55 protein-coding genes (2 of these 55 running past the window's edge) are annotated in these 55,129 nt (G+C 68.6%); 27 read left to right on the top strand and 28 right to left on the bottom strand.

Annotated features, from left to right (window positions below):
• The 6 genes from QWY84_RS16495 to QWY84_RS16470 all read left to right on the top strand — a co-directional run.
• A protein-coding gene (locus QWY84_RS16495) for a phosphoribulokinase (protein ID WP_290203995.1) crosses the window boundary here: on the top strand, positions 1–255 show its final stretch. 777 nt of this gene lie to the left of the window's left edge; only the last 255 of its 1,032 coding nucleotides appear in the window; its start codon lies off the left edge, out of view; the stop codon is at positions 253–255.
• Positions 255–497: a hypothetical protein gene (locus tag QWY84_RS16490; protein WP_290203994.1), complete on the top strand. Its 243-nt coding sequence runs from the start codon at positions 255–257 to the stop codon at positions 495–497. Before QWY84_RS16495 ends, QWY84_RS16490 begins: the two co-directional genes overlap by 1 nt.
• Positions 494–1,558 carry a GGDEF domain-containing protein gene (locus tag QWY84_RS16485; RefSeq protein WP_290203993.1) on the top strand — a complete coding sequence of 355 codons (1,065 nt, stop codon included), beginning with the start codon at positions 494–496 and terminating at the stop codon, positions 1,556–1,558. The genes QWY84_RS16490 and QWY84_RS16485 overlap by 4 nt, the downstream gene beginning before the upstream one ends.
• A 52-nt stretch (positions 1,559–1,610) precedes the next feature.
• Complete coding sequence (locus QWY84_RS16480) at positions 1,611–2,504, top strand: DMT family transporter (protein ID WP_290203992.1); 894 nt, start codon at positions 1,611–1,613, stop codon at positions 2,502–2,504.
• Positions 2,497–3,603: a RuBisCO large subunit C-terminal-like domain-containing protein gene (locus tag QWY84_RS16475; protein ID WP_290203991.1), complete on the top strand. Its 1,107-nt coding sequence runs from the start codon at positions 2,497–2,499 to the stop codon at positions 3,601–3,603. The genes QWY84_RS16480 and QWY84_RS16475 overlap by 8 nt, the downstream gene beginning before the upstream one ends.
• 70 nt (positions 3,604–3,673) lie before the next feature.
• The gene (locus QWY84_RS16470; RefSeq protein WP_290203990.1) at positions 3,674–4,120 is read left to right on the top strand and encodes a cupin domain-containing protein; all 447 of its coding nucleotides are present in this window, start codon (positions 3,674–3,676) and stop codon (positions 4,118–4,120) included.
• Positions 4,121–4,498: 378 nt separating this feature from the next.
• On the opposite strand, the gene QWY84_RS16465 is transcribed toward QWY84_RS16470, so the two are convergent.
• Positions 4,499–5,068: a thioredoxin family protein gene (locus QWY84_RS16465; protein WP_290203989.1), complete on the bottom strand. Its 570-nt coding sequence runs from the start codon at positions 5,066–5,068 to the stop codon at positions 4,499–4,501.
• Positions 5,069–5,257: 189 nt separating this feature from the next.
• Positions 5,258–6,283 (bottom strand): TRAP transporter substrate-binding protein, encoded by a 1,026-nt coding sequence (locus tag QWY84_RS16460; RefSeq protein WP_290203988.1) that lies wholly within the window; start codon positions 6,281–6,283, stop codon positions 5,258–5,260.
• Positions 6,284–6,549: 266 nt separating this feature from the next.
• Here QWY84_RS16460 and QWY84_RS16455 point away from each other — a divergent pair, with 266 nt between their 5' ends.
• Positions 6,550–7,155, top strand: a complete 606-nt coding sequence (locus tag QWY84_RS16455; protein WP_290203987.1) for a TRAP transporter small permease — start codon at positions 6,550–6,552, stop codon at positions 7,153–7,155.
• 45 nt (positions 7,156–7,200) lie between these two features.
• Positions 7,201–8,496, top strand: a complete 1,296-nt coding sequence (locus QWY84_RS16450; protein ID WP_290203986.1) for a TRAP transporter large permease — start codon at positions 7,201–7,203, stop codon at positions 8,494–8,496.
• Positions 8,497–8,588: 92 nt separating this feature from the next.
• On the opposite strand, the gene QWY84_RS16445 is transcribed toward QWY84_RS16450, so the two are convergent.
• From QWY84_RS16445 to QWY84_RS16430, 4 genes are all read right to left on the bottom strand, one after another.
• Complete coding sequence (locus tag QWY84_RS16445) at positions 8,589–9,539, bottom strand: ketopantoate reductase family protein (RefSeq protein WP_290203985.1); 951 nt, start codon at positions 9,537–9,539, stop codon at positions 8,589–8,591.
• Positions 9,540–9,606: 67 nt separating this feature from the next.
• Positions 9,607–10,074 (bottom strand): universal stress protein, encoded by a 468-nt coding sequence (locus QWY84_RS16440; protein WP_290203984.1) that lies wholly within the window; start codon positions 10,072–10,074, stop codon positions 9,607–9,609.
• Entirely contained in the window at positions 10,071–11,618 is a 1,548-nt protein-coding gene (locus tag QWY84_RS16435) for an MDR family MFS transporter (protein ID WP_290203983.1), read from the bottom strand. The genes QWY84_RS16440 and QWY84_RS16435 overlap by 4 nt, the downstream gene beginning before the upstream one ends.
• A 72-nt stretch (positions 11,619–11,690) precedes the next feature.
• On the bottom strand, positions 11,691–12,155 hold the full coding sequence (locus QWY84_RS16430; RefSeq protein WP_290203982.1) for a MarR family transcriptional regulator: 465 nt from the start codon (positions 12,153–12,155) through the stop codon (positions 11,691–11,693).
• Between the two features lie 128 nt (positions 12,156–12,283).
• On the opposite strand from QWY84_RS16430, the gene QWY84_RS16425 reads away from it, so the two are divergent.
• A complete protein-coding gene (locus tag QWY84_RS16425; RefSeq protein ID WP_290203981.1) occupies positions 12,284–13,438 on the top strand; it encodes an alpha-hydroxy-acid oxidizing protein in 1,155 nt (384 codons plus the stop codon).
• A gap of 371 nt (positions 13,439–13,809) precedes the next feature.
• Positions 13,810–15,783, top strand: coding sequence for an acetoacetate--CoA ligase (locus tag QWY84_RS16420; protein ID WP_290203980.1), 1,974 nt, complete (start codon positions 13,810–13,812; stop codon positions 15,781–15,783).
• A gap of 45 nt (positions 15,784–15,828) precedes the next feature.
• On the opposite strand, the gene QWY84_RS16415 is transcribed toward QWY84_RS16420, so the two are convergent.
• The gene (locus tag QWY84_RS16415) at positions 15,829–18,051 is read right to left on the bottom strand and encodes a DUF1631 domain-containing protein (RefSeq protein WP_290203979.1); all 2,223 of its coding nucleotides are present in this window, start codon (positions 18,049–18,051) and stop codon (positions 15,829–15,831) included.
• A 235-nt stretch (positions 18,052–18,286) separates the two neighbouring features.
• On the opposite strand from QWY84_RS16415, the gene QWY84_RS16410 reads away from it, so the two are divergent.
• The 9 genes from QWY84_RS16410 (at position 18,287) to nadC (ending at position 26,181) form a co-directional block, all read left to right on the top strand.
• Positions 18,287–19,336: a class I fructose-bisphosphate aldolase gene (locus QWY84_RS16410; RefSeq protein WP_290203978.1), complete on the top strand. Its 1,050-nt coding sequence runs from the start codon at positions 18,287–18,289 to the stop codon at positions 19,334–19,336.
• Positions 19,337–19,595: 259 nt separating this feature from the next.
• A complete protein-coding gene (locus QWY84_RS16405; RefSeq protein ID WP_290203977.1) occupies positions 19,596–21,896 on the top strand; it encodes a putative monovalent cation/H+ antiporter subunit A in 2,301 nt (766 codons plus the stop codon).
• Positions 21,893–22,348, top strand: coding sequence for a Na+/H+ antiporter subunit B (locus QWY84_RS16400; RefSeq protein WP_290203976.1), 456 nt, complete (start codon positions 21,893–21,895; stop codon positions 22,346–22,348). Before QWY84_RS16405 ends, QWY84_RS16400 begins: the two co-directional genes overlap by 4 nt.
• A complete protein-coding gene (locus QWY84_RS16395; protein WP_290203975.1) occupies positions 22,336–22,683 on the top strand; it encodes a Na+/H+ antiporter subunit C in 348 nt (115 codons plus the stop codon). Before QWY84_RS16400 ends, QWY84_RS16395 begins: the two co-directional genes overlap by 13 nt.
• Positions 22,680–24,200, top strand: a complete 1,521-nt coding sequence (locus QWY84_RS16390; protein ID WP_290203974.1) for a Na+/H+ antiporter subunit D — start codon at positions 22,680–22,682, stop codon at positions 24,198–24,200. Before QWY84_RS16395 ends, QWY84_RS16390 begins: the two co-directional genes overlap by 4 nt.
• Positions 24,197–24,670: a Na+/H+ antiporter subunit E gene (locus tag QWY84_RS16385; protein ID WP_290203973.1), complete on the top strand. Its 474-nt coding sequence runs from the start codon at positions 24,197–24,199 to the stop codon at positions 24,668–24,670. Before QWY84_RS16390 ends, QWY84_RS16385 begins: the two co-directional genes overlap by 4 nt.
• A 9-nt stretch (positions 24,671–24,679) precedes the next feature.
• Positions 24,680–24,952 (top strand): MrpF/PhaF family protein, encoded by a 273-nt coding sequence (locus QWY84_RS16380; RefSeq protein ID WP_435372995.1) that lies wholly within the window; start codon positions 24,680–24,682, stop codon positions 24,950–24,952.
• A complete protein-coding gene (gene mnhG, locus QWY84_RS16375) occupies positions 24,945–25,358 on the top strand; it encodes a monovalent cation/H(+) antiporter subunit G (RefSeq protein WP_290203972.1) in 414 nt (137 codons plus the stop codon). Before QWY84_RS16380 ends, mnhG begins: the two co-directional genes overlap by 8 nt.
• Positions 25,345–26,181: a carboxylating nicotinate-nucleotide diphosphorylase gene (nadC, locus tag QWY84_RS16370; RefSeq protein ID WP_290203971.1), complete on the top strand. Its 837-nt coding sequence runs from the start codon at positions 25,345–25,347 to the stop codon at positions 26,179–26,181. The genes mnhG and nadC overlap by 14 nt, the downstream gene beginning before the upstream one ends.
• Positions 26,182–26,185: 4 nt before the next feature.
• Here the strand turns inward: nadC and QWY84_RS16365 are convergent, their stop codons facing one another.
• The 5 genes from QWY84_RS16365 to dctP form a co-directional block, all read right to left on the bottom strand.
• Entirely contained in the window at positions 26,186–27,058 is an 873-nt protein-coding gene (locus QWY84_RS16365) for an HDOD domain-containing protein (protein ID WP_290203970.1), read from the bottom strand.
• Entirely contained in the window at positions 27,058–27,375 is a 318-nt protein-coding gene (locus QWY84_RS16360; RefSeq protein ID WP_290203969.1) for a hypothetical protein, read from the bottom strand. Before QWY84_RS16360 ends, QWY84_RS16365 begins: the two co-directional genes overlap by 1 nt.
• A 185-nt stretch (positions 27,376–27,560) precedes the next feature.
• Positions 27,561–28,916, bottom strand: a complete 1,356-nt coding sequence (gene mgtE / locus QWY84_RS16355) for a magnesium transporter (RefSeq protein WP_290203968.1) — start codon at positions 28,914–28,916, stop codon at positions 27,561–27,563.
• 446 nt (positions 28,917–29,362) lie between these two features.
• Positions 29,363–31,546 carry a TRAP transporter large permease subunit gene (locus QWY84_RS16350; protein ID WP_290203967.1) on the bottom strand — a complete coding sequence of 728 codons (2,184 nt, stop codon included), beginning with the start codon at positions 31,544–31,546 and terminating at the stop codon, positions 29,363–29,365.
• Positions 31,547–31,927: 381 nt separating this feature from the next.
• The gene (gene dctP / locus QWY84_RS16345; RefSeq protein ID WP_290203966.1) at positions 31,928–33,115 is read right to left on the bottom strand and encodes a TRAP transporter substrate-binding protein DctP; all 1,188 of its coding nucleotides are present in this window, start codon (positions 33,113–33,115) and stop codon (positions 31,928–31,930) included.
• A gap of 315 nt (positions 33,116–33,430) precedes the next feature.
• On the opposite strand from dctP, the gene modA reads away from it, so the two are divergent.
• From modA to QWY84_RS16330, 3 genes are read left to right on the top strand one after another with little or no spacing between them, the layout of a single operon-like run.
• On the top strand, positions 33,431–34,219 hold the full coding sequence (gene modA, locus QWY84_RS16340) for a molybdate ABC transporter substrate-binding protein (RefSeq protein WP_290203965.1): 789 nt from the start codon (positions 33,431–33,433) through the stop codon (positions 34,217–34,219).
• Between the two features lie 4 nt (positions 34,220–34,223).
• On the top strand, positions 34,224–34,895 hold the full coding sequence (gene modB / locus QWY84_RS16335; protein ID WP_290203964.1) for a molybdate ABC transporter permease subunit: 672 nt from the start codon (positions 34,224–34,226) through the stop codon (positions 34,893–34,895).
• Complete coding sequence (locus QWY84_RS16330) at positions 34,885–36,003, top strand: ABC transporter ATP-binding protein (RefSeq protein ID WP_290203963.1); 1,119 nt, start codon at positions 34,885–34,887, stop codon at positions 36,001–36,003. The genes modB and QWY84_RS16330 overlap by 11 nt, the downstream gene beginning before the upstream one ends.
• Positions 36,004–36,018: 15 nt before the next feature.
• Here the strand turns inward: QWY84_RS16330 and QWY84_RS16325 are convergent, their stop codons facing one another.
• Complete coding sequence (locus QWY84_RS16325) at positions 36,019–36,573, bottom strand: DUF2062 domain-containing protein (protein WP_290203962.1); 555 nt, start codon at positions 36,571–36,573, stop codon at positions 36,019–36,021.
• A 406-nt stretch (positions 36,574–36,979) separates the two neighbouring features.
• Between QWY84_RS16325 and QWY84_RS16320 the strand changes: the two genes are divergently transcribed.
• Positions 36,980–37,639: a peroxiredoxin gene (locus QWY84_RS16320; RefSeq protein WP_290203961.1), complete on the top strand. Its 660-nt coding sequence runs from the start codon at positions 36,980–36,982 to the stop codon at positions 37,637–37,639.
• A 138-nt stretch (positions 37,640–37,777) separates the two neighbouring features.
• The gene (locus QWY84_RS16315; protein WP_290203960.1) at positions 37,778–38,665 is read left to right on the top strand and encodes a coiled-coil domain-containing protein; all 888 of its coding nucleotides are present in this window, start codon (positions 37,778–37,780) and stop codon (positions 38,663–38,665) included.
• Here QWY84_RS16315 and QWY84_RS16310 read toward each other — a convergent pair.
• Positions 38,662–40,005 carry an NAD(P)H-dependent oxidoreductase gene (locus tag QWY84_RS16310; RefSeq protein WP_290203959.1) on the bottom strand — a complete coding sequence of 448 codons (1,344 nt, stop codon included), beginning with the start codon at positions 40,003–40,005 and terminating at the stop codon, positions 38,662–38,664. The two genes, QWY84_RS16315 and QWY84_RS16310, sit on opposite strands and share 4 nt — an antisense overlap.
• 295 nt (positions 40,006–40,300) lie before the next feature.
• Here QWY84_RS16310 and QWY84_RS16305 point away from each other — a divergent pair, with 295 nt between their 5' ends.
• A complete protein-coding gene (locus QWY84_RS16305) occupies positions 40,301–40,747 on the top strand; it encodes a nucleotidyl cyclase domain-containing protein (RefSeq protein ID WP_290203958.1) in 447 nt (148 codons plus the stop codon).
• Between the two features lie 108 nt (positions 40,748–40,855).
• Here QWY84_RS16305 and QWY84_RS16300 read toward each other — a convergent pair whose 3' ends face one another.
• The 5 genes from QWY84_RS16300 to QWY84_RS16280 form a co-directional block, all read right to left on the bottom strand.
• Positions 40,856–41,743, bottom strand: a complete 888-nt coding sequence (locus QWY84_RS16300; RefSeq protein ID WP_290203957.1) for an anti-sigma factor family protein — start codon at positions 41,741–41,743, stop codon at positions 40,856–40,858.
• A complete protein-coding gene (locus QWY84_RS16295) occupies positions 41,727–42,458 on the bottom strand; it encodes an RNA polymerase sigma factor (RefSeq protein ID WP_290203956.1) in 732 nt (243 codons plus the stop codon). The genes QWY84_RS16300 and QWY84_RS16295 overlap by 17 nt, the downstream gene beginning before the upstream one ends.
• A gap of 367 nt (positions 42,459–42,825) precedes the next feature.
• Complete coding sequence (locus QWY84_RS16290) at positions 42,826–43,218, bottom strand: hypothetical protein (protein ID WP_290203955.1); 393 nt, start codon at positions 43,216–43,218, stop codon at positions 42,826–42,828.
• 23 nt (positions 43,219–43,241) lie between these two features.
• A complete protein-coding gene (locus QWY84_RS16285; protein ID WP_290203954.1) occupies positions 43,242–43,523 on the bottom strand; it encodes a hypothetical protein in 282 nt (93 codons plus the stop codon).
• Positions 43,524–43,627: 104 nt separating this feature from the next.
• Complete coding sequence (locus QWY84_RS16280; RefSeq protein ID WP_290203953.1) at positions 43,628–44,062, bottom strand: PRC-barrel domain-containing protein; 435 nt, start codon at positions 44,060–44,062, stop codon at positions 43,628–43,630.
• A 319-nt stretch (positions 44,063–44,381) separates the two neighbouring features.
• Between QWY84_RS16280 and QWY84_RS16275 the strand changes: the two genes are divergently transcribed.
• Positions 44,382–45,002, top strand: a complete 621-nt coding sequence (locus QWY84_RS16275; protein WP_290203952.1) for a YdbL family probable chaperone protein — start codon at positions 44,382–44,384, stop codon at positions 45,000–45,002.
• A gap of 13 nt (positions 45,003–45,015) precedes the next feature.
• Here the strand turns inward: QWY84_RS16275 and QWY84_RS16270 are convergent, their stop codons facing one another.
• The 5 genes from QWY84_RS16270 to QWY84_RS16250 all read right to left on the bottom strand — a co-directional run bounded on the left by QWY84_RS16270 (position 45,016) and on the right by QWY84_RS16250 (position 49,540).
• The gene (locus QWY84_RS16270; protein WP_290203951.1) at positions 45,016–47,064 is read right to left on the bottom strand and encodes an intermembrane phospholipid transport YdbH family protein; all 2,049 of its coding nucleotides are present in this window, start codon (positions 47,062–47,064) and stop codon (positions 45,016–45,018) included.
• Positions 47,065–47,114: 50 nt separating this feature from the next.
• Complete coding sequence (locus QWY84_RS16265) at positions 47,115–47,489, bottom strand: methylglyoxal synthase (protein ID WP_290203950.1); 375 nt, start codon at positions 47,487–47,489, stop codon at positions 47,115–47,117.
• Positions 47,490–47,548: 59 nt separating this feature from the next.
• A complete protein-coding gene (locus tag QWY84_RS16260) occupies positions 47,549–48,793 on the bottom strand; it encodes an HDOD domain-containing protein (RefSeq protein ID WP_290203949.1) in 1,245 nt (414 codons plus the stop codon).
• 80 nt (positions 48,794–48,873) lie between these two features.
• On the bottom strand, positions 48,874–49,233 hold the full coding sequence (locus QWY84_RS16255) for a hypothetical protein (RefSeq protein ID WP_290203948.1): 360 nt from the start codon (positions 49,231–49,233) through the stop codon (positions 48,874–48,876).
• Positions 49,234–49,330: 97 nt separating this feature from the next.
• Positions 49,331–49,540 (bottom strand): hypothetical protein, encoded by a 210-nt coding sequence (locus QWY84_RS16250; RefSeq protein WP_290203947.1) that lies wholly within the window; start codon positions 49,538–49,540, stop codon positions 49,331–49,333.
• 134 nt (positions 49,541–49,674) lie between these two features.
• Here QWY84_RS16250 and QWY84_RS16245 point away from each other — a divergent pair, with 134 nt between their 5' ends.
• On the top strand, positions 49,675–51,360 hold the full coding sequence (locus QWY84_RS16245; protein WP_290203946.1) for a C69 family dipeptidase: 1,686 nt from the start codon (positions 49,675–49,677) through the stop codon (positions 51,358–51,360).
• 74 nt (positions 51,361–51,434) lie between these two features.
• Here the strand turns inward: QWY84_RS16245 and QWY84_RS16240 are convergent, their stop codons facing one another.
• From QWY84_RS16240 to QWY84_RS16225, 4 genes are all read right to left on the bottom strand, one after another.
• Complete coding sequence (locus QWY84_RS16240; RefSeq protein ID WP_290203945.1) at positions 51,435–52,907, bottom strand: sodium:solute symporter family protein; 1,473 nt, start codon at positions 52,905–52,907, stop codon at positions 51,435–51,437.
• Positions 52,904–53,092 carry a hypothetical protein gene (locus tag QWY84_RS16235; RefSeq protein WP_290203944.1) on the bottom strand — a complete coding sequence of 63 codons (189 nt, stop codon included), beginning with the start codon at positions 53,090–53,092 and terminating at the stop codon, positions 52,904–52,906. The genes QWY84_RS16240 and QWY84_RS16235 overlap by 4 nt, the downstream gene beginning before the upstream one ends.
• A 109-nt stretch (positions 53,093–53,201) precedes the next feature.
• Positions 53,202–54,065: a LysR family transcriptional regulator gene (locus tag QWY84_RS16230; RefSeq protein WP_290203943.1), complete on the bottom strand. Its 864-nt coding sequence runs from the start codon at positions 54,063–54,065 to the stop codon at positions 53,202–53,204.
• Positions 54,066–54,095: 30 nt separating this feature from the next.
• A protein-coding gene (locus QWY84_RS16225) for a phosphonate dehydrogenase (RefSeq protein WP_290203942.1) crosses the window boundary here: on the bottom strand, positions 54,096–55,129 show its 3' portion. It continues 13 nt past the right edge of the window; the window shows 1,034 of its 1,047 coding nt (coding positions 14–1,047); its start codon lies beyond the right edge, outside the window; its stop codon occupies positions 54,096–54,098.

The raw sequence follows: 55,129 nt of genomic DNA, 5'->3' as shown, positions 1-55,129 counted from the left end.
GCCGTGCCCAGCAGCTACTGGGGCAAGCGCGTCAACGTCACCCACATCGACGGGGTCATTCCGCTGGAGGCCATGCAGCACCTGGAACAGGAGATCATGGCCGTCACCGGCATCGCCGAGGACCTGGAGACGTGCCTGGTGTCGGACGAGGCCCAGAATTCCACCATGCGTTTCGCGCAGTCCCTGGTGGCCTGGCCGTTCCTGGGCATGGTCGGCAGCCGGCTGCAGGAGTGGCGCGCGGAAGACCACCGATAATGTCCCGCCTGCTTGTCGCCATCGTCGGAGCCCTGGTCGTGGTCGCGTTCTACGTGGTGCTGCTGTACGGGTTCGCGACGTGGATCTGGCCGGTGCTGCCGGACTGGGCCATCCTGATCGCTTTCGTGCTCATCGCCGTCGCCCTGGTGGGTTCGCCCATCATGGCGCTGCGCTTCTACGGCCAGGTACGCTCGGCGACGCGAAAGGCTCGGGGACAACCAGAAGAGGACGACCCGTCATGAACGATGCCACCACGCCGCCGGATGTGCCGGCGCTGCTCGACGCCGCCCTGCAGGCCCAGCAGGAAGCCGCCCGCACCCTGGAAGCAGCGCGCCGTCAGGTGCACGCGCCGGGCACCGGTGAAGCAGCCTCCGGTGCCGCGCTCCCGGACGCGGTGGCGGCCGTCGCCGGGGCGACCAGCACCCGCACGGTGCTGGAGGAGCTCGCCCGGCACGGCGGCGCACTGGCCCCGGAGGCCGGGTGCGTCGTGCTGCTGCGCTCGGATGCGGGCGACGCCCCGGCGCTGGCCGCGTTCTGGCAGGGCGAGGCATGCTGGGTCGAGGGCAGCAAGCGCCCCCGGGACATGCCCGAGGCGCTGGAGCGGATCAGCCGCGGCGATGCGGCGCCGGCACTGCGGCTGCCGCTGGCCGGCGGCGGCCTGGATCTGGGGGAATGCCGCGTCTGGCTTGCGGAGCCGGAAAACGCCGACGACGCCGCTGCATCCCTGCTGCGCGTGCTGGTCACCACGGCCGGCCTGGCCCTGAGCACCATCCATCTGCGTGTGGTCTCGCGTCATCGCTCCGTGCGGGAGTCGCTCACGGGGCTGTTCAATCGCCGCTACCTGGAGGACACCCTGGAGCGGGAGCTTCACCGCTGCCGTCGCGGCAAGCAGCCGCTGGGAATCATCCAGATGGATCTCGACGGCCTCGCCGCGTTCAACCGGCGCCTCGGGCGGGGCGCCGGCGATCGCCTGCTCCAGGCGGTCGCCGGGTTGCTGCAGTCCACGTTCCGCGGCTCCGACGCGGCATGCCGGATCGATGACGACACGTTCGTGATCCTGCTGCCGGAGGCCGACCTCAACGACACGCGGCGGCGTGCCGAGGAACTCCGGGAGATGGTCGCCACCCTGAAGGTGCCGCTGCCGGAGAGTACCGTCGCCGGCATCCCGGCCTCCATCGGCGTGGCGGGCTACCCGGACCTGGCGGTATCGTCGGACGAGCTGCTCCTGGCCGCTGACAGCGCTGTGCAGCTCTCCCGGGAGAGCGGCGGCAACGCCGTCACGGTTGCCCAGCGGGCGGGCTGATGAGCCACTGGCGGCCGCGTCTGCGGTATACTGATCGGTTTTGGACCTGTGCATGCAACGGAATCTCCTGCTGGGGGCGCTTTTCATCGTCGCCTCCGAGTTCCTGCTGGCGAGCATGAGCGCCGCAATCAAGGTGCTCGCGGAGACCACGCCCGAGGCGATGCTGGTGTTCTTCCGCAATCTGTTCGGGCTCCTGGTGCTGCTGCCCCTGGTCCTGCGCAACGGGCTGGCCAGCGTCGCCACCCGGGTGCCCCACCTGCATTTCCTGCGCGCGGCGGTGGGCGTGTCCGCGATGTACTGCTTCTTCTATACCATCGCCCACATGGCGCTGGCGGAGGCGCTGCTGTTCAAGCTCACGGCGCCGTTCTTCATTCCGCTGATCGCCCTGGCCTGGCTCGGCGAGACCATCCCCGCAAGCGCGCGGCTGGCCATCGTCGTCGGCTTCGCCGGAGTGGCCTTCATCCTGCAGCCGGACGCCGGCGGCATTCCGCCGGTGGCCGTGATCGGGCTGGCGGGCGCATTCCTGGCGGGGCTGGCGAAGGTCACCATCCGGCGCATGAGCCGCACCGAGCCGGCGGTGCGCACGGTGTTCTGGTTCGGCACCTTCGCCACGCTGATCTCCGCCGTGCCGCTGCTGTGGAGCTGGCAGACACCGGCGCCGCGCACCTTCGCCTGGCTGCTCGCCATGGGCGGCTGCGCCACGGCAGCGCAGCTGCTGCTCACGCGGGCCTACGCCCTGGCGCCCGCCGGCCAGATCGGGCCGTTCACCTACGTGTCCGTGGTCTTCGGCGCCCTGCTGGGATGGCTGTTCTGGGACGAGTACCTGGACATGGCGACGTTTACCGGCATGCTGCTGGTCATCATCGCCGGCGTGCTGACCACCCGGGGCGGGCCGCGCAGGGCGGACCCGGCAACCCCGGGGCCGAAGGAGGCTCCCCATGGCTGAACGGCTGCAAGTCGACTACCTGCTGACCTGCGCCGCCGACGAAAGCGCCGAGGACAAGGCCCGCGGCATCGCGCTGGAGCAGACGGTGGAGCTGCCGGCCGCCTGCGTGCCCGCCCCCCTCGGCGACCGGGTGGTCGGACGCGTGGAGCGGCTGTCGGCGCTGCCCGAGCAGCGCTACGAGGCCACCATCAGCTTCGACGCCGACCTCGTCGGCAGCGAGCTGACCCAGCTGCTGAACACCCTGTTCGGCAATATCTCGCTGCAGGACGGCATCCGTCTCACGGACATCCGCTGGCCGGCCGGCCTGCTCGATGCACTGGGCGGGCCGGGCCACGGCATGGCGGGCATCCGCGAGGCCACGGGCGTGCCGGCCGGCGAGGCCCTGCTGTGCACCGCGCTGAAACCCGTGGGGCTGGGACCGGCCGCTCTGGCGGAGCGCGCCCACCGGTTCGCCCTGGGGGGCATGGATCTCATCAAGGACGACCACGGTATCGCCGATCAGCCTTCCGCGCCGTTCCGCGAGCGCCTGGCCGCCTGCCAGGAGGCCGTGGCCCGGGCCAACGCGGAGACCGGGGGCAACAGCCTGTACCTGCCCAATGTCACCGCGCCCTGGCCCGCCCTGGAAGCACGCCTTGCCGCTGCCCGGGATGCCGGCTGCCGGGGGGTGCTCATCAGCCCCTGGATTACCGGCCTGGACGCTATGCGCTGGGCGCGGGACCGTTTCGGCCTGGTGCTCATGGCGCACCCGGCGCTCACCGGCAGCTACTTCCGGCCGGAGCACGGGCTGTCGCCGGACCTGCTGCTGGGGGACCTGTTCCGCATCGCCGGCGCGGACGCCTCCATCTACCCCAACAGCGGCGGCCGCTTCGGATTCAGCCTCGCCACCTGCGAGGCCATCAATCATCGCCTGCGGTATCCGCTGGGGACGCTGCGCCCCGCGGCCCCGACTCCGGGCGGAGGCGTGGACGCCGCCCGGGCCGCCGACTGGATCACGCGCTACGGCACCGATACCATATTACTGATCGGCGGCAGCCTGTACGCGCAGGGCGATCTCACGCGTGCGACCGCGTCCCTGCGCGAAGCCATCGGCCGCGGCTGAGCGATACGGGCCGCGTCCACCAGGTCCGCCGGCGACGGCAACCGGCAGACCGCAACACCGCGGAGCATACATGGCCAGAATCGTGCGCGCCCGGGACTACCGCTGGGACGTCCCGATCCACGAGTACAAGACCGAAGGCACGGGCTTTCGCGCCATCCATCGGCAGACGCTGCTGGGGGACAACGAGGGCGAGGAACGGCTGAACTTCATTACCCGCTATTTCGAGATCCAGCCCGGCGGCTACTCGTCCCTGGAGCATCACGAGCACCCGCACTCGGTGGTGGTCATCCGGGGCTGCGGGGAGGTGGTGCTGCACGACCGCGTCGAGGCCATCGGCCTGCACGACTGCGTCTACATCGCCCCCCACCAGTGGCACCAGTTCCATGCCTCCCGGGGCGAGCCCCTGGGCTTCCTGTGCATTGTCGACCGCAACCGCGACCGGCCCCAGGTGCCGGACGACAGCGATCTCGAGGAGCTGCGCCGGAACCCGGCCCTCGCCAACAAGATCCGGGTGTAGGGACCTCCCTTGGTACATGGCGGGGAGCCCGCGACGATACCCGGTCACCACCACGCGCAGGCATCGAGCAGGACGCGGTCGCTCCGGGGCGGGGCATCGGGGTGCGGCGACTTGCGCAGCGCCGGAGCGCAGGCCGCCCGGCCCGAAGGGTGGCGGCAGGGATGCCGCCACCGGCTGTCAGCACAGGGATGTGCTGTCAGCCGGCCAGGCCGGAGCGGAGGGTAGGCCCTGCTTCAGCGAAAGCAGGGCCGTAAGCGGAGCTCGGAGCCGCACCCCGATGCCCCGCCCCGGAGCGACCGCGTCCTGCCCTTTACGCGCCGGGCACGCCTGGGACAACGGAAACGGTTGTAGCCGGGACAATCGCCCGGGGAAGGCGGGTCAATCCGGCTCGTTGCCGGGTTTCCACTTGATATTGCAGCCCATGCTGGGCTTCTGCTCCACGGGGACCTCGCGGCCCGTGAGCACTGCCGTCGCCGCCTCGCGCAGGTCGTCGCCGGTGACGGCGACGTCATTGCCCGGCCGGCTGCCGTCGTACTGCCCGCGATAGGCGAGCAGGCCGTCGCCGTCGAACAGGAAGAAATCCGGCGTGCAGGCGGCACCGAAGGCGTGGGCCACGGTCTGCTCGGCATCGAACACGTAGGGGAAGGGATAGCCGACTCGTGCCTTCTCCCGCCGCATCCCCTCGAGGTCGTCGTCCGGGTACTGCTCGGCATCGTTGGCGTTCACCCCCACGACCGCCAGCCCGCGCGGCATGAACTCCCGGGCGAAACTGGCCAGGTGCGACGCCAGGTGACGCACGAACGGGCAGTGATTGCACATGAAGACCACCAGCACCGCGTCGGCGTCGGCGAAATCGTCACTGGCGACAATGTTGCCCTCGGTATCCTGCAGGCGGAACCGGGGCATCGGTGTCCCCAGGGCCATCATCCGGGACGCAGTCGCAGTCATACCTTCCTCCGGTGCATCGTCTTGAACGCTCCTTCCGTCCGCTCGGACCACCGTACCCGAGCGGTTCTAGCACAATCATGGCACGAGCCGCGGGCTTTTGCCGCGGGTCCTGCCAACGAAAAACGGCCCGACCACACAGGGCCGGGCCGTCGTGTCCATCGGGGCCGGTGGAGCCGGCCCCGTCCGGTGTCACTCGTTGCGTGCCTGTTCCACCTGCTCGAGCAGGATGTTCAACAGCTCCTCGCCGCGGTCACCGGTCATGTCGACAAAGACATCCCGGACCGGCCGCGCCAGCTCGGCGAAGGCCTGCCGCTGCTCCTGGTCGAGCCGGATGATCTCGATGTCGCTGTTTTCCTTGATGGTCTCCAGCCGCTCGGTATTGAGCTCCTGCTGCCTGTCGTGGATGTACTTCACCAGCTCCTGCCGGGCCTCGTGGATGACGCCCTTCATCTCGTCGGACAGGCCGTCCCACCATTCCTTGTTGCCCATGAACGTGGCGATGAACTGGGCGTGGTTGGCGAAGATCATGTAGTCCTGAACTTCGTAGAAGTTCATCTCCTCGTGGGCGAACACCGGCTGGATGTTGCCCTCGGCCTGGCCGAGCTGCAGCGCCGAGTACAGCTCACCGTACTCGACCGTGAGCGGGTCCGCGCCGTAGGCCTGGTACGTCTCGCGCAGCAGGCGGTTGTCCATGGTGCGGATCGCCAGGCCGTCCATGTCCTCCGGGCTGCGGATGGGCTGGTTGGCCGTCCACACCTGCCAGCCTTCCGGAACCACGGCGATGGGGTGCAGATTCCGCTCGCGGAACGACTCCTGGAAGGCGTCGCTCATGAGGAACTCCTCGGAGTTCAGGATCTGCGTGTTGGTCCACTCGTCGTCGGTGAGCACGAAGTTGAGGCTGAAGATCTGACTCTCGGGCACGGTCCCGCCGAGGAAGCCGGAACCGAAGGCCAGCTGGATGGAGCCGCTCTGGGCCGCGTCGTAGATGTCGGTCAGGCCGCCGAGCTGGCCGTAGGGGTACAGCTCCACGGTCACCGCGCCGTCGGTCTTCTCGTCCATGAGCTCGGCGAACTGCGCCGCGTACTCGTACTGCACGCTGCCCTCGATCTCCTCGAGACCGAAGCGCCATGTCTGCTCCTCGAAGGCCGCGGCCTGGGAACCCGCGGTAGCCAGACCAAGGGCAACTGCTACACACAAGCTGTTTCGCCAGAGCATGATTTACCTCCCGTTTCTGCGTTCGTGTTGGTTGTGCTCAGGGGTGCTGAACGGTCAGCCTCCTGTAACACTAACACAGGGGTCCGGGCTGTCTATGTTTTGTGAACGGGGTCACGGACACCGGCGCGATGCTGCACTGCGGATGTGCACAAATGCACCACCGGGGCGCATTTGTGCAGGAGGTGCCATAAAGTGTGCAAAGTGGGCCAAGTGCGTTATTGTCGACTCAGACCGAGATAACCGTTGCACGCGTGGGGGCGCATTCCATGACCACAGGCTCGACGCAGAAGAGGCCGGCATCGGCTGCGACGACTGTCATCCGCACCATCGACCGTATCCTGGAAACCATCGAGGCCACCATCGTCGGCGGGGCCGTCATCGTCATGGCCGTGCTCATGGTGACGCACGTCCTCGGGCGCATGACGATCCAGCTGGGCATACCGGGGCGTACGGAGGTCACCGAGATCCTGCTGGTGCTCATCACCTTCGTCGGCGTGAGCTACGCCGTGCGGCGGGCGCGGCACATCAGCATGTCGGCACTCTACGACCAGCTCCAGGGCATGGCACGCAAGGTGCTCATCATCGTCATCTGCGTGGGCACCGGCGCGTTGATGCTCTACATGGCCTGGGAGGCGGCCGGGTACGTACAGACGACCTTCGAGCGTGAGCGCAGCACCTCGGCGCTGCGCATTCCCTTGTGGCTCGTCTACCTTTCCATGCCCATCGGCTTCGCCCTCGCCGGCATCCAGTACTGGCTCACGGCTTTCCGGAACCTGACCACCCGCGAGGTCTACCGGTCATTCACGGAGCTGGAAGGCTACGACGAGGTGCCCGACGAAATCCCCGACGAAGAAGGGCAGGAGCAGCGGTAACGGCGCACCGCCGCCCCACCCGGCACAAGAAAGAGGACACGCGGAATGCTGACCTGGATGGTAATCCTCATGGTGGTCCTGCTCCTGCTGGGCTTCCCCATGATGGTCCCGCTGCTGGCGGCGACGATGTTCATGATGTTCACCGGCATGACCTTCTTCGGCATGGACCAGGGAGTCAGCTGGATGTTCTCCGGGGTGGAGCAGTGGGTGCTGGCCGCCGTGCCCATGTTCATCTTCGCCGCCGACATCATGACCAAGGGCCACACGGCCAACCGGCTGCTGGACCTGGTCAGCGCCTTCGCCGGGCATCTCCGGGGCGGCCTGCCGATCACCACGGCCATCAGCTGCACCCTGTTCGGGGCCGTGTCCGGCTCGACCCAGGCGACCGTGGTCGCCATGGGCGGGCCCATGCGCCCGCGCCTGCTGCAGAAGGGCTACACCGACAACTTCACCCTGGCGTTGATCATCAACGCCAGCGACATCGCGCTGCTGATCCCGCCGAGCATCGGCATGATCGTCTACGGCGTCATCGCCCGCGGCGCCTCCATCGGCGACCTGTTCATCGCCGGCATCCTGCCGGGCATCCTGGTGCTTCTGCTGATCTCGGTGTACTGCTACATCGCCTCGCGGATTCTGGGCATCGAGGTGGAGGAGCGCACCCCCTGGCGCGAGCGCCTGACCGCGCTGCGCCAGGCGTTGCTGCCGCTGGGCTTCCCGGTGATCGTGGTCGGCGGCATCTACACCGGCACGTTCAGCCCGGTGGACGCGTCCGCCATGGCCGTGCTGTACGCCTTCATCCTGGAAGTCATCATCTACCGCAAGATCGGCCTGCGGGACCTCGGCTCCATTGCCCTGTCCACCGGCATGATTACCGCGGTGGTGTTCATCCTGGTGGCCGTGGGCTACGCCTTCTCCCAGGCGCTGTCCACGGCCGGGGTGCCGCAGCAGATCCTGCAGCCCATCATCCAGTCGTTCGGCGGCAGCCCGACCCTGGCGCTGTTGCTCATCGCCGTGGCGTTCTTCATCGGCTGCATGTTCGTCGACCCCATCGTGGTCATCCTGATCCTGACGCCGCTGTTCCAGCCCCTGGTGGACGCCACGGGGCTGGACCCGGTGCACGTGGGCGTCATCGTGACCCTGCAGGCGGCCATCGGCTCGGCCACGCCGCCGTTCGGCTGCGACATCTTCACGGCCATGGCCGTGTTCCGGCGCCCGTACTTCGACGTCATCCGCGGGACGCCGCCGTTCATCGCCATCATGATCTTCGCGACCATCATCCTGATCCTGGTCCCGGAGATCTCCCTGTGGCTGCCGTCCCTCGGGCATCAGTCGGGTCCGTGATGCGAGGGCGGGAACGGCACCGGATGCGGGGGTGGGTGCGCGCGTAGGGTGGACCTCGAGGTCCACCCTAGAGCCGCTTCGTCCGGGGCGCGCTATGCGGCCGGTCCCTCCACGGCGATGCGCTGCTGCGCCATCTTGGTGGCCGCGTACACGCTGTCGAGGTGGGGCACGGCCACGCCGTTCTCCCGGGCCGCGCGGACGACGTTGCCCAGGATGGCCTCCACCTCCATGGGCCGGCCGTTGAGAAAGTCCAGCGCCATGCTGTTGTGATAGGGCGGCATCTTGCGGGTACCGGGGATGGCCTTGCGCGGCAGCTCCGGGTCCAGCGGGTGCCCGGCGGCCGCGGCCACGGCGCAGACCTCGTCCATGAGCGTGACCATGAACGCCTCACCGCCGGGGGCATCCAGCATGGTGGTCGTGGTGGCGCCGCCGGCGAGCACGGACACCGGATTGAAGGCGGCATTCCACACCGCCTTGCGCCAGCGCTCGGTCACCAGGTCGTCGGAGACCGGGCAGCTCACCCCGCCCGCTTCCAGCAGGCCGGCGAACCGCTCGCAGGCGGCCCCCGTGCCGGCGGGATACTCGCCGATGACCAGGCGCCCGTAAGCCTTGTGCTCGGCCTGGGCCCGGCCGGTGCGGCTCACCGCCACGAACGCCAGCCCGCTCACCAGCGGGTTGCCGGGAAAGGCCTCCTTGATGGGGCGCTCGATGTCGACGCCGTTCTCCACCAGCACGATGGCGGTCTCCGGCCCCACGGCCGGGCGGATCAGCGCGGCCCGGTCCAGGTCGTCCAGCACTTTCACGCTCAGCAGCACGAAGTCCGGCGGCTGGGTGATGTCCTCGACACGGGAATACACCACGGCCGGCTGGAACGACAGATCGCCCAGATCCTGACTGTGGATGCGGAAGCCGCGCTCGTTGATCTCCTCGGCCTCGGAGCGGCTGACCACCTCGACCTGCGCACCACCGCGGTGCAGGATGGCGCCGTAGAAGGCGCCGATGGCCCCGGCCCCGACAACGAGAACCCGTGGGTTTGCACTCATGGAGTCCCTCCGTCATTGAAACCCGTGCACCGGCCGCACCGAGCGGCCGGCGCCTGTCGACTCGCCGCTACGCGTCCCGGGACGCGCCGGGCTCGCCCTCCCGCGGCATCACCACGAGAATGCTGCAGCGCAGCTCGTCCAGCAGCGTGGTGCCCACCGAGCCGTGCCACCAGCGGGCCAGGCGGCCGCGGGGAGTGTGCCCCACCACCACCAGGTCCACGTCCAGCTCCCGCGCGAGGTGGCTGATCTCGATCACGGGCTCGCCCTCGCGCTGGTAGCCGGTCACTTCCAGGCCCGCATCGCGCAGGCGGCTCACCCCTTCGTCCAGGGTCTTGCGCACCGCCTCCATCTGCTCGTCGATCCACTGCTGCGGGTAGCCTTCCTGCATGAACCCCAGGGACGCCGGCAGGCGCAGAACCGCCAGCAGGTGCACCTCGGCGTCGTTCGTGCGCGCCACCTCCGCGCCCTGCTCCAGTGCCAGACGCCCGTGCTCGGTACCGTCGTAGGCCATCAGAATCCGCCGATAGAGTGTCATTGTCTTGCGAACCTCCCCATAAGCCAGGCCGGGAACAGCGCCAGCAGGAACACCACGCCGAGTGCCAGGAAGCTGTCCTGGAACCCGAGGGTGTACGCCTGGCGGTACACCACGTCACCGAGAAAGCGTAGCGCGTCCGGCTCCAGGCGCCCGGGCTCGACCCCGAGCCGCCCGGCCAGCTCCCGGAACTGCCGCAACAGCTCCCGGTGAGCCGGATGATCCGCCGTGCGCATCTGCGCCATCACCTCCGTATGGAACCACGTTCGGCGGTCCAGAAGCACGGACAATGCGTTCACCCCCAGGGCGCCCCCGAGCTGGCGGGAGAAATTCACGGCCCCGGCGCCCTGGGAAACTAGCCGGAAGTCCAGGGTCCGCAGGGAACCCGTGTTGATGGACGGCAGGCCCAGCCCCATGCCGACCCGCCCCACGATGACCCAGAACGCCATCACCCAGAAGCCCGTGGTGGCGTCGGCGTAGCCCAGCACGAAGCACGACAGCGCGATCAGGACCAGGCCGGCGCCAATGGGGACGTCCGGGGGCACACGGTCGCTGAGGTAGCCGGCCACCGGGAAGCTCAGCGCCATCACCAGCCCGGCGGGCATGAGCAGCAGGCCCGCCTCGGTGGCGGTAAACCCCTGGATATCCTGGACGAACAGCGGAATGAGGTAGGTGGTGCCGAACAGCGCCGCCCCGAAACAGAAGCCCACGGCCGAGCCCGCGGCGAACCCGGGCACGGCGAAAATGCGCACGTTGAGCAGCGGCTCGCGGCAGCGCAGCTGCCACAGGACAAAGGCGACCGCCGCGACCAGGGCAGCCGCCAGAAGACCCAGGATCAAGGGGCTGCTCCAGCCCAGTCGCTGGCCGTTGGACGTCGCCCAGAGCAGGCAGACCAGCGACGCGCACAGCAGGGCCACCCCCAGCCAGTCGAAGCCCGGGCGCGGCTCGTCACGGTCGCGGCCGGCGGTGAACAGCAGGGCGAAGACCATGCCCAGCACCGAGGTGGGCAGCGGCAGGAAGAACACCGCCCGCCAGGAGAACCAGTCCACCAGGACGCCGCCCAGCACCGGTCCCACGGCCGGGCCCAGGATCACCCCCAGGCCGTAGATGCCCATGCCCAGGCCGCGCTGACGCGGCGGGAACACCTGGAAGATCACGGTCATGGCCAGGGGCTGGATGATCCCGGCCATGGCCCCCTGCAGCACCCGGGAGACGATGACCATGTCGGCGCTGACACTCAGGCCGCCGGCCAACGCGGCGAGGATGAACACGACCATGGCGCCGATGTAGGCCGCCCGCATGCCCAAGGCGCTGAGCGCCCAGGCGGACAGCAGCATGCAGGCCGTCATCGCCGCCAGGAAGCCGGTGGACAGCCACTGCGCCCGGCTCTGGGCGATGCCGAAATCGGCCATGATGTCCGGGATGGCCACATTGACGATGGTCGTGGCCAGGGTCATGGACAGCGTGCCGAGCATGACCGTGGCGGTGGCGAGCCACTTGTAGGCCGCACCGTAGCGCTGGAACAACGCCTCCGTCCCGGCCGTCACTGCGCACCCCGACCGGTCATGCCCGGGCGCGTGCGGGGGCGCGGCGCACGGGCAGCCATGCGCGATCCCGGCTCATTCCAGTGTTTCCGCCTTGTCGCGGATGCGGCGCAGCACATCCTGGCAGCGGCGCAGCTCCTCCTCGGGGATGTCGCCGAAGAGCTCGCGGCGCAGCTGCGTCGCCACGGCCTCGATCTCCTCCAGCGTGGAGCGGGCCTTCGCGGTGAGATAGATCCGGCGCACGCGGCGATCCCGCGGGCACACCAGGCGCTCGATCCAGCCGTCGGCCGCCAGGCGATCCAGCAGGCCCACCAGCGACGGCCCCTCGATACCCAGCCGCTCCGCCAGCGCCTTCTGGGTCATGCCCTCGCCGTCCCGGGCGAGGTTCAGCAGCGCCCGCCACTTGGCCTGGCTCAGCCCCAGCGGCCGCAGCCGCTGATCCAGCCGCATGCGCCACACCCGGGCCGTCTCCGCCAGGGCGGCGCCGAAACGGCTCGGATCACTGAAGTTGTCCACGGCGTTGCTGGCTCGGGATGACATGGTTCGTATCTTAATAGATAGCCTACGAATAAAACACCGTTCCATTTTCGCGGCAGGACCGGTGCGGTAGGCTTGGTGTACTTTTGCATCGGGACAACGACAAATCATCCTCGGGAGGAGCCACCGCCATGCCCCACTACGGCGACCATCAGCTGCAGATCTATCAGGCCGGCCTCAAGGGGCTGCGGCCACGGATGCCCCTGCGCACGGAGGATCTCGAGCAGGCCGCCCGCGAGGTGCTGTCGAAGGAGTCCTACTGGTACGTGGCGGGCGGCGCCGGCGAGGTCACCATGGACGCGAACCGGGCGGCGTTCGATCGGTTCCGCATCCACCCGCGGATGCTCACGGACGTCTCCGAGCGGGACCTGTCCGTGACCCTGTTCGAGCGCACCCTGCCCTCCCCCCTGCTGCTCGCGCCCATCGGCGTGCAGAGCATCATCCGCCCCGAGGCGGAGCTCGCCGCGGCGCGCGCCGCGGCTTCCCTGGGCGTGCCCGCCATCCTGTCCACGGTCTCGTCCCACAGCCTGGAGGACGTCGCCCAGGCCATGGGCAACGGCCCGCGCTGGTTCCAGCTGTATTGGCCCCGCAGCCCGGAGCTGGCGGAGAGCCTGGTTCAGCGGGCCGAGAAGGCCGGCTACGAGGCCATCGTGGTCACCCTGGATACCAAGATGATGGCCTGGCGCGCACGCGACCTGCAGAACGCGTTCCTGCCGTTTCTCAACGGCCAGGGCCTGGCCAACTACACGTCCGACCCGTGGTTCCGCGACGGCCTGGCGCGCCCGCCCGAGGAGGACATGTGGCCGGCCATCCGCCGCTGGGCCGAGGAGTTCGCGGACCCGTCCAAGACCTGGAAGGATCTCGCCGCGCTGCGCGCGGCCACCAATCTGCCCATCCTGGTCAAGGGCATCCTGCATCCGGACGACGCCCGGCTGGCGCTGGAGCACGGCGTCGACGGCATCATCGTCTCCAACCACGGCGGCCGCCAGGTGGACGGCAGCATCGCCGCCCTGGATGCCCTGCCGGACGTGGCCACCATGGTCGACGGCCGCGTCCCGGTGCTGTTCGACAGCGGCATCCGCAACGGCGCCGACGTGCTCAAGGCGAGGGCCCTGGGCGCGGATGCCGTGCTCCTGGGCCGGCCCTACATCTGGGGCCTGGCCCTGGATGGCGAGGAAGGCGTCCGCGAGGTCATTCGCCGGCTCCTGGCCGACACGGACCTGACCATGGCCCTTTCCGGCAAGGCCCGGTTCGCCGACGTGGACCGGAATCTGCTGGTGGAATAGATGGTCGCTACAGCGGCAAGGCAAACCCGAAACGAGGGGTCGTTGTATATCCGGAACGCTGCCCGTCGCCGTGGGAAGGGGGCGCTCCGGGTTGGGCGACTTTGCGCAGCGCCGGAGCGCAGGCCATCCGGCCCGAAGGGTGGCGGCAGGGATGCCGCCACCGGCTGTCAGCACAGGGATGTGCTGTCAGCCGGCCAGGCCGGAGCGGAGGGTAGGTCCCTGCTTCAATCGAAGCAGGGGCCGTAAGCGGAGCTCCGGAGCCCAACCCGGAGCGCCCCCTTCCCACGGCGACCCCGAGCTGAAACCGACAATCGACCCGTATGCCCGTGCTTCACGGTGGGGCATACGCCGAACATAAGCGAGGCGAGATCATGATCGAAGAAGGCACCCTGCTCTGGGAGCCGTCAGCCGAGCGCGTCGACGAGGCGAACATCACCCGCTTCATGCGCTGGCTGCAGGAAACCCGCGGCCTGACGTTCACGGATTACCACGACCTCTGGCGGTGGTCCACCGAGCACCTGGAGGACTTCTGGGCGGCGTGCTGGGAGTATTTCGACTTCCGCGCCACGCCCTACCAGCAGGTGCTCACCAGCCGGGCGATGCCGGCGGCGCAGTGGTTCACCGGCAGCCGGCTCAACTGGGCCGAGCATGCCCTGCGCCACGCCGACGGCGACAAGCCGGCACTGCTGCATTGCTCCGAGGTCCGCGAGGAGCTGGGCACCGTCACTTGGGCCGAGCTGCAGGACCAGGTGGCCGCCGCCGCGGAAGGCCTGCGGCAGCTCGGCGTCGGGCCGGGCGACCGGGTGGTCGCCTACATGCCCAACATCCCGGAGACCATCATCGCCGTGCTGGCCACCGCCAGCCTGGGTGCCATCTGGTCGTCGTGCTCGCCGGATTTCGGCACGCCCAGCGTGGTGGACCGCTTCTCGCAGATCGAGCCGAAGGTACTGCTGGCCGTGGACGGCTACCGCTACAACGGCAAGGCCTTCGACCGCATGGAGGTCGTCCGGCACCTGCAGGAGAGGCTACCCAGCGTGGAGCACACGGTGCTGCTGCCCTACCTGGACGCCGCGGCGGACCCGGAGCGGCTGCAGCGGGCCGAGACCTGGGAGGCCTTCCTTGAACGCGGACGCGGCGCGGAGCTGCACTTCGAGCAGGTGGCGTTCGACCACCCGCTGTGGGTGCTCTACTCCTCCGGCACCACCGGCATGCCCAAGGCCATCGTTCACGGCCACGGCGGCATCACCGTGCAGCACACGGTGACCGGCCACCTGCACAGCGACGTCTCGCCGGGGGATCGCTGCTTCTGGTTCACCACCACCGGCTGGATGATGTGGAATGCGCTCACCGGCATGCTGTTGAACGGCGCCACCCTGGTGCTCTACGACGGCAATCCCGGCTACCCGGACATGGACCGGCTGTGGCGGCTGTGCGAGGAGGCGCGCATCAACCAGATGGGCATCAGCGCCGCATTCCTCACCAGCTGCATGAAGGCGGGCCGGCGCCCCGGGGCGCATTATGAGCTGGGCCACATCCGCGGCATCGGCGCCACCGGCTCGCCGCTGCCGCCGGAGGGGTTCCAGTGGGTCTACGAGCACGTGCACCCGGACGTGCACCTGGCCTCCAGCAGCGGCGGCACGGACATTTGCGCCGGGTTCGTGGGCGGGGTCCCGACCCTGCCGGTACGCGCCGGGGAGCTCCAGGCCCGGCTGCTGGGCGCCAGCGTGGAAAGCTGGGACGACCAGGGCAACCCGCTCATCGACGAAGTCGGCGAGATGGTCATCACCCGGCCCATGCCGTCCATGCCGCTGTACTTCTGGGGCGATACCGACGGCCGCCGCTACCGCGAGAGCTACTTCGACATGTTCCCGGGCGTGTGGCGCCACGGCGACTTCATCAAGATCACCTCCCGGGGCAGCTGCATCATCTACGGCCGCTCCGACTCCACCCTGAACCGCTACGGCGTGCGCATGGGCACCGCCGAGATCTACCGGGTGGTGGAGGACCTCGACGCCGTCGAGGACAGCCTGGTGGTGAACATCGAGCGCGGCGGCGGGCAGCTCTACATGCCGCTGTTCGTCGTCCTGGCCGAGGGAGTGGAGCTGGACGAGGTCCTGGACCGGCAGATCCGGGACAAGGTGCGCAGGGACCTGTCGCCGCGCCATGTGCCGGACGCCATCATCGCCGTGGACGGCATCCCGCGTACGCTCAGCGGCAAGAAGATGGAAGTGCCCGTGAAGAAGCTGCTGCTGGGCGAGCCCGAGGAGAAGGCGGTCAGCCGGGACGCCTGCGCCAACCCGTATACCCTGGACGACTACATCCGGTTCGGGCGGGAGCTGCAGTAACCCGCGGTGCCGTTGCCGCGGTGACCGCGGCAACGGCATCCGGTGCTACCGGGCGTCGCGCATGGAGCGCAGGTTGGCCACCACGCTCTCCAGGGCCTTGTCGAACAGCATGGTGTCGTCGAGCATCAGCACCGTCTCGCGGCGCAGGGCGTCGGCGAGCTCGTCCCGGCGCCGATCGGCGAGCTTGAAGCCCGCGCGGTTGACGAAGATCAGCCGGTCGCCGCCGTTCAGCCGGGCCGACAGCCGGGCGCGCAGGTGCTTGCCGCTGTCCTGGCGGAACTCGAACCAGGTGCCGATCTCCGCCTGGTCCAGGCGATCGCGGTAGGCCTGGAGCTCGTCCTCGCCGCCCGCCACCGGCAGTTCCGGGGCATCCGCGTCCGGGTCCGGCGCCGGCTCGCCGGCTTCCGGCTGGACGGAGACCGGTTCCTCCGGGGCCGGCTCGTCCTGCTTGCGGGACAGCGCCCGGATGTGCTCCTGCTCCAGGGCCTTGAACAGCTTGGTCATCTCCACCGGGTTGAACATGACCGCGTTCAGGTCCGCCCGCAGGTCGTGCAGCAGCGGCGGGATCTCGCTGACCAGCTGCTTGCGGGCGGCGTGATCCGGCTTCGGGTCGAGACTCCACACCAGCCGGTCCACCACGTCCAGCTTCTTGCGCCAGGCCTCGCTGTCGTCGCCCTCACGCAGCAGGGTGATGAACAGCACCTGGGACCAGCCCTCGTGCAGCAGGCGATGAGCGCATTCCGGCAGCTGCCGGCCGCCGACGCGCTCGCGGATGACCGCGTCCACCTGCTCCCGGGCGGAATCCACGCGCGCCTTGCCCTCCGCAGCCTGGCGCGTGCGCTCCTCGATCTGCCGGGCGCGCGCACGGTCCTCTTCCAGGAACTGGCGGAACTCCTCCCGGGCGTTCTCGAATACGCTGACGTCGTCGCTGAACTCGTCGAGCACCCGCGTGACGATGCGCTCGATGGCCTCGTACAGCGGGTCCGTACCGGAGCGCCCGCTCTCCGTCCAGCCCACGCCCGCGCGCGCGATCTCATTGATGAGCCGCCGTGCCGGATGGTTTCTCTGGCTGAAGAAGGCGCGGTCGAGCAGCGCCACCTTGAGCACCGGGATCTGCAGGCGGGCCAGCAGCGCCTTGATGCTGTCCGGCAGGTTGGGGTCCTCCAGCACGGCATCGAACAGCATGCTGACGATATCGATGGTGTCGTCTTCCGCCTGGCCCAGATGCGCCGGCGAGCCACCGCCGCCGGAGAGCTGCTGGCGTACGCGTTGCTTCAGGGCGTCCGGCGACAGGTGGACCACGTTGTCGCCGGATTCCTCCGCTGCGGCGGGCGCCTCCGACTGCAGCCCCGACAGCGCCTGGAGCACGTCCTCCACCGGCGCCGGGCTCCAGCCACCGCCCTGGTAGCCGGTTCCGGACCACTCGCCGGGCTCACGTCGTGCCGCCAGCAGGTTCTGCAACAGCGCGAAGGCCTCCTCGGCATCCCGGCCCGAGATCTCGGCCCCGCCTTCCGACTCCTGTGAGCGCGGCGGCGCCTGGCCGGACTGCGGGGGCGTCGTCGGCGCCCTGCGGGACTGCTGCCCGGTCCGCGGCGAGCGCGGCCGGATCGTGGGCAGCACGCCGGCATCGATGAACAGCTGGTTGAGCTCCTGGTACAGCCCGCCGAGCTCGCTGATGACGTAGCGGTCGAACAGCTTGTAGAGGATGAGACGGGGCTGGATGGCCATGTCCAGGCCCGCCGCCGCCTCCTCCAGCGCACCGCAGATGCGCTGCGGGTCTGCCGGGTTGGTATCGGCATTGGCCCACTTGTGCCCGGCGTCCTCGTTGAGCCGCTGGCAGAGCTCGTCCAGCGCCCGGCTGTGGCGGGTCCGCGCCTTGGACGCCATGCCGTCGATGGCCAGCTCTTCTTCCAGGCGCTCGTCGTCCACCAGGCTCAGCCCGTCCGGGTCGTCGTTCTCCGGTGCCGGCTGGCGGCGCAGGGCCTCACCGCCATGGGCGGCCTCCAGCCTCTCCTGGAAGCGGTCCTCGAGCTCGCGCCGGCCGCGCCGGACCTCGCGCATGGCCTCGAAGTACACTTGCTGCTCCTGGTTGCTGCCGGCCTTCTCGGCGCGCTCGAACAGGGCGTCGTCGGCCTGGTCCAGCATGTGGCGGAGCATCGCCAGGAGGCGCTCGTTGGCGAGCTTGCGGAAACGCACCTGCAGTGCTGTCTCGCCGGTCCTCGCCGCAGCACCGTGGTTCAGGTGGACGACCTTGTGGTCGGAGGTCATGGTGATCACCGTCTGTTGCGAGCTGGCCTGCCGTCCTGCAGGGAGCGAACAATCGTATCCCTACTTATAGGGGATTGGCACGGCATCCACTGTGACTCACATCACAGCCACTGCATCCGGTTACGGCAGCCGGGCAAAATGCCTATAATCGTGGACCCGGAACAGGGGGTCGGTTCTGCGTCGACAGGTTCGAACCGGGTCCGTGCGCCAACCAGAAACCAGTGGAGAATCAGGAATGACGGACATCCAGGCCCTGCTGGGCGACGAGGCCGAGGCGCTGCTGAACCACCGGTGCGAAGGGATTCCCCGGGAGCATCTCCATACACCCGGGCCGGACTACGTCGAGCGGGTGGTCATGCAGAAGGACCGCAAGCCGGGCGTGCTGCGGAATCTGCAGGCGCTGTTCAACCAGGGGCGCCTGGCGGGCACGGGCTACCTGTCCATCCTGCCCGTGGACCAGGGCGTCGAGCACTCGGCGGGCGCGTCCTTCGGTCCCAACCCCGCCTGCTTCGACCCCGAGAGCATCGTCCAGCTGGCGCTGGAGGGCGAGTGCAACGCCGTCGCTTCCACGCTGGGCGTACTGAGCTCCGTGGCGCGGCGCTACGTCCACCGCATTCCGTTCATCGTCAAGCTCAACCACAACGAGCTGCTGACCTACCCCGAGATCTACGACCAGACCCTGTTCGCCAGCGTCGACCAGGCATTCGACATGGGCGCGGCCGCCGTGGGCGCGACCATCTATTTCGGCTCGCCGGAATCCCGCCGGCAGATCCAGGAGATCAGCGAGGCCTTCGCCCACGCCCACGACCTGGGCATGGCCACGGTGCTGTGGGCCTACCTGCGCAACCCGGATTTCAAGAAAGACGGCACGGACTACCACGTGGCCGCCGATCTCACCGGCCAGGCGAATCACCTGGCGGCAAGCATCAACGCCGATATCGTCAAGCAGAAGCTGGCGGAGAACAACGGCGGCTACCCGGCGGTGGGCCACGGCAAGACCCACAAGTCCGTCTACGAGGAGCTCACCACGGACAACCCCATCGACCTGGTGCGCTACCAGGTCGCGTCGTGCTACATGGGCCGTGCCGGGCTGATCAACTCCGGCGGCGGCTCCGGCAGCACCGACCTGGCCGACGCAGTGCGTACCGCCGTCATCAACAAGCGGGCCGGGGGCATGGGCCTGATCTCCGGGCGCAAGGCGTTCCAGAAATCCCGCGACAAGGGGGTGGAACTGCTCCACGCCATCCAGGATGTCTACCTGGACGAGCGCATCACGGTGGCCTGAGCGCACACCCGGGAAGCAGGCGCCACGCCTTGCCTTCACGCCCCCGCTCGGCTAAGGTCGGCGCGGTGAGCGTGGGGCGGGCGCTGCACCCGTTCGCGCTGAACGATAACACTGGCTGGGGGATGCGCCGGGCGCGCTGACAGCCACCGCCTTCCGGTGGCGCCATCCTCCCGGGTACGGCACCGGCAGAGCGGCCGCCCGGGCGGCCCGTCCGCCGGTGCCGCGACTGCCTGCATTCGCAACGGGGTATCCATTTCTCATGCTTCTGGCGGTTCTCTCCGGTTTCATCCTCTGCGCCCTGGCGCCCTGGCTGACGCGCTCGCTGGGCGACCGCGCGGGCTGGCTCCTGGCGATTCTGCCGGCCGGGTTGTTCGCCTATTTCCTGGGCTGGATCCCCGAGGTCATCGAGACCGGCGCGGTCACGCTGCAGTACCCGTGGATCCCGGGCCTGGACATCAACCTGAGCTTCCTGGTCGACGGCCTCAGCCTCCTGTTCGCCCTGCTGATCTCCGGCATCGGTACGTTCATCATCATCTACGCCGGCGGCTACCTCCACGGCGACCCGTACCTGCCGCGCTTCTACGCGATCATGTTCGCCTTCACGGCGGCCATGCTCGGCGTGGTGCTGTCGGACAACCTGCTGACGCTGTTCGTGTTCTGGGAGCTCACCAGCATCACGTCGTACCTGCTCATCGGCTACCACCACGAGGACAAGGAGGCCCGCTGGTGCGCGCTCCAGGGGCTGTTCGTCACCGTCGCCGGCGGGCTCGCCCTGCTGGCCGGGCTGCTGATGCTGGCGGTGGCCGCCGGCGGCGAGTACACCCTCTCGGGCATTCTCGCCAGCGACGGCCTGCAGGAGTACCCGTTCTACACGGCCATGGTGCTGGCCATCCTGGCGGGCACGTTCACCAAGTCGGCACAGGTACCGTTCCACTTCTGGCTGCCCAATGCCATGGCGGCGCCCACGCCGGTGTCGGCCTTCCTGCACTCGGCCACCATGGTCAAGGCCGGCGTGTACCTCATGGCGCGGCTCAACCCGGCGCTGGGCGGCACCGAGCTGTGGTTCTACATGCTGGGCATCTTCGGCGCGGTGACCATGTTCACGGGCTCGTTCATGGCCCTGCGCAGCACCGGCATCAAGGCCATGCTGGCCTACAGCACCATCATGGCCCTGGGCACGCTGACCATGCTCATCGGCATCGGCACCGAGGCGGCCATCGTCGCCGCCATGGCGTTCCTGCTGGCCCATGCCCTGTACAAGGCGGCGCTGTTCATGCTGGCCGGCGTGCTCGACCACGAGACCGGCACCAAGGACATCACGCGCATGGGCGGGCTGCGCCGGGCCATGCCCATCACCTTCGTCACCGCGTGCGTGGCGGCGCTGTCGCTGGCCGGACTGCCGCCGCTGTTCGGCTTCATCGCCAAGGAGCTGATGTTCGAGGCCACCCTGCACGGCGGGGCGCTGACCACCTTCACCACGGTGCTGGCGCTGCTGTCGGCGATCATGATCATGGCGGTGGCAGCCATCTTCGCCCTGCGGCCGTTCATCGGCGCCCGCACCGAGACCCCGAAGAGCCCGCACGAGGGGCCGCTGTCGATGCTCATCGGCCCGGTGGTCCTGGCGGCGCTCAGCCTGGTCTTCGGCGTCGCCGCCTTCATCCCCGAGGCGGCCCTGCTGCAAGCAGCCGTGACCGCGGTGCACGGCCGGCCCGTGGACTTCCACCTGTACCTCTGGCACGGGGTCAACGTGCCGCTGCTTCTGAGCGCGATCGCCATTGTCATCGGCCTGCTGGCGTTCCGGTTCTGGGATGCGGTCCTGGCCGGTTTCCGGCGCATGCCGTTCATCGACCGGCTCGGCCCGGAGCGCGGCTACGAGCGGCTCATGGACGGCCTGGTGTGGCTGGCCGAGTGGCAGACCCGCGTTCTCCAGAACGGCTACATGAGCAACTACATCATCACCCTGGTGCTGACCACCGTGGCCCTGACCGGCTGGACGCTGTTCGTGCACACGGGCACGGCGATCCCGCTGGGCGATATCAACGTGCGCATCTATGAATGGTTCACCGTGGGCCTCATTCTCGCCGGGGCCCTGTTCGCGACCATCACCGGCTCCCGGCTGACCGCGGTGGCGGCCCTGGGCATGGCCGGCTTCGGCGTGGCCCTGGTGTTCGTGGAGTTCAGCGCCCCGGACCTGGGTACCACGCAGATCATGGTGGAGACGCTCACGGTCATCCTGCTGGTGCTGGTGCTGTACCGCCTGCCGGCGTTCGTGAACTTCTCCAGCCCCGGCACGCGCCTGCGGGATGCCCTGATCGCGGCTTCCTTCGGCGGCCTCATGACCCTGCTCATCCTGGTGGTCCACGACATCAACGTGGCCGAGCCGATCTCGGATCAGCTGGTCCAGTGGAGCTACCCGGAGGGCCACGGCCGCAACATCGTCAACGTCATCCTGGTGGACTTCCGGGCCCTGGACACGCTGGGCGAGATCTTCGTCGTGGGCCTGGCGGCCATCGGGGTCTACGCCATGATCCAGCTGCGCGCGGAGGATCGCCGACAATGACCGCCATGGGCTCGCTCATCCTGCGCACGGCGACACGGCTGCTGCTGCCGCTGTTGCTGCTGTTCTCCCTGTTCGTTCTCCTGCGGGGGCACGACGAGCCCGGCGGCGGATTCATCGCCGGCCTGGTCGGGGCAACCGGGTTCGCCCTGTACCTGTTCGCCTTCGACGCCGAGCGCACGCGCTCGCTCATGGGCGTCGACCCGCGACTGCTGCTGGGCCTCGGCCTGTTCGCCGCCACCGTCAGCGGGCTGCCCGGCACGCTGCTCGGGCACGCCTTCTACACGTCGCTGTGGTGGACGCCCACCCTGCCCCTGCTGGGCGAGGTGAAGCTGTCCACGCCGCTGCTGTTCGATATCGGCGTCTACCTGGTGGTGCTGGGCTCGGTGATGACCATCGTCCTGGCCCTGGCAGGAGCCGAAGAAAAAGCGGAGGAGACAACATGGAACCGGTGATGGCGGTCGTCGTCGGCATCCTGTTCGCCGCCTCCATCTACATGATGCTGCGGCGTTCCATCGTCAAGCTGGTCATCGGCCTGATTCTGCTCAGCAATGCGGCGAATCTGCTGATCTTCACCATCGGCGGCATGGTCCGCGGCCTGCCGCCGCTGATCGCCGAGGGGGACAAGCTGCCCGCCGGCGGCTGGGCCGATCCCCTGCCCCAGGCGCTCATTCTCACGGCCATCGTCATCAGCTTCGGCGTGCTCGCCTTCGCCGTGGTGCTGATCCACCGCGCCTACGAAGTGGTCCAGGAGGACGATCTGAACAAGATGCGGAGTACCGACACGTGAGCCTCGAGGTCGCCCTACCCATCATCATCCCGTTCCTGGCCGGCTCGCTGTCGCTGGTGTTCTACCGGGCGCCGCTGGTGCAGCGCTGGCTGGGCGTGGCCGGCACGGGCGCACTCCTGCTGGCCAGCATCGTGCTGCTGTATCGTACCTACACGGACCCAGACCAGGTCCTGTCCATCGCCATGGGCGGCTGGCCGGCGCCGTACGGCATCGTGCTGGTGTCCGATCTGCTGGGCGCCATCATGACGGTGCTTGCGGGCATCATGGGCTTCGCCACCGCGGTCTACTCGCTGCCGACCATCAGCCGCGATCACGAGGCCTTCGGCTACTACCCGCTGATGCACCTGCTGCTGGCCGGCGTCTGCGGCGCGTTTCTCACCGGCGACGTCTTCAACCTGTACGTCTGGGTGGAGGTCCTGCTGGTCGCCTCCTTCGCCCTGCTGATCCTGGGCGGCGAGCGGGCGCAGATGGAGGGCGCCATCAAGTACGTGGCGCTCAACCTGCTCTCCTCCATTCTCCTGCTGGTGGCCGTGGGCCTGACCTACGGCATGACGGGCACGCTGAACATGGCCGACCTGGTGGGCCGGTTCGCGGCAATGGAGAACCAGGGCCTGGTCACGGTGGTGGCCATGCTGTTCATGGTGTCGTTCGGCATCAAGGCGGCGGCGTTCCCGCTGTTCTTCTGGCTGCCGGCGGCCTACCACACGCCGCCGGTGGCGGTGTCGGCGCTGTTCGCCGGGCTGCTCACCAAGGTGGGGGTCTATGCGCTGTTCCGGTTCTTCTCGCTGCTGTTCACCCAGGATGTGGGCTATACCCACGAGATCCTGCTCTGGGGGGCGGGCTTCACCATGATCACCGGCGTGCTGGGCGCGGCGGCGCAGTACGAGTTCCGGCGCATCCTGTCGTTCCACATCGTCAGCCAGATCGGCTACATGATCATGGGGCTGGCGCTGTTCAGCCCGCTGGCGCTGGTGGGCGGCGTCTTCTACATCATGCACCACATCATCGTGAAGGCGAACCTGTTCCTGGTCTCCGGCGTGGTCTACTTCCTGCGCGGCAGCTACGAGCTCAAGCACATCGGCGGGCTGTGGCGCACCCACCCCTGGCTGGGGCTGCTGTTCCTGATCCCGGCGCTGTCGCTGGCCGGCGTGCCGCCGCTGTCCGGCTTCTTCGGCAAGTACATCATCATCCGCGCCGGCGTCGAGCAGGAGAGCTGGGGCATCGTCGCCGTGGCCCTTGTCGTCGGGCTGCTGACGCTGTATTCCATGATCAAGATCTGGGCGGAAGCGTTCTGGAAGGCCCAGCCGGAAGAGCACGAGGAGCGTGCGCGGGCGTTCGAGGCCGCCGTGTCGGGCAAGCGACTGACCCTGATGGTGCTGCCCATCGGGGCCCTGGCCGCGATCACCGTGTTCATCGGCCTGGGCGCGCAGCCGATCTACGAGCTCGCCTACGCGGCCGCGGAGCAGATGCGCGACCCGCAGATCTACGTGAACGCGGTTCTGGGGGACACGCAATGAAGATGTTCATCTGGAACATACTGCTGGCCCTGGTCTGGGCCATGCTCACCGGCAGCTTCACCGCCGGCAGCCTGGTGGCCGGTTTCATCTTCGGCTACCTGGTCCTGGCCTTCGTGGCGCGCCTGTCGGACCAGACCACCAGCTATTCCCGCAAGATCCCGGAAGTCATCGGCTTCACCTTCTTCTACATCTGGGAGCTGATCCAGTCGAACCTGCGGGTCGCCTATGAGGTGCTGACGCCGAGCCACCACATGAAACCCGGGGTGATCGGGCTGCCGCTGGACGCGACCACGGACGCGCAGATCACCATGCTGGCCAACCTGATCACCATGACGCCGGGGACGTTGAGTCTTGACGTCTCCAACGACCGGCGCATGCTGTTCATCCACGCCATGTACATTGAAGACGAGAACGCGCTCCACGCCGAGCTCAAGGAGCTCGAGCGGCGCGTCATCTCGCTGCTCAGTTGAGGTGCCGTCGTGATCGAGTGGGCAACAATCATCACCCTCATGCTGCTGACCCTGGCGCTGGCGCTGACCGTGGTACGGCTGATCCTCGGCCCCAGCCTGGCCGACCGGGTGGTGGCACTGGAACTCATTTCGCTGATCGCCGTGTCGTTCATTATCACCTACGCCATCCAGGTCGGGCGCGCGCCGTTCATGGACGTGGCCCTGGTCCTGGCGCTCACCGGGTTCATGGCCACCGTGGGCTTCGCACGCTTCCTGGAGCGCGGAGGCCATACCGATGAATGAATCCATCGCAGCGGTAATCCTCCTGATCGGCGGGGCCTTCGTCGTCATCGGCGCCCTGGGCGCCGTGCGCATGCCCGATCTCATGCTGCGCATGCACGCCACCACCAAGGCGGGCATCCTCGGCGGCGGTCTCGTGGCCATCGCCGGGGGAGTGTTCTTCAACGAGTCCGAGGTGATGGTACGGGCCCTCGCGATTCTCGCCTTCGTGGTGCTCACCGGGCCCGTGGCCGCCCACATGATCGCCCGCGCGGGCTACTTCACCGGCGCCCCGTTCTGGGAGCGCACGCTGAAGGACGATCTCCGTAGCAACCTGGACAAGGCCGGCGGCTATCTCTACAGCGCACAGGAGCAAAGGGAAGGGAAAGGCCGCCCGCAGCAGCAGGCCCCGCGCGATGACGGCGAGTGACGCGACCATCCGCAGCGACGCCCGGCGCGCTCTCGAAGAGGACGTGGCGGGCGGTGACCTCACGGCGGCGCTCATCCCCGCCGAGCGCCGCGGGGAGGCGACGGTCATCAGCCGGGAGACGGCCGTGATCTGCGGGCAGCCCTGGTTCGACGCCGTCTACGCCGAGCTGGACCCATCGGTGACGGTGCAATGGTCCGTCCGCGACGGCGACCGGGTGGCCCCGGACACCGTGCTGTGCTCGGTGCAGGGACCGGCCCGCAGCCTGGTCACCGGCGAGCGCACCGCCCTGAACTTCCTGCAGCTGCTGTCGGGGACGGCGACCACGGCCCGCAGCTACGCGGACGCGGTGGCCGGCACCGGAACGCGGATCCTGGATACCCGCAAGACCCTTCCGGGGCTGCGGGCCGCGCAGAAATATGCCGTCGCCTGCGGCGGCTGCGCCAATCACCGGCACGGGCTGTTCGATGCCGTTCTCATCAAGGAGAACCACATCCTGGCCGCCGGCTCCATTGCCGCCGCCGTCGGCGAGTGCCGCCGTATTCACCCGGGCATCGCGATCCAGGTGGAGGTGGAGAATCTCGACGAGCTGGACGAGGCGCTGACGGCGGGCGCGGACAGCATTCTCCTGGACAACTTCTCCCTGGACGATCTCCGGGCCGCACGCCGGATCGCCGGCGCACAGGCCCGCCTGGAGGCCTCGGGGAACGTCGAGGAACAGGGCCTGGCAGCCATTGCCGCCACGGGCGTGGATTTCATCTCCGTCGGCGCCATCACCAAGCACGTCCGCGCCATCGACCTTTCGATGCGTTTCTTGAAGGCGTAAAACCTTACGCCGATACCGTGGCCTCGGCGCCGATGGTCGCGTGCACCAGCGAGCGGGCGGCCGGGAGCAGGTCCTCGACTTCCTGGAGGCTGAAGCGCAGATCCTCCCAGTTCAGTCCCAGGCGTTTCATGGCGACCTGGGACAGCAGGGGGATGGTGTCATCGCCGGGATTGCCGAACTCCAGGCCCCGCGCCAGAACGTCGGCAACGTGGACGATGAGCGTGGCACCGTGACGAACCCCCGCCCCTTCCGGCTGGTGGTGGCAACGGATGACTTCCACCAGGTCATCCGGCAGCCCCCAGCGCTCGGCAACCCGGGCGCCGAGCCGGCAATGATCGAAGCCGACGACGGCAAGCTCGGCGTCCCGGATCCACGTGTCGTGGCGCTGCTGGTAGCGCAGAACGGCATGGAACTCCCGCGGAAAGTAGACATCCAGGATCAGCCGGCCGAGATCATGGAGGAGCCCGCCGGTGAACGCCAGCTCGCCGTTGCCCTCGACGGCCCCCGCCAGCGTCCGGCTGATCACGCCCACACCCACCGAATGCTCCCAGAACCCGTAGCGATCCAGGCCGTTGCCGCTGCCCCCGGGGAACAGCCCGAGCACGGTGGATGCGATGATGCCGCGTTCCAGGGTCTTCGGCGCCACCTGCAGGCAGGCACTGCGCACCGTGTCCGCCCGGGATGCGGCGGCGAAGAACGGCGAGTCGAGAACCCGGAGCAGCCGAGCACTGAGCCCGCGGTCCTGCGAGACCACGTCATACAGGCGCTCGCGGTCGTCGTCCTGCGCCAGAACGTGGAGAGCGGACGCACCCGCGGCGGGCAGGCCGGGCAGATGCTGCAGGGCCCGTTCGGTATCCAGGCGATCGTAGGGAGGCACTAGCGGGAATCCTCCCGACGATGACCGGCCAGGAGCGCGCGCAGGTGGTTCATCCCCGGGGAGCAGCGCCAGTGCCGGAACAGGTGATCCAGCGAGCGCTCGACGGCCGCCCGGCGAGTTCGCTCGCCGGCGGTTGCACCGTCACCCTGGACCGGCACGGTATCGATGCCGCAGACACGAAGTCGGGAGCACAGCCGTCCGTCCAGGGGGGCGCCCGCGTGCAGAAGAACGTTTCCCTGTTCGTCGAACAGATCCCGGGCGAGACTCTCGCCCGGTACGATTGCATCCAAAGGCTTGTACACGACCGTGGCAGCCATTGCGCCTCCCGCCATTGCGCGCCCTACGCGGCATCCGTTGCCCGTGGGCCCCGCGTTTTACCGTGACGATGCGCGCAGTGTACCCAGGCGGTCGGTCAGCGAGCGTGATGTATTCCTCAAGTTCATGGCCCGTCCGACGGACGGTAAGGCCTTGTTTTCACCTTTTTATTCAGTAACTTACGTGACTACCCCCAACCGGGGAGATTGAGCAGCGCCGTGGCGATGGAAAAGTAGATAACGATCCCGAAAAAGTCGGCGATAGAGGTCACCAGCGGCGCGCTGGCAGTAGCCGGATCGAGCTTGAAACGCGTGAGCACGAAGGGCAGCAGCATGCCGATCATGCTGCCCGTGATGACCACGCACACCATGGCCGAGGACACGATCACGGCCAGCTCCGTGCCGCCCCGCCAGACCCCGACCAGCGACACCGCGGCCGCCATGGTCAGCCCGAGGGCGGCGGCCACGCCCAGCTCCTTGCCCCACAGGCGCAGCCAGTCCTTCATCTGCACGTCCCCGGTGGCCAGCGCACGCACCATCAGGGTGGCGGACTGGGAGCCGGCGTTGCCGCCGGAGGCAACGATCAGGGGCAGGAGGAACACCAGCGCCACCACCGCCTCGATGGTCTCCTCGAAATAGGCGATGGCCACGCTGCCGAAGGCGTTCATGAACACCAGCAGCACCAGCCAGCCGATGCGCTTGCGGTACAGCAGCGACGGCCGGGCCTCCTTGAGGCTGAGATTCAGCGTGTTGACGCTGGCCATCTTGTGGAAGTCCTCGGTGGCCTCCTCCTCGACCACGTCGATGACGTCGTCGACGGTCACGATGCCCAGCAGCACGCCCGTGGCGTCCACCACGGGCAGAACCTCCAGGTCGTAGTGCTTCATCAGCCGCGCCGCTTCCTCCCGGTCCTCGGAGACCAGGATCTTGACCGGGTCGTCCTTCATGACCTCCTCGATGCGGCGATCCGGGCGGCAGAGGACGAAGTCGCGCAGGCGCACCCGGCCCAGGAGGGCCCCGCGCACGTCCGTGACGAAAACCACGTTCAGGGTCTCACCGGCCTCGCTGCGCGAGCGCAGGTGATTGAGGGCCTGCTCCACCGTCCAGCCCACGCGCACGGTGAGGAACTTGGGCGTCATGATGCGCCCGGCGCTCTCCTCCGGGAAGCCCAGCAGCCGCAGGGCTTCCTTGACGTTCTCGGGCGAAAGGAGCTTGAGCAGATTCTGCAGCTCTTCGGGATCCTGCCGCTCCAGCAGCGCCGTACGATCGTCCGGCAGCATGTGGTAGAGGATGAAGCGGGCGTCCTCCTCGTCCAGCGCCGTCAGCAGCTCTTCCTGGAGCGTCGGCGAGAGATAGGCGAACACCGGCGGCTGGCGATCCCGCGGCAGGCGCAGCAGGAACGACTTCGCCTCGCCGGTCTCCAGCTCGGTCATGGTCTCGGCGATGTCCTGGACGGCCATCTCCTCGAGAAGGCCGTCCAGGGCATCCCAGTGCTCGCCCCGGAACAGGGACAGGACCTCTTCGCGGACTTCGCTCTTGTCCATGGACACTCCCCTTGTGATTCACGCGACGCGGATGCCCTCCCCGGGCGTCAGTCGTCGCCGGCCGGATAAGGACACGCTGACCCGCGGGCGGACGCCGGATTCCCAACAGGATAGGCATCCACGGTTCATTCGTGATGAAAGGTTCGTAACAGCCCGACGGCCCGCACTCGCCGCGGCACCTGTCAGGCCGAGGAGATCATCGCCTGGCAGGGTTCGTGGGCGGGCGGTCGGGGCCTGTACCCGGTAAGCCGGTATCAGCGTCCAACCTCGGGAACCTCATCCGCCTCGGGAGAGTGCGATTATACGAGACCCCGGAGCGGGGAAAAAGGCGATACACCGCGACCAAACGGCGAATGGTCGGGCGCGGGGCAGCGTACCGGAAGGGAGCCGGGCAAAAAAAAGCCGGGCGAGGGAAAGACCCCGCCCGGCCTCTTGCCTTACTGGCGTCAGTTGCCGCCGTAGACCTGGTTCGGCAGCCAGGTGACGAGATCCGGGAAGATGATCACCAGGAACAGCCCCAGGGCCTGGAGGGCCAGGAACGGCAGGGCTGCCTTGAAGATCATGCCCATGGTGATGGACGGCGGCGCCACGCCCCGGATGTAGAACAGCGCGTACCCGAAGGGTGGACTGAGGAACGACATCTGCATGTTCACGAGATAGACCACGCCGAACCACAGGGCGATATCCCCGGGATTCACTCCCGGCAAGCCGAACACCCCGTTGAACTCCAGGGCCTCGATGATCGGCACGAAGATCGGCACCGCCAGCAGCAGGATGCCGACCCAGTCCAGGAACATGCCCAGCGCGATCAGGACGATCATCATGATCAGCAGGATGCCGTACGGTCCCAGACCCGACGCCTGGATGAGCTGGATGACGAAGTCCTGCCCGCCCTGCCGGATGTAGAAGCCGACGAAGATGCTGGCGCCGAAGATGATCCACATGACCATGGAGGTGGCCTTGAGCGTGGTCATGCTCGCCGCGTGCATGTTCGGCCAGGTGAGCCGGCCGTGCAGGGCGGCGACCACCAGCGCCCCCAGGGTACCGAAGCCGGCCGCTTCCACCGGCGTGGCGATGCCGGTGAAGATCGCCCCGAGCACGGCCACCACCAGGGCGATGGGCGCGACCATGTTGCGCAGCAGCCGGAACTTCTCGATCCAGTTCACCCGATCCTCGGGGGGAAGCGCCGGTGCCGTCCCGGGTCGCGCCACGGCGAACAGCCAGATGAACAGGGCATACAGTCCCGCGAGCAGAAGCCCCGGCACCACGGCGCCGATGTAGAGCTCGCCCACGGACTGCTGGGCCACGACGCCGTAGATGATCGCCAGGATGGACGGCGGGATCAGGATGCCGAGGGTCCCGCCGGCCATCACCGAGCCCACGGCGATGGTCGGGTGATAGTTCCGCTGCAGCATGGCCGGCAGGGCGATGAGCCCCATGGTCACCACTGCGGCGCCGATCACGCCCACCATGGCGGCGAGCAGGGTGGATGCCGCCACCGTGGCGATGCCCAGGCCGCCCTTGAGGCCGCCCATCCACTTGTAGGCAACGTCGAACAGCTCCTCGATGAGCCCCGCCTTCTCCAGCACCGCGGCCATGAAGATGAACAGCGGAATGGCGGAGAGCTGGTAGTTGGTCATCTGCGGGAAGATCCGCGACGGGATGATGTGGATCGACGCCTGGTCGCCCATGATGTAGAGGAACACCACGGCGAGCCCGCCGGTGACGAACGCCAGCGGCAGCCCGGCCATGAGCGCTACCAGCAGGCTGCCGAACATGATCAGCGTCAGCCAGCCGAGGCTCACGCCCCGCAGCGTACTCTCCAGCGTCAGCGTCGCCTCCTGCGGATAGTAGACGAAAATGTTCACGATCTCCCAGCCGGCGATGACCGCGATGACCGCGGAGATCGCGACCAGGGTCCAGCCCGCCCGCGGACTCCCCTCGCCGCTGCGCAACCCGGAGCGGAACGACTGGATGTCGCGGACCAGGGCAGCGAGTCCCTGGATGATCAGCAGCAGCCCGCCCAGGAACATGGCCCCCTTCATGGGCGCGTAGGGAATGGCCCATTCGGTGAAGGAGACTTCCAGGCGATAGCCGGTGCCGAAGAAGGTCGATTCGCTGGGCACCGACCGGGCGAAGAAGTTCCATGCCGTCGCGGTCAGGGCCAGGGTGAAGATGAAGAACACGGTGGACGTGAGGAGATTGATCCCGGCCCGGACCACCTCGCTGAACCGGTTGTAGATCACGTCCACGCGCACGTGACCGTCCTCGCGCAGGCAGTACGCACCGGAGATCACGTACTGCATGCCGAACATCAGGAACATGGACTCGTGCGCCCAGTTCGTGGGCGAGTTCAGCACGTAGCGCGCGAACACCTCCCAGGAGTAGACGAACGGCGCAATCAGGGCCCAGTAGGCGACGAACCGGCCCGTGAATCCGGAGATCCGGTCCACGACCGCGGTGAAGAGATTGCCGGGCGGCCCGCCGGCCGGAGGTGTCTCGGCGCCGCCGGTGACCTCGCCCCCTCGCCGGAAGCTCCATTCCACCAGCGCCATGACCACGAGCGGCAGGAAGATGAGCACGCCCCAGTACAGCCAGTGCGGCAGTACCCAGTTGATTTCGAAGTCCATTCACCCCCCTTAAGGAAACGCTGAACAATTCCCGCGTGCCTCTGCGCCCCACAGCGGCGTTGTGGCAAGGCGGCATTCGCCGTGAATGGCCGTCGCCCTTTACAAGAAGGCCAACGTAGACCACAACGCCGCTGTGGGGCGCCCTGCGGGGCCGAGCAGCGCGAGCGCAGCCGGCGTTGCGTTGCTTGACTGTACCGGCCAGTACAGCGCTGCGCAACGCGCCTTGTCTGCGCCCGCGCTGCTCGGCCAGAGGCGCGCGCGAATGGTTCAGCGTTTCCTAAAAACGCAACGACTGCAACGAGGCCATCCCTGGCACGATGCAGTCCCGGAATGAGCAAGGCGGCCCGCAGGCCGCCTTGTGACTAGAATATCGAAGGAGAATCAGGCGTTAAGCTCATACCCCTGGATGTCTTCCTCCGAGATAACGGCCACCGCCGGGTCCTGCATGGTCTGCAGGTGGATGCGGAACAGCTTGGCCGCGTCCTCGTCCTTGTTGGCCCATTCGAACCACTTCGGAATGGCGACCTCGCGGAAGCGCGCGGCATCCTCCTCGCTGAGATGGATGATCTCCACGCCGGCCTCCTCGTACTTCGGCCAGGCCTCCTTGTTCGCCTCCTGGATGGCGGCATAGTGCTCGCGGGAGTAGGCGGCGACCAGCTCATGCATGAGATCCTTGGTCTGGTCGGACAGCCGATCCCAGGCACGGCGCTGGACGGCGATATCCATCAGGTCGACGGGCTGGTGCAGGCACGGCGTGGATGTCGGGCCCATGATGATGTAGTCCGCCACCTGGTGGAAGCCCAGGTCGTAGTTCACCGCCGCGCCGACGAAGTCCGCCGCGTCGATGGTCCCGCGCTCCAGCGCGGGGTACACCTCGGAACCCGGCAGCAGCGTGGTCCGCACGCCCATCTGCGCGAACGTCTCGGCGACGATGCCGCCGGGGAAGCGGATCTTCTTGTCCTTGAAATCGTCGAAGCTGCGCAGCGGCTCCTTGGAGTGGATCAGGTTCATGTCGTGGTGGACATGCCCCAGGAACTCCAGGTCGAAGCGGCGGTAAAGGTCCTTGATGAAGCCGAAGCCGCCGTAGGCGCCGTACATGATGTCCCAGTGGTGGGGCATGGACAGCGCCATGGGATAGGAGCTGAAGAACACGCCCGCGGGCATGCGGCCGGCCCAGTACACGGTGAACATGTTCTGGCCCTCGATGACGCCGGAACGGACACCGTCGACCAGGTCGAAGTCGCCGACCACGGACCCGGCCGGGAACGGCTCCACGCGAACCTCGCCGCTGGTGAGCTCCTGCACGCGCTGCGCCCAGTTCTCGAACGTCTGATAACCCACGGTCCCCGGCTGCCAGGAACTCTGCATCCGGATCCGCACACCCTCCTGTGCCTGCGCGTTGCCGATGAACGGCATGCCCATGACCGCGGCGCTACCGGCGGTGCCCAGGGCTGCTTTCTTGAGGAAACCGCGACGGCCGGTATCGGTGCCCGCTGCGGCATCGTCGTGGCCGCTCACGGACGTGGTATTGTCAACCGGCTTCTTGGTGTCATGCTGATCGTCATGCATGGATGGTTCTCCTCTTGCTCTTCTGGTGTTGCCACGAGCCGCTCGATCGGAGCTTCCGCGGCACTTCTTGTGCTTCGAGTCTCGCGCGCCCTCGGACAACAGGCACCCGACCGGGGCAGAGGCGTTGGCGGGCAAGCATCCGTGAAACCATGGCGGGCTTCCTGGCCGTTTCCGCTTCGCCCCCACCCGCAGCACGGGTGGGCGGGACCGAGGCCGTCACTTGCAGAGAGTAGCCTAGTGAACCGGAAAGACCAAAACGAGTTACGTTGCACAGCACAACGCAAGGGGCGCCACACGCACGACGTGCGGACACGGATGCCGGCGGCCCGCTGGCTGCGAATCGTGGCCCTGGCACTGGTATTTTGTGCAGCACCGGCGGGGGCGACGACCGACGTTCCCATCATTGCTGCAGCATCGGATCTGCAGTTCGCGCTCGAGGAAGCCGCCGAAGTGTTCACGGAGCGCACCGGCCGGCGCGTGCGCCTGAATTTCGGCTCCAGCGGCAACTTCCGCCGCCAGATCGCCCAGGGCGCGCCGTTCCAGATGTACCTCTCGGCCGACGAGTCCTATGTCCTGGCCCTGCACGAGGCCGGCCACACCGTCGATGACGGGGCTCTCTATGCCCGCGGCCGTATCGGCGTCATCGCCCGGGGCGACGACCCGGCCGGCGTCGTCGACGGCTCCCTGGCGCATCTGCGCGAGCGCCTGGAAAGCAATCAGCTGCGTCGTTTCGCCATTGCCGACCCGGAGCACGCCCCCTACGGGCGGGCGGCCCGGCAGGCGCTGGAAGCCGCCGGCCTGTGGGAGGCGATCCAGCCGTACCTGATCCTGGGCGAGAACGTCTCCCAGGCCACCCGGTTTGCCCTGTCCGAGGCCACCGACGGCGGCATCGTCGCCTATTCCCTTGCCCGAGCGCCGACGATCGCCGAGCGCAGCAGCTTCGCGCTCATCCCGGAGGAGCGGCACGAGCCGCTGCGCCAGCGCATGGTCCTCATGCGCGGCGCCGGCGAGACGGCCGCGGCCTTTTACGAGTTCATGCAAACGGACACCGCCCGCGACATCCTCGCGGACTACGGCTTTGTCGTTCCCGAAGGCAACGGGTGAACCGGTGGACTGGACGGCCTTCCGCCTGTCGCTGGAGCTCGCCGCATGGACCACGGCGCTGCTGCTGCCGCTGGGCATCGTGGTCGGCCGCTGGCTGGCCGCCCACCGTTTCCGCGGACGGGGTTTCGTCGAGGCGCTGATCGCCCTGCCCCTGGTCCTGCCGCCCACCGTCCTCGGCTACTACCTGCTGGTGAGCTTCAGCCGTGACGCACCGGTGGGGCAGGTCTGGCACGCGCTCACGGGGGAGAGCCTCAGCTTCTCCTTCCCCGGCATCGTCCTGGCCTCGGTGGTCTTCAACCTGCCCTTCGCCATCCAGCCGGTGCAGCGGGCCTTCGAGACCATCCCCGGCCACATCCGCGAGGCGGCCTGGTGCTCCGGGCTGTCGGGATGGGCCACGTTCGTGCGCATCGAGCTGCCGCTGATCTGGCCGGGCCTGGTCTCTGCCTTCGTGCTCACGTTCGTGCATACCATCGGCGAGTTCGGCGTCGTGCTCATGGTCGGCGGCGCCATCGACGGCGAGACGCGCACCGTGGCCATCGCCATCTACGATCGCGTGCAGGCTTTCGACGACCAGGCGGCGGGCGCCATGTCGCTGCTCCTCCTGGTGGTCTCCTTCGTCGCCATCGCACTGGTCTACGGGCTGACGGGACGCGGCAGGCACCTCCATGTCCGGTAGCGTCGCCAAGCTGCAGGTCGCCCTCCACGCCCAGGGGCCGATCCCCCTGCAGGCCACGTTCCACGTCGACCCCGGGGAGCTCCTGGTCCTGGTCGGCCCCTCGGGCAGCGGCAAGACCACCGTGCTGCGCACCATCGCCGGGCTCCACCGCCCCGCCGCGGGCGTGGTCCGCTGCGCCGGCGAGACCTGGCTGGACAGCGCCCGGCGCATCCATCGCAGGCCGCAGAACCGGCGCGTGGGCATGGTGTTCCAGGACTACGCCCTGTTCCCGCACCTGTGCGCCCGGGAGAACGTAGTCCTGGCCATGGACCGGGGCACCACGGCGCAGCGACGGCAGCGGGCGCGCGAGCTGCTCGCCCGGGTGCGGCTGGACGGGCTGGAGAACCGCCTGCCCCGGGAGCTCTCGGGAGGTCAGCAACAACGCGTGGCCGTGGCCCGGGCGCTGGCGCGCGACCCCCGGGTACTGCTCCTGGACGAGCCCTTCTCGGCGGTGGACATGATGACCCGCGAGCGCCTCCAGCGGGAGCTCGCGCTGCTGCGCCAGGACATCGACATCCCCGTGATCCTGGTCACCCACGATCTCCAGGAGGCCCGCGCCCTGGGCGACCGGATCTGCGTTATCCACGAAGGCTGCAGCCTGCAGACGGACGCCCCGGACGTGGTCTTCCGCCGCCCGGCCTCGCCGCGGGTGGCGCGGCTTCTCGGGCGACACAACGTCTTCACCGGCACCGTCGTCCACGAGGGCGCGCACGAGCGCCTGCAGTGGGGATCACTGCGGCTGGAGCTCGCGGCGCCCACCGGGCTGCCCGCGGGCACCCCGGTGCAGTGGTACATCCCGGATTCCGACATCCTACTGCACCGGCGCGGGCGCCCTTCCCGGGGCGAGCGCGAGAACCCCGTGGCCGGGGTGGTCACGGAGTGCGTGGTCCTCGGCGCCCAGACATCCGTGACCTTCCGCTGCCACGACGTCGATGCCAGCATCCGGCTCACCGTCTCGACCCATGCGGCAAGGCGCAACGCCCTGGAGCCCGGCGCGGAGGCCCGGGTGTCGCTGCTGAGCCAGGGCCTTCACATCATGCAGGGAAGCAGTGCCGAGGACCCGGGCTGACCGCAGCGGCTGCCCTCACGGCACCATCGACCGCCGCCCCCGCTGCCGCCGGCGGGCGGCGATGGCCGCCGAGATGCGCAGGGACACGAGGTAGCCGGCCGCGGCCACCGGCACGGCCACCAGCAGACTGCCGGTTATGATGAACACCATGGGCTCGCCCGGCCCCTGCATGAACCATGCGGGCGAGGAATCCACGCCCAAGGGGAGCGCCCGGAGCAGGGCCTCTCCCAGGACATGGAAACCCCAGTACAGCGGCCCCACGGTGAACGGGTTGCTCACCCAGGAGACGACGAAGGCGGCGAGGAAATTGCCCCGGGCGATCATGCACCCGATGATCATGAGCAGCGTCTGGAACCCGACCGTCGGCGTCAGGCCCACGAACAACCCCACAGCGACCCCGCGGGCCATGAACTCCGCACCGCCCTTGAGGCAGCCCGTGGCGTCCAGCACCCGGTGCACCCGCGGGTAACGCCGCAGCCAGTCGTTGCCGTGCCGGGTCAGTTCCCGCTGACGATTCCTCAGGCGGGCGAGCAGCGGGTTGCGACGGGTGCGGGACTGAGAAGCCTTCATCGGAAATCGCCGTAGACCAGTGGTCGCCATGGCCGTCGTAGTACAGAAAGTCCGGACGCGCCCCATGGACCACCCCGGGACACAGGAGTTCACGCCGGCGGACGCATCGTCCCGTTCCGATGCGCGGAAGGCGCCGAGCGGAACGAGCCGGGTACCGCAGGCCGCCGGGGTCCCGGCCGGCGCCGCGACGCTCGGACCCTATCATATCCACCGGCGGGACCGTAGCGATAGCGTCGCGTCTCGGCACGGACGTTCGGCGTACCGCGCGATGCCGGCCGCGCCGCGAGGGAGCGCCGGAATAACAACCTGAGTCCATAACATCATGACAAAACAGTATTTGGAGTCAGGTGCCAGAGGCTTCAAAGTAATATCATCTTGTGACCAGCCACGTAAGGAGTAGCCCAACATGAGCCTGAGAATCGGGGATATCGCTCCGGACTTCACCGCGGAAACCACCCAGGGCACCATCCGGTTCCATGAGTGGATCGGCGACAGCTGGTGCATCCTGTTTTCCCATCCCAAGGACTTTACGCCGGTGTGCACCACGGAGCTGGGCTCCATGGCCAAGCTCAAGCCGGAGTTCGACAAGCGCAACACTAAGATCATCGGCCTGTCGGTGGACCCGGTGGAGAACCACGCCGAGTGGTCCAAGGACATCGAGGAAACCCAGGGCGCGGCGCCGAACTACCCGATGATCGGGGACACGCAGCTGGAGGTCGCCAAGCTCTACGACATGCTGCCCAGCGACCTGAACGCCACCTACGAGGGCCGTACGCCGGCGGACAATGCCACGGTGCGGGCGGTGTTCATCATCGGGCCGGACAAGAAGGTCAAGGCCACCTTCACCTACCCGATGACCTCGGGCCGGAACTTCAACGAGGTCCTGCGGCTGCTGGACTCCATCCAGCTCACCGCCGAGCACACGGTGGCGACGCCGGTGGACTGGAAGAACGGCGAGGACGTGATCATTCCGCCGTCGGTCAGCGACGAGGAAGCGCACAAGAAGTACCCCGAGGGCTTCAAGACCCTCAAGCCCTACCTGCGCACGGTCAAGCAGCCGCAGTAACGCCGCGGCGGCCGGCGGAACCGGTCCGGGCCGGATGGCGCGCACAGCGCCCATTCGGCCCGTGTGTATCAAATCCTGTCGCCTTGCAGCTACACTGGGTTCGGGAAGAACCAAAGAGAAGAAGGGCTGGAGGGTGCCATGGCGGCCGGAAGCTCACCCCACGGATCCCGTGCGTGGACCATCATTATCGTGCTCCTTGCGCTTGTTGCCCTCGGGGGCATCTCCGGGTGCGCGTATCTGTACACCGAACGCGAGCAGGAGCAACAGCAATGGGCCGATGAGCGCCAGCGCCTCGAGGCCGAGATCGCGTCGCTGGAGGAGCAGGTCGAGACCCTGCAGCAGGACAACAGCGAGCTGACAGCGGAGAACGAGGAGCTCGCCTCCCGCCTGCAGGGGCTGGGCGACGAGCGCGACCGGCTCGCCGACCGCGTGGCCTCCCTGGAATCCCGCACCCAGGAGCTTCAGGCGCAGGTCGCGGATTACCGGCAGAGCCGGCAAGAGCTCGACGAGCTGAAAACCGCCATTGCGGAGTCCTCCGACCGCCTGGAGGCCGTCGAGGCGCGGCTGGCGGAGCGGGAAGAGCGCCTGGCCCGTCGCGAGCAGGCCCTGCAGCGAGCCACGGAAGAGCTGGAGGAGACCCGGACCGCCGTGGACGCCGTCGAGCAAGAGCTGCAGGCAAAGCAGGAACAGCTGGACGAGCTCGATCAGCGCCTTGCCGACCGGGAAGAATCCCTCCGGAGCGCGACCCGGGAGCTGGAGCAGACACGCCAGGAGCGCGACGCGGCTGCCGAGCGGCTGCAGGACCAGCGGCAGCGGCTGGCATCGCTGCAGGAACAGGAGGAAGAGCTGAACCGGCGGCTGGATTCCCTGCGCGAGCGCCTGCAGCGGCGCACCCGCAGCCTGGAGCAGCTCACCGGCGCGGTCACCCGGGTCGAGTCGCTGCTGCAGCAAACGCGGCGGCATCTCCGCGAGGCGGAGAACGAGCTCGCCGAGCACCGCGAGACCTCCGCCGAGGACAGCGACTAGGCCCTTTTGAACGCGGCTTCCATGGCCCGCCGGAACGCCACCGTGGCGTCGGTCTCGTCGATGTCCACGTCCGCCCAGCGCACGGGGCGGTCCGCAGCGACGGCTCGACGCAGGCGTACGCCGTGGGCCAGGCCCACGGGCAGCGCATCGGAGGCGGCCGCTTGCGTCGCCGGTGCCAGACGCCCCCAGACGGTGGCACCGCCCTCGCCGTCCAGGTACTCGCCTTCCGCGAGATCCCGCTTGGCCACCGCCACCACATCCGCCATCCACCCGCTCGGGCAGCCGGTGGCTTCCCGGCGCAACCCCGCAGACGCCACGGAGATCCCCAGCTCCAGGCCGATCAGGTGGTAGGGCTTGTACATGGCCGCGTAGCGCCCGCTGGCATCGGTGCGCAGCCCGTACTCGCGGAAGCAGCGGGCCACGTAGTCGTCCGGGGCGCCGAACACGGCATACACGCCCCAGCGCAGATCCCGGGCCACGGGGGAGCCGTCGCGCTCCAGACTGGAGACGACTTCCACCATGCCCGCGTGCGCCAGGGAACCACCGTCGGCGGCCGGCCGCAGCACCGTCGGCAGGTCGTCGGCACCGCAGGGCGGGAACCCCAGCCCGCCGGCCGGCGCCTCGAGCCCGGTGGCATTGGCCACCGCCGCCATCTCGATGGCCGACTTGGTCCCGTCCAGGAAGGAATTGAACATCTGCGGGTTCATGCCGCCGGCCGCCGCATCCTCGGCGGACAGGCCGTAGTGGTCCCAGACGGTTTCCGGCGTGGAGTAGTGGTATGCCGGCAGGTACTTGGTCCCCTTGCCGGCCGCCACCACCGGCAGCCCGGCGGCCCGGGCCCAGTCCACCAGCTCCGCGATCAGCGCCGGCTGGTCACCGTAGGCCAGCGAGTAGACCACGCCCGCCTCCCGGGCGCGCTGCGCCAGCAGCGGCCCGGCCAGGGCATCGCCCTCGACGTTCACCATGACCACGTGGCGTCCCTGCTCGAACGCCGCCAGGGCGTGCCGGATGCCGGCGGCCGGATTGCCGGTCGCCTCCACCACCACGTCCAGCCCGTCCGCGGCCAGCAGCGCCAAGGCATCCTCGGTCACGCAGGTGGCCCCGGTGCGCCGCGCCTCGTCGAATGACCGGGCACGGTACCGTCCCTCGTGCCATCCGATCCGGCCGAGGGTATCGCGGGCGCGGTCCACGGACAGGTCCGCTACCCCGAGCACATGGATGCCCGGCGTTCGCGCCGCCTGCGCCAGGTACATGGCCGCGAACTTTCCGGCGCCGATGACGCCGACCCGCAGCGGGCGACCTTCGTCCGCCCGCCGGGCGAGCATGGCGGCAAGATTCATCAATCGTCTCCTTGGTTCATGGACGGCAAGTGGATGCGTGCACGGCTCCATTGGAGCATACGTTGCTCGCTCGTCACGCACGCAAGCCCATGGAACTCTCGCCGAGTCGATAACGTATCTACCCAGAGCAACGGGGACCGAAACCGTCTCCGCCACGCGGAACCACCGTCGGCGCCGTCGCAATCCGGTGTCCCGGCTTCCAGGGACGCGGCGATGGCGCGTGCCCGGGTACCGGGACACCGGATGCCCGGGCAGAGTCACCAGGCCGGCGGAATGGATCAGGGAGATGTCACGAATGCCGCAACCGGATACCGGTAACGACTCGCAGCTGGCCGCCAGGCACTGGACACAGTTCTACGTATGTGATGATCAGGGCGTGTGCGTACTCGCATCCCCGTCGGGTGCGCTCCAGGGCCGGTGCCTTACGGAGCTCCCGCGGGCAACCTGGCGGCAGCACGACCTGCCTGCCACCATCGGCAGCCACCTTCAGGAGTACCTGGGCGGGATCATTGAAACCGGCGAGATCGTACGCCTGCTCATCAATGATGACGCGGACGGAGCAACGCCCGACACCTTCTCGTGCCAGATGATGCCAACCACGTTCACCGGCATCGGCCACGTCCCGGAAGACGCCGACTCGGTGCAGGGACTCCTGCACGCCGCCGATCAGGCGATGTACCGGGAGAAACCCCCGGTACATCCAAATCGGTGCACGTGCCAAGGGAACGAGCGAAGGGCATAGTGTCCTGTAACCCGAATTCGCTGGATTTCGCCCGACCTCCGGGCCGCTGAGGCTACGCCGTCGGCCCGACGGCTACGGCGGGGGCCGGCACCGCCGGACCGGCGTGCGTCAGTTGAACTGATCCAGCACCCGCTGGCCGAGCGAGGCCAAGGCATCCTGGCCCAGGGACCCGAGCACGGCGTAACTGGCCCTGCCGGAGTCGGACGTCCAGTAATAGGCCGAGAGCTCGTCGTTGTACTCGAAGATGCTGCCGCCGCCCTCGGTGGGAAGGCGGGTCATCAACCGGTCACCGCGGCCACCGCCTTCCATGTACTGGAAGTAGAGGACGATGGTGTTGCCATCCTCGTTCCGGTACAGCATTTGCCCTGCCAGCCCGTTGGAGTCCGGCAGGGGGCGCCCCCCGACGAAGCTGTAGCCGTCATCGGACAGATCCGGAACCGGGATCTCGAATTCCTGGTCGCTCCGGAACCATTCACCGAACTTCTCCCGGTCGCTCTCCAGCCCGGCGTTCTGCCACGAAGCATCGTTCGTGGCGTAGAGCGAATACGACTTGATCGCCTCCTGGAGGAACATCTCCCGGGCGACCATCTGGGCTTCCTGCTCGATCATGTAGCCCCGGACAACCCAGCCGGCTACACCGCCCACGGCCAGGGCCAGCCCGGCCGCCATGGCGCCGCTGAGCATGCCTCGCCATCGCGGCCGCCGGCGCCCTGCCATCGGCCGGACCGGAGCCCTGTGGTCGTCGGTGTCATCGCCGTTTCCCGGGCCGGAACGCTCCAGTACCTCCATGAGCCGGTCGGGCACGGGCTCGTCCAGCACCGAAGCGTAGGCCCGGCGCAACGTCTCGGACTGACCCTGATAGTCGCGCAAGCGTTCCCTGTCGTCGGGGTTTTCCCGGACGCGCGCCTCCACCTTCCGGCGCGTTGCCTCGTCCAGCTCCCCGGCGACGTAGTCGCTGAGAACCTCGGATGGCAACCGATCACTCTTCTCGGTCATGGCTTCTCCCGGCAGCCTCGGCACCCGCCGTTGCAGACGACATGAGCGAGCGCAGCCCTTCCCGGGCACGCGACAGGCGTGACCGGATGGTGCCCACGGGAACGGCCAGCGTCTCTGACGCTTCCTCGTAGGACAACCCCGACACGGCTACGAGAATAATGGCATCACGCTGATCGGATGGAAGCTTCTGCACAGCGTCGTGAACCATGTCGAGATCGCAGTGCTGCTCGTAATTGATATGGATCGTTTCCTCCGCCGGATACCGGCGCTGGAGCTCGTTCTGCCGACGTCGCTTCCTGACAGACGAGACAAAGTTGTTATGCAGGATACCAAACAGCCACGGCCGCGCCGCCTTGTCCGGATTCCACTGGGACGCGCGCGTCAGGGCTCTCTCAAGGCACTCCTGGACCAGGTCGTCCGCCTCATCGGGATTCCCGGCAAGCGCCCTGGCGTAACGCCGCAAGTGCGGGATTTCCTCTGGCAGACGCGCGCGTAGCTCGTTCATCCGGGATAACCCCACGGTTGGGGAGCGCTCGTCGGAAAATTCCACCCGCTTCCGGTCGCCGTCGGTCTCAGCGGCGGACTCCGACGGGCTGGCCGCCCCGGAGTCCTCGGCCGAACGCGCAGCTGAACGCTCCGTCGCGAGACTCTCGACTTCAATTCGTTCAGCAACGGCCGGCCACGCCTTCTGGTTGTTACCACTGTATTGAGCCATATGCTCGGTTTATCCATTCCGCCGACAAACTGAAACATGGGCAGTCATTCTCATTCCGTTGCATCGATGCATTCCCTGAATAGGCTCATTGCAAGAAATCTGCCAATCTGCCGGCGGCGTTGCCCCGATTCGCGGGTGCTCTGGCCCGTGCGAAGCAGTCTCCGCGCCGCTTTCAGCGACGGAACGGGCCGGCCGAATGACCGGCCGGCCCGGTGAACAGTCATTGCGCCGCAGGGATTTCCCGACACGACATCTGTTGCCATACCGAGACACCGAAACACGATTCACACATGGAAACGCCCGGTGACACCGAGGCGGATCGATCCAGCATCCTGCGCCAGGAATGGATTCTGCGGGCGCGGCACGCCTATTCCGCCGTCTCCTTCCGGTGATCGGGCTCCTCTGTCGCCAGAAGGGAACGGATCGCTGCCTGCGTCTCCGGAAAGTAGAGGCGCCGCCGCAAACGACGAATCCCGACCCCCACGGCGCAGGCCAGCAGGACATGCACTCCGGCAACGGCAAGCGCCCCGGCGACGCTGCCCAGGGCAGCGGTTTCCGCGACGAAGACGCCCAGGGCAAAGGCCAGTGATATCCACACGCCCGCGAGGGCTAGCGCGAGAACGACCGTGAGCGCGACGATCACAAGAAGCGTGCGGGCGACCAGACGTGCCTCCAGGCCCGCCAGGCTGCCGACATCCCGCATCACCGCGACGGTCGTGACGGCTGCTCCCGCCATGTCGTCCGCGGGAGTGGTGGCCACTCTCTCCTCCACTCCGCTATCCGTCACCGACGCCTGAGAGAGGCGTAGAAAGCGCCGGCGGCGAATGCCAGCCCGACGGCCGTCATGGGATTATCCCGAACATACGTACCCACGGCGGCCAGCAGGCGGTCTGCCTGCTCCTTGCCGTGCTCGGCCTTTTCCCGGACTTTCTCGTCTGCCCCGGCGCCCGCCTGACGGACTCTCTCCTCGGCGCGTCCTGCCTCGTCGGCGACGCGATCCACCGCTTCGTGGGCATGCCGGGCGAACTGCTCCGATGTGTCACGCCGGCCGTTCTGCTCGCTCATGGCGTTTCTCTCCTGGTGACGACACAATGTAAACAGCAGGGGCGCTCCGCACCCCTGCTGCCCGAGTTCCTTCTCGTCACGAACGACGCCACTCCGCGGCGCCGCTATTCGCTCATGCCGGAATCTTCACCGCTCTGGTATTCCGGGGCTTCCTCCAGGCTGCTCTGATCGGCATCGATACGGACAACCCGCTCGCCGCCGTCAGCGCCCGAGGCGAGCTCCGTGCGATCCCAGGAAATGGCGACCTCCTTCTCGCCAACCCCGAGGAAGCCGCCGACTCCGACCACCACCGCGGTCACCTGCCCGTGCCGGTCGAGCACGAGATCGGTGACGGAACCGATTTCCTCGCCGTCGCTGCCACGACTCCTTACCGACGTGCCTATCAGGTCGCTGGCGTGGACGGCGCTCTGCGGCATGCTCGAGATGTAGCTCTTGCTTCCGTGTTCGCGGGTGTCTTCGTCCGCGGCCATGGCAACCGTACCCATGGTCATGGCCGTACCAAGAACCACACCAGCGGCTACTACCTTCAAACCTTGCATGGCTATCTCCTTGCTGCTTGCCTACCGTATCGGTTGATCCGTCCCGGGACCGTCTTCGCGGAAAAGGCCGTGGCACGACCGCTCATCACGTGATTTGCGATATGTACGCACCGGCATGCCGACGAGTTCCACGAACGAAATGACGACAGTCCCGGCGCGTGTCGCGTCCCACGAATCACGTGCCGTACCGTGAGCGCGCGCAGCCACTCGGAATGACAGGTTGCTCACGGGAGGCGGCACGGGGCTGCGGGATGAGAAATGCGGCAAGCGGGTGTAGAGTAAGCGGCGGAGACCGTCGCTGAATAGGGAGATCGTTCCGGTGCCTGATTCCGCTACCCATCGCCTGCTCGGGGCACTGCTTGCCGTACTGGTCTTGACCCTGGCCGCCTGCGTCACCATCAATGTCTACTTCCCGGCCGTCGCCGCGGAGCGGGCGGCGGACCGCATCATCGACGACGTCTGGCGGCAGCAGCCGCCGCCGGAGCCGGAAGAAGAACCCGACGAGCCCCAGAGCCGCAATAGCCGGGCGGACAGGCCCGTGCTCGTGGCGGTGCTCGATCGGCTGATTACGCCGGCGGCCGCGGCATCGCCGGACCTCGACATTTCCTCGCCCGCCATCCGCCGGCTGACCGCCGCCATGGAGGAGCGCCACGAGCGCCTGCGGCCCTACTACGACAGCGGCGCCGTCGGGCTGACCAACGACGGCCGCATCGCCATACGCGATCAGAACGCCATACCGCTGCAGGAGCGCAACCGGGTACGCCAGCTCGTCGCCGACGAGAACGATGACCGGCTGGCGCTGTATCGCCAGATAGCCGTGGCGAACAATCATCCCGAATGGGAGGAGGACATCCGCGCCACCTTCGCCGACCGCTGGATCGCGCGGGCGCCTTCGGGCTGGTACTACCAGGACGACGCCGGCAACTGGAAACGGAAGTGACGCGCGGGAATCACTACGGTGCGGCCCGGGTTGCGGAAAGGCCGGTTACCGCCTGCAGCTGCTGCAGCAGGGTGGGCCAATCCACCTCCCGCGTGTAGCCGATGACGTCGACCCGCGGCACGCCGGTGCCCTGCACCAGGTAGTAGCCGCCGGACTCGGCCGGGTGCACCCCGCTCATCCGGCATTGATCGTCCCGCAGCCTGCAGCGAATGCCCAGCCGCCGGTAGCGGAAGTTCTCGAACAGGCGCAGGAAGGTCCCGGAGATCAGCGCCGTTCCGGCGTCACCGCCGAGGTCGGCAATGTTCTCGATGGCGCGCTGGCTGATGCGCCGCGATCCGGGGGCGTCCTCCGGGGTGTAGAAGCGCGCGTCGAACGCCACCGGTTCCCAGTCGATCAGCTCCAGGCCGGTCACGTCGCCGTCCAGCCGCCCGGTGATGCGGCCGAAGGCATAGGTGCCCGTGATCTGCTCCAGGTCCAGGCCGCGCAGCCGGATGTCCGTCTGCAGCTGGGGGACGCGTCCCATGGGGTTGTTGACCCGCAGCCGCGGGACGGTCACCCGGCCGCCGAACACCTCGGCCTCCAGGACGCCGTCCAGGTCCAGCCTGCCCTCCCGGTAGGTGACCCGGGGAATGCGACCCGACAACGTGCCCGGGAGAACGGGCCATTCCAGGGCCCGGCTCAGTGCCTCCAGGCTGACGGGCTCGAGGCGGCCCTCCAGTGTCGCCCGGAACGCCTCCGTGCCCAGGCCGGTTGCCTCCAGGTGATCCAGCCGCAGGCGGCCGTCGGCCACGGGCACGCCCAGGGGCTGCCGCAGCCGCAGGCTGTCGCCGGTGAGCTCGAAATCGAGCTCCGATGCGCCGATGGCCACCCGGTAGATGCTGCCCTCCTGCCACCGAAGCCGCGACGGCGGCGCGCTGCTGTCGCGGGTCCAGTGCAGGCTGCCGCTCAGTCCCGCCACGGCGAAGCGCCCGCGCCGGTCGTCCAGATCGACGCCGTCGGCCCGAAGACGGAACCAGTCGGCGCGGCCGTCCCGCACCGACAGCTCACCGGCGATGCCGCCGCGTACCGAGACACGGTCCAGCACCGTGCCGATGAGGAAGGGCTGCAGATAGGTATCGTAGCCGGCGGGCAATGCCAACTCGTCGACCTGCAGGCGGGCGCTCTGCAGGGGCTGCGCCCGCTGCCAGTTCAGGCGCGCCTGGCCCCGTGCCTGCAGCAGCCCCGGCTGCTGCAGATGCAGCTTCTCCAGCCACGTACTGCCTCCCCGGTGCAGCACAGTCGCCACCAGATCGACCGGATGCGCCCCCGTGTCCAGGAGAACGGGGTCGGCGTACGCGAGCCCCGCCGAGGCATGCAGGCTGAGCATTCCGCGCAGCTCCGCGGCATCACCCCGCAGCCGCAGCAGGCCCGTGGCCTCCAGGCCCTCGGTGGCCATGCGGCCGTCGCCGCTGGCCACGGTGGCCTCTTCCAGCGCCAGCGCCACCGTGCCGTCGATGGTGCCGGCCGCATCCGCGGTGATGCTGGCGTCCACGGAGGCGCGGCCCTGCAGCGACCATCCGGCCAGGGCCTCGAGACGCCCCAGCAGCTCCAGCGGGATCGCCGGCAGCGACACCTCCAGCGTCCCGCCATCGGCCGTGCCCTGCAGGCGCAGGGTTCCCGGAGGCCCGGCCCCGTCGATGCGCAGCTGCGCATGCAGCAGGCGATCCCCCGGATCGACCGTGATTGTGCCCTGAAGCTCCAGCGGCGGCCCGTGCTCGCCGGCAAGGTGCGCGGCGGCCCGGTCGCAGCGCACCCGGCCCCGGGTCACCCTCAGGGCGCCGCAATGAACGGTCAGCGGTCCGGCGCGCCGGTCGCCGACACGGATGCTGCCCGCACGCAGCCGGCCGGACGCGCCGCCGCCGGACGGCCCGAGGTCGAGCTCGACGCTGACGTCGTCGACGGTAACCAGCGGATGAGACACGGCCTCCACGGCCAGGCCGATGCGCTGGATGCCCCACGCCGTCGATGTGCCTACAAGCAGCATCATGCCGACGGCCGCTACCGCGGCGGCGGGCTTGCTCATGCCGGAGCGCCTCGCGTATCCAATGCCCCTCGTTCGCCGTTACGCCCGCGTCACGCGGCAACCCGCGCGAACAGCTCCGCGGTGGCGAGGTTGGTGGCCAGCGGGATGTTGTGCACGTTGCACACCCGCTGCAGCCCCTGGATGTCCGGCTCGTGCGGATGCGGACTCATGGGGTCCACCAGGAAGATGACGGCGGCAACGTCGCCCTCCGCCACCCGCGCGGCGATCTGCGCATCACCGCCGAGCGGACCCGACAGATAGCAGTGAACGGGCAAGCCGGTGGCGCTGGCGATGCGCGCCCCCGTGGTACCGGTGGCGATCAGGCTCCAGCGGGCGAGCGCGCCGTGCTCCCGCCGGCAGAACGCGATGAGATCGTCCTTGCGGGCATCATGGGCGATGAGCGCGACAACAGTCCTGTTCTGCATCGTTCGTTGTTCCTTCTCGGGCTCGGGTTGTGCCGCAGCTGCGCCGGCAACCGCCGGGCTCAGGCGCCGGAGGTCTCGTTCATGAGCGCCTGCTGCAGCTCCTTCATTTGCGTTCGCGATTCCTCCAGCAGGCGGGTCTCGGTCTCGGGATCGTCCAGGTCGAGCCCGAGGCGCCCCGGTGCCGTGCACGAGCGCAGCGCCTCGCGCGCACCGGTATCCCCCCTTTGCTGGCAGGCGCAGACCAGGCGCGCCGTGATCACCGCGTCCGCCGGATCGGCCGGCCCGCTCCCCGGACGCTGCGTCTCCCCCGCGAGCTCGGGGACGGCGGCGATCGCCTCGTCGAAACCCCATGCCTCCAGCACCTCGCGGCCGAGCATGCCGCCCACCTGGGCCAGCGCCTCCTCCAGCTCGTCATCGTCGGTGACGCCCTCGTCGGCGGCCAGCAGCACGATGGGGATATGCCCCACCAGGTGCATCAGCCCGGCCAGGAGGCAGCGATCGGCATCCAGCGCGGCCCGGGCCCGGCGCGCGATCACGGCAGCGGTCACCGAGGTGCGGACGCTGTCGCGCCAGGTATTGCCCAGCCGCTTCCGCACCCGGGGGCCGTGTCCCTCGAACGGCGCGGACAGGCTCATGGCCAGCGCCAGCTGCTTGACCGTGACGAAGCCCAGCATGGCCACGGCGTCGCGCAAGGTGGTCACCGCGCTGCCGCGCCGCCGGTAGGCCGGGCTGTTGGCCGCGTGCACCACGCGCGCCGCGACCGAGGGCTCGAGACGGACGACGCCGTTGAGCGCGTCCAGGTCGGCCTCGCCATCGTCGAGATCCCGGAGGCGCTGGGCCACCCTCGGCATGACCGGCAGCTCCAGCTCGCCGGCGTGCAACTGCATCAGCACCCGCTGGAACAGCCGCATGCCGCCGGGGCCCACTTGGACCTCGCGCACGCCGTAGGCGGCGTTGCGCTGCTCTTCCAGCAGCAGCTCGAACAGCGAGCGGGGCAGGCGCAGGAGCACGGAGCCCGTTTCCGCACGCGCGACGGCGCTGCGGGAGTGACCATCGAACACCGGCCGGGCGGCGGCCTCGCCGCCGGCCTCGATCACGTCCTCGTCGCCGCCGCGGCTCGCCACACTCAGCCGCCCCTGCAGCAGGTACACCAGCCGTCGCTCCTCGCCGGACGCCCGGAGCGTCTCGCCCCGCTGCAACGACACGGCCTCGCCCTTCTCGCGCAGGCGGCGCAACCGTTCCGCGCTCAGCTCGTTGAGCGGGGCCCACCGGGCGAGCTGGTCTTCTGCGGGCAGTTCAGCCATGGCCAGATTGTATTACCGCAGGAGCGGGAGAACAGCCCTGGACCATGCCGCCGTCGCACAGTGCGCCGATCCCGGCCCGGTCATTCCCCCGTGCGGCGGCGCCAGCCGCGCTCACGCATGCAGCTGACCAGGAGGTCCCGGCGCTGCCGCACCCGCTTGCCCCGTTCCTGGACGTAGGTGAACGGATCGCCGCGATGGGCGCTCTCGCCGTGCACCCCGCGGGCGAACGGCGCGTCCGGATTGTTCAGGGTCACAACCGGCGCCGGGCCGGCCGGATCCGGGTAGCGCTCCCGGGCCGACGCCCGGCATTCCGACCTGTCGGCATCCAGCCGCCGGACCTCGGCGGGCCCCTGGACGTCAGGGTGAGCCCAGTCCGCGCCGGGGGTCGCGCAGCCACCCAGGAGCCCCAGAGCCAACAGGGAACCGAGGATTCGGATCATGTCTGGCCTCATAGCGTCGACCTGGTCGTCTCCAGCATATTACGCTCCCGGGGGCGCGGTGCTGCAGGCTGCGCCGCAAGGAACCCGCCGGCGCAGATCATCGTCGACCGCTCGCCCGGTGCCATGCCGCCCGGGCCGACCGGGCGGCCCGGTTGCCGAGCCTGCCGGCCCACCGCCGCCCGCAACGGATCATCGCCACCGACCAGCGCCGCAGGCACCGGAACGCCCCGGCGAATGCCTGGGCGCGGAGCTGTGCATTGCGGAGCTCCACCCTGCGCAGCTCCGGATCCGGTGTATGGAACGCCATGACATCCCCTGCGGTCATTGCCGGCCCGCGGTTGCCCCGCGTTCGGACCACCGCCGGACGGCCCGGCAACGTTGACGCCCACCAGGCGGGGTTCTTTACTTTCAGAACCGTTCTCCAAGAATGAGGCACACGGCATGCTGCGGTACAGCCCCTCGGCCACGGCGATCGTGGCAGTATCCCCGCTCGCGCTCCTGCTCGCCTTGAGCCATCCGGTTGCCGCCGCGACCGATTATCAGCGCATGGATCGCGCCCGCGGCCACCCCGCCCAGAAGAGCATCGGCATCTTCGTCGGCAACGAGCTCACGGAAGACGGCTCGACCCTCCTGGGCGGGTTCGGACACGAGCCGTCCAGTCACTGGATCGAGATCGTACCCCGCCAGGAGCACCCGGAGGGCGCGACCGTCGAGGTCGGCGTGACCGAAGAGGCGTCCATCCCCGGGGAGCTTACGGAGATCCCGCAGGCCGATATCACCTACAAGCATATCGCGTCGCACTACTCCGAGTTCGCCGGCTTCCCGCCGCCGCTGACCAACGGCGGGCTGAACGAGCACGGCGTCGCCGCCCGCGATATCTGGGCACCGTCGCGCGAGGAGCTCGTCGCGATCGCCGAGGACAACGCGCCCCAGGAAGGGCCCAACTATTCCGACCTGGCCCGGGCGGCGATGGAGCGCGCCACGACCGCCCGCGAGGCCGTCGAGGTGGTCGGCCGCTTGATGGACGAGCACGGCTACTCTACCTACGGCGGCAACTCCCACCTGTTCGCCGACGAGGACGAGGGCTGGGTGTTCATCAACTACGCCGCCAAGGGGCTGTGGGCCGCCGAGCGCATTCCGGCGGACGAGATCCGGGTCAGCTATTTCGGCTATATCCACGAGTTCCCGGCCGACCCGGAGAACCACGACGACTACATGGCCTCGGACAACCTGATCGAGTTCGCCCGCGAGCAGGGCTGGTGGGACGGTGAAGGCGACTGGCTCAACCTGCAGGAAGTCTACGGCACGCCGTTCCCGGGCGAGGAGATGGCCGGCTTCTACCCCGAATTCTACGAAGCCGGCCGGAACCCGCCGGAGCGCGAGGCCGAGCTGGAGGACATGGTGCCCATCAGCCTCGAGGACCTGATCGCCTACGTCCGTGACCCCCGGTGGTCCACCGACTTCACCGGCTACGGCCAGGTCGCGCACATCCGCCCGGACGTGCGCGACGAGCTGCATACGCTCTGGACGGCGGTCACCAGCGGCATCACCACGCCGTTCGTGCCCCTGACCCTGGCCACGGAGAGCGTGCCGCCGGAGTTCAGCCAGCACCGCTACATGACGGCCGACGCGTCGTCGCACTTCGTCGACCCGGATTTCGCGCACCTGGAAGCGACGCGCTACGCTACGCGGACCTTCAAGCGCCTGCTCTACTACACCTGTGAGCGACCCGGGGAGTTCCTGCGCCCGGTAACGGCCGAGCTGGAGGCGTTCGAGCAGGAGCTGATGAGCCAGCGCGAGGCCGTCGAGCAGCGCGCACGCCGGCTGTTCGACGACGAAGGCCCGGACGTGGCCCGGGACTACCTGACCAAGCGCGCCCACAGCGACCTGCTGGACAGCCTCAACCTGGGCCAGCGGCTGGTGGCGGCCGTCGAGCGGCAGACCCGCGAGCGCTTCGGCATCCGCATGCCCGAGGGCAAGGACGTCGAAGGCGAGACCACCCCGGCCACCAGCCAGCACATGGCCGAGCAGGGCTGGGGCGCGATGGTCCACTGCTATGATGCCGCACTGGACGAGTACCCGCGCGAGCACGGCATCTACCGCGAGCATCGCGGGCTGCTCGAGTAGAAGGTCCACCGGGCCGCGATCCCGTCCGGCGGGCTGGATCGGCGTGAGCGCAGGGCAGACCAGCCGGGCCGCGCTCAGCGGATCCGGTGCCGGCGCAGCGCGGCATCGACGTCATCAATGAAGATTGCCGCCCTGGCCGCGGGCGGCTCGGTGGCATAGCTCACGCCCACGAACAGGGCCGTGGCCAGAACCAGGCTCCAGATGCCCACCGGCACGCCCAGGGGATCGTAGCCGGTCAGCTGCAGGACGGTTACCGCGGTGCCCGCGACGGCGACGCTGGTCACGGCGCCGGCGGCGGTCCCGCGACGCCAGAAGAACGCGCCGACGATCGCCGGCACGGTCACCAGCAGGCCAATGGACGAGGCCACCGAGAGAATCGAGATCAGATCCAGCCGCAGATAGGCGAACCCCAGGGCGACCGCCGTGACCGCCAGCACCACGGCCTTGCCCGCGGCCAGCTCGCCGGGGCCGCGGCCGGCGCGGATCAGCGGGCGGTAGACGTCGCGCGAGACCATGGAGGCGAGCGCCAGCAGGATGGAATCCACCGTGGACACCGCCGCGGCCATGATCCCGACCATCAGGATGACGGCCACCCCGACGGGCACCGCCCCGGAGCGCAGCAGCCGGGGCGTCGCCAGGTCCGCCTGCTCCAGCCCCGGCACCAGCTGCACCGCCGCGAACCCCCAGAGCACCGAGATCAGCGTGTAGACGAAGCCGAGGACGAGAAAGCCGATGATCATCGTGCGCATGGCGCCGAGCGATCTGGTCGTGAACAGCCGCTGGCTCACCTGGGGATTGGAGATGGAGAAGAACAACCACGGCAGGGTCAGGCCGACAAACGTGACGAAGTCGAACAGGCCCGGCCCCGGCACCGCGAGCCATTCGCCGTGCCCGGCTTCCACGGTGTCGATGAACGCGCCCGGGCCGCCGAGGGCCGTCACGACGAAACCGAGGGCCACCAGGCTGGTGACGAGCATGATCGCCACCTGGAGGACATCCGTCCACAGCACCGAGCGCAGCCCGGCCGCCAGGGTCCAGATCAGGGTGAACGCCCCGCCGATCAGGATGCCCGCGCTGAACGGGATCGCGTCGTCGCTGACCCCGGAGAGCAGATAGCCAATCCCCATGAGCTGCACGGCGCTGTAGGGGATGAGGAACACGCAGGAGGCCAGGGCCACCAGGCCGGCGAGAAGGCGGCTGTCGTAGCGGTCGCCGAGCATCTCCGCGGGCGTGATGTGGCCGCGCTCGCGGCCGATGAGCCAGAAACGCGGCCCGAAGATCACCACCAGCCCGAGCCCCGCCAGGTAGATCAGCTCGAAGCCCAGGGCCCCCACGCCGCCGGCGTAGGTCAGGCCGACCAGGCCGACCATCATGAAGGCGCTGTAGGTGGTCGCCCCGTAGCTCAGGGCCGAGACGACACCGCCGACCCGGCGGCCCGCCAGGTAGTATTCCGCGAGGCCCCCGCCCATGCCGCGCCGGGACATCCAGGCCACGACCAGGCCGAGCGCCCCGTAGACAGCGATGGCGATCCACACCGCGGCCGTCATACCCGCCAGCCGCGCAGGACGTGGACGATGGCGGCAATCGCCGCGATGCCGAACAGCGTCCAGAACAGGAACGGCCCCAAGAAGGACTCCACCCCGCGGAGCAGCGTGTACGGCACCACGAAGGCCGCGATCACCAGAACCGCCAGCACCACAAGCCCGCCGGTGCTACGCCCGTTGTCGCTCATGGCCAAACCACCGCTGCCCCGTCGCGGCATACTCTATCGCACGACAGTAGCCGCGCAATGAGGGTACCGCCCTGCCGGAACCGTCCGCCGGCACCGGGAGGCGGAATCCTCAGCCATGCTCGTGCAGGAGATCGACGAACTCGTTCTTGCGCGGCTCGTCGGCAAGCTCCTCGGGATGCACGATCTGGAGGGCCTTGCGCACCCCGCCGCCGGCCAGCGGAAGTGCGTGCAGCTCGCCGCGACGCACCTCGTCGGCCACCGTACCGGCCAGGACGATGGAGGTCCCGAGCCCGTTGATCACCGCCCGCTTCACCGCCTCGGTATTGCCCAGCGTCAGGCCCACCCGCGGCTCGATGCCGCTGGAAGCCAGGTATTCCTTGAGCAGTCGTCCCGTACCGCTGCCGCTTTCCCCGCCGATTAGGGGCACGTCCGCAAGATCCGCCGGCCGGATGCAGTCCCGCCCCGACCAGCGATGATTCCGCGGGACGATGACAACCAGCTCCTCGTCACGCCACTTGCGTGCCCGGAACCCCGGGCGGCCGTCCCACCATTCCATGAGGCCGATATCGATCTCGCCGGCATCCAGCGCATCCGCGATCGCGGGGTTCGATGCCACGCGCATGTTGAGGGCATCGGCACCGCAGGCCTGACCGAGCCGCCGCATGACCGGCTCGAGCAGATAGGTCCCGATGTTGGAGCTGGCGCCGATGGCCAGAGGGGGCCGCGTACGGGCCGCGAGAATGCGGTCGTGCAACCGCCGGATCCCCCGGGCCTGCCGGCATACGTAGGTACCCGTCGCCGTCAGTCGCACGACACCGCCGCGGTGGATGAGCCGCGTACCCAGGGCATGCTCCAGCCGGGCGACATGCTGGGAGATCGTGGATTGGGCAATACCCAGCGCCCGGGCCGCCTCGCTGAAGCTCCCGGTGTCCGCGATGGCCACGAGCGAGCGCAGATGAGAAATGCTCGGCATGGAGGGACCGTCCCTTGTTCTGGTTGTCGCTCAAACCGACGTGGCCGGGGCGTCCGCGCCGCGCCCCTGGAGAGCGTTCGCGGCACCGCGCGGCACTTGCCCGTGCAGCACATCGAGAACATTGGCGACCGCTTCGCTCTCGATGGCCTTGCGCGCCTCGTGCACGGCTGAACCGAGATGGGGCGTGAGCAGCGTCTTGCCATCCATCTCCAGGAGCTCCCGCGTCACGCCCTGCGGTCGATCCCCGCGGGCCCAGTCCTCCATCTCGAAAACGTCGGCGGCATACCCCCCGAGATTCCCTTGCTGCAGCGCCTCGACGATATCCGCCTCGCACACCACCGAGCCCCGGGAAGGATTGATGACGAGCGCCCCGGGCTTCATGAGCGCGAGCGTGTCCCGGTTGAGCATGTGCACCGTCTCGCCGCTCAGGGGCAGGCAGACCACCACGAAATCGCTCTGCCGGAGGAGCCGCTCGAACGACGCCGATTCGAGCCCCAGGGTTAGCTCTTCCCCGGGGGCCGGCGGACGGCGGTCGTGATACAGCACGCGGGCGCCGAAACCTTGTAGGCGCTGCGCCATGGCGCGCCCGATCGCCCCCAGCCCGAGCAGACCAACCACGCTGCCGTGAATACCCGTACCGTAGAAGCGCGGCCGCCAGCCGCTGAACGCCCCGGAGCGCACGTGGCGATCCCCGGGGAGAACATTCCGCCCCAGGCCGATCATCAGCCCGATGGCAAGCTCCGCGGTGGGCGCGGTGAGAAGATCGGGCACGACGGACACCCAGACATCGCGCTCCGAGCATGCCTGCATATCGATGTTGTCCGCTCCCTTGAGCGCGCCGGCGACGATCCTGAGTCTCGGCGCCGACTCCAGCAGATCGCGGTCGATCCGGTCCGTCATGAAGGCGACCACCGCATCCGCGTCCCGGAGCTTCCCCCGCAGCGTATCCCGCGACCAGGGCTCGGCGGCGGTATTCATGTCCACCGCACATTGCTCCCGGAGGCGCGTGTAGGCCTCAGTGTGCAGGGCGTGCGTCACCACGACCTTGCCGGCCGCTCCGTCCG

The organism is Aquisalimonas lutea (assembly GCF_030409225.1).
Lineage (GTDB): Bacteria > Pseudomonadota > Gammaproteobacteria > Nitrococcales > Aquisalimonadaceae > Aquisalimonas > Aquisalimonas lutea.
Note: the sequence above shows the minus strand (reverse complement) of the source record. Positions and strands in the feature narration are given on the sequence as shown.

Excerpts from the sequence above, each read along its gene's own strand:
- QWY84_RS16490 (WP_290203994.1), top strand. The coding sequence starts at position 255 with ATGTCCCGCCTGCTTGTCGCCATCGTCGGAGCCCTGGTCGTGGTCGCG.
- QWY84_RS16485 (WP_290203993.1), top strand. The coding sequence starts at position 494 with ATGAACGATGCCACCACGCCGCCGGATGTGCCGGCGCTGCTCGACGCC.
- QWY84_RS16480 (WP_290203992.1), top strand. The coding sequence starts at position 1,611 with ATGCAACGGAATCTCCTGCTGGGGGCGCTTTTCATCGTCGCCTCCGAG.
- QWY84_RS16475 (WP_290203991.1), top strand. The coding sequence starts at position 2,497 with ATGGCTGAACGGCTGCAAGTCGACTACCTGCTGACCTGCGCCGCCGAC.
- QWY84_RS16470 (WP_290203990.1), top strand. The coding sequence starts at position 3,674 with ATGGCCAGAATCGTGCGCGCCCGGGACTACCGCTGGGACGTCCCGATC.
- QWY84_RS16465 (WP_290203989.1), bottom strand. The coding sequence starts at position 5,068 with ATGACTGCGACTGCGTCCCGGATGATGGCCCTGGGGACACCGATGCCC.
- QWY84_RS16460 (WP_290203988.1), bottom strand. The coding sequence starts at position 6,283 with ATGCTCTGGCGAAACAGCTTGTGTGTAGCAGTTGCCCTTGGTCTGGCT.
- QWY84_RS16455 (WP_290203987.1), top strand. The coding sequence starts at position 6,550 with ATGACCACAGGCTCGACGCAGAAGAGGCCGGCATCGGCTGCGACGACT.
- QWY84_RS16450 (WP_290203986.1), top strand. The coding sequence starts at position 7,201 with ATGCTGACCTGGATGGTAATCCTCATGGTGGTCCTGCTCCTGCTGGGC.
- QWY84_RS16445 (WP_290203985.1), bottom strand. The coding sequence starts at position 9,539 with ATGAGTGCAAACCCACGGGTTCTCGTTGTCGGGGCCGGGGCCATCGGC.
- QWY84_RS16440 (WP_290203984.1), bottom strand. The coding sequence starts at position 10,074 with ATGACACTCTATCGGCGGATTCTGATGGCCTACGACGGTACCGAGCAC.
- QWY84_RS16430 (WP_290203982.1), bottom strand. The coding sequence starts at position 12,155 with ATGTCATCCCGAGCCAGCAACGCCGTGGACAACTTCAGTGATCCGAGC.
- QWY84_RS16425 (WP_290203981.1), top strand. The coding sequence starts at position 12,284 with ATGCCCCACTACGGCGACCATCAGCTGCAGATCTATCAGGCCGGCCTC.
- QWY84_RS16420 (WP_290203980.1), top strand. The coding sequence starts at position 13,810 with ATGATCGAAGAAGGCACCCTGCTCTGGGAGCCGTCAGCCGAGCGCGTC.
- QWY84_RS16415 (WP_290203979.1), bottom strand. The coding sequence starts at position 18,051 with ATGACCTCCGACCACAAGGTCGTCCACCTGAACCACGGTGCTGCGGCG.
- QWY84_RS16410 (WP_290203978.1), top strand. The coding sequence starts at position 18,287 with ATGACGGACATCCAGGCCCTGCTGGGCGACGAGGCCGAGGCGCTGCTG.
- QWY84_RS16405 (WP_290203977.1), top strand. The coding sequence starts at position 19,596 with ATGCTTCTGGCGGTTCTCTCCGGTTTCATCCTCTGCGCCCTGGCGCCC.
- QWY84_RS16400 (WP_290203976.1), top strand. The coding sequence starts at position 21,893 with ATGACCGCCATGGGCTCGCTCATCCTGCGCACGGCGACACGGCTGCTG.
- QWY84_RS16395 (WP_290203975.1), top strand. The coding sequence starts at position 22,336 with ATGGAACCGGTGATGGCGGTCGTCGTCGGCATCCTGTTCGCCGCCTCC.
- QWY84_RS16385 (WP_290203973.1), top strand. The coding sequence starts at position 24,197 with ATGAAGATGTTCATCTGGAACATACTGCTGGCCCTGGTCTGGGCCATG.
- mnhG (WP_290203972.1), top strand. The coding sequence starts at position 24,945 with ATGAATGAATCCATCGCAGCGGTAATCCTCCTGATCGGCGGGGCCTTC.
- nadC (WP_290203971.1), top strand. The coding sequence starts at position 25,345 with ATGACGGCGAGTGACGCGACCATCCGCAGCGACGCCCGGCGCGCTCTC.
- QWY84_RS16360 (WP_290203969.1), bottom strand. The coding sequence starts at position 27,375 with ATGGCTGCCACGGTCGTGTACAAGCCTTTGGATGCAATCGTACCGGGC.
- mgtE (WP_290203968.1), bottom strand. The coding sequence starts at position 28,916 with ATGGACAAGAGCGAAGTCCGCGAAGAGGTCCTGTCCCTGTTCCGGGGC.
- QWY84_RS16350 (WP_290203967.1), bottom strand. The coding sequence starts at position 31,546 with ATGGACTTCGAAATCAACTGGGTACTGCCGCACTGGCTGTACTGGGGC.
- dctP (WP_290203966.1), bottom strand. The coding sequence starts at position 33,115 with ATGCATGACGATCAGCATGACACCAAGAAGCCGGTTGACAATACCACG.
- modA (WP_290203965.1), top strand. The coding sequence starts at position 33,431 with ATGCCGGCGGCCCGCTGGCTGCGAATCGTGGCCCTGGCACTGGTATTT.
- QWY84_RS16330 (WP_290203963.1), top strand. The coding sequence starts at position 34,885 with ATGTCCGGTAGCGTCGCCAAGCTGCAGGTCGCCCTCCACGCCCAGGGG.
- QWY84_RS16325 (WP_290203962.1), bottom strand. The coding sequence starts at position 36,573 with ATGAAGGCTTCTCAGTCCCGCACCCGTCGCAACCCGCTGCTCGCCCGC.
- QWY84_RS16320 (WP_290203961.1), top strand. The coding sequence starts at position 36,980 with ATGAGCCTGAGAATCGGGGATATCGCTCCGGACTTCACCGCGGAAACC.
- QWY84_RS16315 (WP_290203960.1), top strand. The coding sequence starts at position 37,778 with ATGGCGGCCGGAAGCTCACCCCACGGATCCCGTGCGTGGACCATCATT.
- QWY84_RS16310 (WP_290203959.1), bottom strand. The coding sequence starts at position 40,005 with ATGAATCTTGCCGCCATGCTCGCCCGGCGGGCGGACGAAGGTCGCCCG.
- QWY84_RS16305 (WP_290203958.1), top strand. The coding sequence starts at position 40,301 with ATGCCGCAACCGGATACCGGTAACGACTCGCAGCTGGCCGCCAGGCAC.
- QWY84_RS16300 (WP_290203957.1), bottom strand. The coding sequence starts at position 41,743 with ATGACCGAGAAGAGTGATCGGTTGCCATCCGAGGTTCTCAGCGACTAC.
- QWY84_RS16295 (WP_290203956.1), bottom strand. The coding sequence starts at position 42,458 with ATGGCTCAATACAGTGGTAACAACCAGAAGGCGTGGCCGGCCGTTGCT.
- QWY84_RS16285 (WP_290203954.1), bottom strand. The coding sequence starts at position 43,523 with ATGAGCGAGCAGAACGGCCGGCGTGACACATCGGAGCAGTTCGCCCGG.
- QWY84_RS16280 (WP_290203953.1), bottom strand. The coding sequence starts at position 44,062 with ATGCAAGGTTTGAAGGTAGTAGCCGCTGGTGTGGTTCTTGGTACGGCC.
- QWY84_RS16270 (WP_290203951.1), bottom strand. The coding sequence starts at position 47,064 with ATGAGCAAGCCCGCCGCCGCGGTAGCGGCCGTCGGCATGATGCTGCTT.
- QWY84_RS16265 (WP_290203950.1), bottom strand. The coding sequence starts at position 47,489 with ATGCAGAACAGGACTGTTGTCGCGCTCATCGCCCATGATGCCCGCAAG.
- QWY84_RS16260 (WP_290203949.1), bottom strand. The coding sequence starts at position 48,793 with ATGGCTGAACTGCCCGCAGAAGACCAGCTCGCCCGGTGGGCCCCGCTC.
- QWY84_RS16255 (WP_290203948.1), bottom strand. The coding sequence starts at position 49,233 with ATGATCCGAATCCTCGGTTCCCTGTTGGCTCTGGGGCTCCTGGGTGGC.
- QWY84_RS16250 (WP_290203947.1), bottom strand. The coding sequence starts at position 49,540 with ATGGCGTTCCATACACCGGATCCGGAGCTGCGCAGGGTGGAGCTCCGC.
- QWY84_RS16245 (WP_290203946.1), top strand. The coding sequence starts at position 49,675 with ATGCTGCGGTACAGCCCCTCGGCCACGGCGATCGTGGCAGTATCCCCG.
- QWY84_RS16240 (WP_290203945.1), bottom strand. The coding sequence starts at position 52,907 with ATGACGGCCGCGGTGTGGATCGCCATCGCTGTCTACGGGGCGCTCGGC.
- QWY84_RS16235 (WP_290203944.1), bottom strand. The coding sequence starts at position 53,092 with ATGAGCGACAACGGGCGTAGCACCGGCGGGCTTGTGGTGCTGGCGGTT.
- QWY84_RS16230 (WP_290203943.1), bottom strand. The coding sequence starts at position 54,065 with ATGCCGAGCATTTCTCATCTGCGCTCGCTCGTGGCCATCGCGGACACC.